The sequence below is a fragment of the Streptomyces sp. NPDC015032 genome (assembly GCF_043080425.1).
GTDB lineage: Bacteria > Actinomycetota > Actinomycetes > Streptomycetales > Streptomycetaceae > Streptomyces.
The window spans coordinates 1-52,979 of the sequence record NZ_JBIBVN010000048.1 but is presented as its reverse complement, the minus strand read 5'-3'; the positions used below and the strand labels follow the sequence as shown (position 1 = coordinate 52,979).

Below are 52,979 nucleotides of genomic sequence, written 5' to 3'. Positions count from 1 at the left end.
CACCGTCAGGTCATCGGCGAAATGCCGGTCACCCGTGGCATCGGGCACATACTTCACACAGACAACGATCCTCAAGCTCACGCCGGCTCTCCTACCTGGGTGTGGTTCGCAGGGACGACAATATGGTACTCAGTACCCCCTGTAAAGGAACTTAGTGCCATTTTGGGCTCTCCGGTGCTACGTTCCCCGCATGACTGACGCACGCAGACCGGCGAAGAAGACCCCCATGCGGGAGGTGCTCGCCCAGGCGGCCTTCCAGCTCTTCCTGGAGCGGGGCTTCGAGCAGACCACGGTGGACGACATCGTGGCGCGGGCCGGGGTGGGGCGCCGGTCGTTCTTCCGGTACTTCCCCTCCAAGGAGGACGCGGTCTTCCCGGACCACGAGGGCTGCCTCGCCGACATGACCGCCTTCCTGGCGGCGGCCGGTGACGCGGAGCCGGTCGACGCGGTGTGCGACGCGGCCCGGATCGTGCTGCGGATGTACTCGGCCAACCCCGAATTCTCCGTCCAGCGCTACCGGCTCACCCGGGAGGTGCCCGGGCTGCGCACCTACGAGCTGTCCGTCGTGCGCCGGTACGAGCAGACGCTGGCCGGCCACCTCCGGGACCGGTACGGCGCGTCGGGGGACGGCGCGTTGCGGGCCGAGGTGATCGCCGCGTCCGTGGTCGCCGCGCACAACAACGGGCTGCGGACCTGGCTGCGTTCGGGTGGCGAGGGGGACGCGGAGGCCGCCGTGGACCACGCCCTCGGGCTGGTGCGCCGGACGTGGGGGAGTGCGGCCGCCGGGGGGCCGCACTCGCCCTCGTCCGAGGAGGATGTGGTGGTCATGGTCGCGGCGAAGGGCGCTCCGATGTGGCGTGTCGTGCAGCAGGTCGAGTCGGCCATCGGCCAGGGCTGAACCCGGGCCGGCCCACGATCTGGCACTGAGTTCCTTTACGTTTCGGCACTCAGTGCCCTATGGTGCGGACGCGCCGACGCGCAGCTGCGGCGCATCCGAGCCGAGCGCAGGGGGTCGAAACATGTCCCAGTTGTCAAGTGGCACCGTGCAGACGGTGCCTGAGGAAGCCGGCCTGTACTACCACCGATGCCGCTGGTGCGGCACGGCCTCCTTCCGGAGGCTGCTGTGCCCGGTGTGTGCGTCGAGCGACCTGAAGTCCGAACGCAGCGCCGGACTGGGTGTTGTGGTGAGGTCCGTCGTCGTGCACCGCTACACGGAACTGGCACGCAACGAGTCCCTCGTCCGGCTCCCCGAGGGCTTCGTGTTCCGCTGCCGCGTCGTGGGCGCCGCGCCCCACCTGGTGGCGGTCGGTGCGCGGGTCCGCCCGGTCGCCGGTGACGATCCGGATGCGGGCGAGGTGGTCTTCGAACTCTGCGACCCGCCCGTGCGCGACGACTGGTACTGAGCCGTGCGGGGTCGGCCTGTCCGGCCGGCCCGTACGAGACCTGCCTGCCGGCGCTGCCGAGGCCGAGGTCCGCGGCGGCATCGGCGTTCCCCGTGCGGCGGATATAGCACCCGTGGCGGGGCGAGCACGGCTTCGTGAACGGTGGGCTGATCAAGCGGGTCGGCCCGGCGATGGTGCACACCTGCTTCGAGTACGTCACCACCGAGTACCCGCGCGGCGCCGGGCACGGCATGCTCCTGGTCCAGTTGCACGGCGCCGATACCGGACAGCCGTGGGCGCCCGGTCGGGGCCCGGCGGATGCTCGCCCCGGCACACCGGCTTGAGCGGGGTTGTCGATGCTGTTTCTCGGCATGTGCCGGGCCGATGCGGACTTCCACGGCGGTAGGCAGCGCCACCGCCCCAGCTCCCGCAAGGACCTGTGCAAGAGGCCACTTGGACAGGGAAAGCGCAACTTCGACATGGCCCGCAGAGGCAGCTACCTTCACCTGGTCCTCGGCGGTTGCCCACGGTCGCACAGGGGTTCCTTCACGCTGGGCCACCCACAACGGGATGAGTTGGTCACGCCCCACGAATCCTCGCCCCCATGCGTAAGCCACCGAACCGGGTCCACAGCAGGCACCCCCGACCAGGGAGAGACGCATGCCCCATCTGGCTCTGTACACATTCGGCGTCCTGAAGTCACCTCTCGCCGATCCCGCACCTCTCACGCGCGAGTTCTACGACATTGGTGAGGCCGTCTACCGGAAGATCAGCCAGCACCCCGGATACCTCGCGCGTGCCGAAGCGGCAGACGGTGACCGGGGCGTGCTCTTCGAGGCGGACTGGGGTGCATGGGGAGAGTTCGCCGTACCGACTTGGTACGGCAAGGGCCATACGCTGGAAACCACCGCCCTGGCCACGACCCTCTCACTCTGGACCGACCTGCGCCCCGCCTTCGACGCCCTCTACACCGGTCTGCACCGTGAGGCGCTGAACAGGCGTTACGACTGGTTCGAGAGGACAGGGCACCCAAATTACGTGTTCTGGTGGGTCTCCGGCGGCGCGATACCCACCTGGCAGGACGGGGTTTCCAGGCTGGAGCACCTCCACGATCACGGCTCCGCGCCGCACGCCTTCACCTTCCACCACTCGTTCGCCCCGGACGGAACTCCGGCCAGGATCAAAGGCATCGGGCGGAAGAGTGACCAGGTTCGCTGACAGCGAAGCCGTGCGATACCGCGAAGTCCACCGCGTCCTCCACGACATCACGTAGCCGAACTCCCTTGTGATTCAGGGTCACTTCACCCGCACCCCCGTATCCAGACGGCTTTCACGGGGTCGTTCCGTGCCGTGTGGTCAGCTTCGCTCCGGCAGGCCTCCTGATGTCACCGTTGCGGATGTGGGCGTACTCGTGGAGGACCCCGGCTCGGAAGCGTTCCGGGTCGGTGTGCCGGCGGACGATGAGCCCGCCGTGCAGGCGGATGGCCGGCCGGCGGTTGCTACCGAAGACCACCGCACCGCCTGACACCGCCGCGGGGTCGACGATCACACGCGGCAGGTGGTCGAGTCCGGCCACCGTGGCGAGTTGGCGCAGCACCGCGTGAATCTCCCCGTCGGGATCACCGTCTCCACCGGCGGTCAACTCCCGGGGCGCGCAAGGCGATCCGTAGGCCAGGCGACGCGACCCGCGGGAGGGTCGCGTCCCTGACTTCACGGGTCAGTACACCTAGCTCGACCGATAGTCTTCTGGGGGAGCGGGGGGAAGGAGAGCCCCGGCGCAGATCTCCCCGGATTCTCCCCAGGTTTGGTCCTGAGTGCCTGTCATCCGGGCCGATGTAAGTAAACAGCGAGGTGAGAGACCCTGTGTTCACGACTCGTCCCACTCTCCAGGGCACCTTCGGCATGGTCTCCTCCACCCACTGGCTCGCCTCGCAGTCCGCGATGGCCGTCCTGGAGGGCGGCGGCAACGCCTATGACGCCGCTGTCGCCGCCGGATTCGTCCTGCACGTCGTCGAGCCGCATCTCAACGGCCCGGCCGGTGAGGTGCCGGTGATCCTGGCGCCGAAGGACGGTGAGGTCCAGGTGGTCTGCGGCCAGGGCCCGGCCCCCGCCGGTGCCACCGTCGCCCACTACCGCTCCCTGGGCCTCGACCTGGTCCCCGGCACGGGACCGCTCGCCGCAGCCGTGCCGGGCGCCTTCGACGCCTGGATGCTGCTGTTGCGCGACCACGGCAGCAGGACGGTCGGCGAGGTGCTGCGGTACGCGATCGGGTACGCCGAGGACGGCCACGCGCCCGTCGAGCGGGTCGGCCAGACCGTCGAGACCGTCCGTGAACTCTTCGAGACGGAGTGGCGGTCCTCCGCCGACGTCTACCTTCCCGGTGGCAGTTCGCCCAAGCCGGGCGAGCTGTTCCGCAACCCGGCACTCGCCGCCACCTGGCGCCGGCTGATCGCCGAGGCGGAGGAGACCGGCGGCGAGGACCGCATCGCCCAGATCGACGCCGCCCGCAAGATCTGGAGCGAGGGTTTCATCGCCGAGGCCCTGGTCCGCCAGGCCGCCCGTCCCACCAAGGACACCAGCGGCTCCCGCCACACCGGCACGCTCACCGCCGCCGATCTGGCCGGCTGGTCCGCGTCCTACGAGGCGCCCGCCACGTACGACTGGAACGGCTGGACACTCGCCAAGGCGGCCGGCTGGAGCCAGGGCCCGGCCTTTCTCCAGCAGCTCGCCCTGCTCCCCGCCGAGCTGCCGCGGTACGGCTCCGCGGAGTACGTGCACCTGCTCATCGAGGGCTGCAAGCTGGCCATGGCCGACCGCGAGGCCTGGTACGGCGATGCCGCCGACGTACCCCTCGACACCCTGCTCTCGGAGCCGTACAACGCAGGGCGCCGCGCCCTCATCAGCGACCGGGCCTCGCACGAGCTGCGCCCCGGCAGCCCGGACGGCCGCACCCCCGTCCTCGGCGAGCACGCCCACGCCGTCGCCTCCGGCGCGGCGGGCTTCGACGCGCTGGGCATCCCGACGGCGGGCGTCGGTGAACCGACCGTGGTGAAGAGCCGCGCGGATGCCGCCGAGCCGACCGTGGCCGAGGACGGGGCGACCCGCGGCGACACCTGCCATGTCGATGTTGTCGACCGCTGGGGCAACATGGTCTCCGCCACGCCCAGCGGTGGCTGGCTGCAGTCCAATCCGGTCGTGCCGGAGCTCGGCTTCCCGCTCGGTACCCGGCTCCAGATGGCCTGGCTCGACGAGGGCCTGCCGAACTCCCTCACCCCCGGCCGCCGCCCCCGCACCACCCTCACCCCGTCCGTCGCCCTGCGCGACGGTGTCCCGGTCATGGCGTTCGGCACGCCCGGCGGCGACCAGCAGGACCAGTGGCAGGTCCACTTCTTCCTGGCGGTCGCCCTGCGCGCCCGGGTCCGCGGCGGCCTCGACCTCCAGGGCGCCATCGACGCCCCCAACTGGCACAACGACAGTTTCCCCAGCTCCTTCTTCCCGCGCGGGATGCAGCCCGGCAGCGTCACCGTCGAGGCGGGCATGGACCCGGAGGTCGTCGAGGAGCTGCGCCGCCGCGGCCACGACGTCACCGTCGGTGACCCGTGGTCCGAGGGCCGGATGTGCGTCGTCGCCCGCGACCCGGAGACCGGGGTGCTGTCCGCGGCCGCGAACCCGCGCGGCATGCAGGGGTACGCCGTCGGACGCTGACCGGCCGCCTTCCTGCCACGACCAGGTCGTCGGGTGCCCGGACGCCCGTGCTTAGCTGGGGGCATGACCGATGACTTCCTCGCCGGGGACCTGACCGAGATCGAGGCGGCGATCCGCGCAGCGGCCGCCGCCGAGATCATGCCGCGCTACCGGCAGCTCGCCGCGCACGAGATCGTCGAGAAGAACGGTCCGCACGACCTCGTCACCACCGCCGACCGCCTCGCCGAGGAGCACCTCACCGCGTCCCTGACCCGGCTGCTGCCCGGTTCGGTGGTCGTCGGCGAGGAGGCGGTCCACGCCGATCCGACCGTGTACGACGCCCTGGGCGGCGACGCACCGGTGTGGATCGTCGACCCGGTGGACGGCACCCGCCAGTTCGTCCGCGGCGAACCGGGCTTCTGCACTCTGGTCGCCCTCGCCCACCGCGGCGAACTCCTCGCCTCGTGGACGTACGCGGCCGCCTTGGACGAGATGGCGGTCGCGGTCCGTGGTCGCGGCGCCACGCTCGACGGCAAGCCGATACGGTCCGGCTCGCCCGCGTCCGGCGCCGTGCTGCGGGTGGCGATGTCGCACCCCGACTACACCAGCGATGCCCAGAAGCGCGCCCTGCTCGGCCTGCGCACCGAAGGCATAGACGCCCGGCCCTGCGGTTCGGCGGGTCTCGAATACCTGGCTGTCGCGCGCGGCGACCAGGAGGCGGTCGCCTTCAACTGGGAATATGCCTGGGACCACGCGGCAGGACTGCTCCTGGTCACCGAGGCGGGCGGCGCGCAGGCCACGCTCTCCGGCGCCCCGTTCCGGATCACCGGCGGCAACTCCCTGCCGTTCACGGCGGCCCGCGACGAGGCGACCGCCGTGCGCATCCTTCAGGCGCTGCGCTCCGGGGACTGAGCAGCCGCAGTCTCGCCGTTGCCGTGCCTGACCAGGCAGAACGGATGCCCCGCCGGGTCCGCGAAGATCCGCCACGAACGCCCTGTCCCGGCGCCGTCGTCGAGCAGCTTCGCGCCCGCCGCGACGGCCCGCGTCTGCGCCGCGTCCAGGTCCGGGACGCCGAGGTCCAGAGGGAACTGCTGGGGGCGTGCCAGGTCGGGCCACCGGGGTGGCCGGTGGTCCGCCACCCGCTGGATGGCGAGGACCAGTCCGCCCGCCGTGTGGAGCGTCGCCCAGCCGTCGCCGAGCGCCCATCGTTCGTCCGGCCGGTCGGCCTCGCCGCCGAGCAGACCGCGGTAGAACTCCGCAAGGCGCGCGGGATCGGAGCAGTCGAGCACCACACACTGCAGTTCGGCGATTACGGCCGGACCCCGCCCTCCCCGGTGCCCGCCGCGAGCGCCGACCGTACCTCCCGGACCAGTCCGGCGGCCCGCTCCACCGCCGCCGCGTCCAGCCCCCGCAGCGCCTCGTCGATCCGTACGCCGAAGTCCACCGGGGTGTCCGGCAGGGCCGCCGCGGCGGCCGACGCGCCCTTCTCGTTCAGACACCAGGTGCGGTGATGGGCGTGGAGGGACTGGACGAGGATGCCGAACGCCCGTGACAGACACAGGGCCACATGGAGCGTGTCACCGGCGGGGGCCGACTTGCGGGCGGCACCCACCGAGAAGTCGGCCTCCCACGCGGCTTCGACGAGCGCGGTGCGCAGGGGCTCGGGATAGTTCCGGGTCTCCTGCTGAAGCGCCCTCAATTCCCCCCGGGGATCGGCGATTACATGGCCGAGTGCGACCTCCCCGGGATACGCGGGGGACCAGAACCCGAGCGGATGTCCCGGTTGTACACCCACTTCGAAGCGTCCTTCGCGGCAGTCCGCCCAGACCGCCTCCACCCGGTCCAGATCGCGCAGGATCCAGTCCACCGGGACACCGTCCACCCGCAGCCAGGCCCCGCCGTTCACCCATGGTCCCCAGCCGCCGGGACCCGTGACCTCGACCGGGGAGCCCTGCACCTCGGACGCCAGTGCGGTCAGTGCGGCCAGATCGGGAACGCCCCGGTAGTACACGCCCAGATCCCAGTCGGAGTCCGGGCGATGGGTGCCACGGGCCCGGCTGCCGCCCAGGACGACGGCCCGGATTCCGGGCAGTGCGGTGAGCAGGGAGGCCATGTCGGCAATACGGGCGGGAACACCGGAGGCGGGGCCCGTCACGGATGCGGCGGCCGGGGAGTTCGGTGTATTCATCAAACGGCGACCCTACCCGCGGCCGCGCCGTCGGCGCCTCGGAATATCCTGGGTGTTCTGGCCGTCGGCTGACGAAGGAGTCCAAAGGTGCCGTCGATGCTTGATGCCGTCATCGTTGGGTCGGGACCCAACGGACTGACCGCCGCGGCCGAACTGGCCCGCCGCGGCTTCGCCGTGGAGGTCTTCGAGGCGGCCGACACCGTCGGAGGCGGTGCCCGTACCGAGGAGCTCACCCTCCCCGGCTTCCGTCACGACCCCTGTTCCGCGGTGCATCCACTGGGCATCGGATCGCCCGCGTTCGCCGGGATGCCGCTCGCCCGGCACGGCCTGGAGTGGCTCCAGCCCGAACTGGCGCTCGCCCACCCGTTCCCGGACGGGTCGGCCGCCGTGCTCACCGGTTCGGTGGGAGAGACCGCCATGTCGCTGGGTGCCACGGACGCGGGGGCGTACCGCAGGCTCGTCGCCCCGTACACCGGCCACTGGGACACCCTCGCCGAGGACTTTCTCCGCACCCCGTGGGACGGGCTGCCCCGGGACCCGTACCGCTGGGCGCGATTCGGTCTCGACGCGCTGCAGCCCGCGACGCTGCTCTCCCGCCGGTTCAGCGGCGCGAAGGCACGCGGTCTCCTCGCCGGACTCGCCGCCCATGCCATAGCCCCCGTCAGCGGCGTGGCCACCGGTGGAATCGCCCTGCTCTTCGCCCTCGCCGCGCACGAGAGGGGCTGGCCGGTGCCGCGCGGCGGGTCGCAGGCCATCTCCGACGCCCTCGCCTCGTACACACGCGAACAGGGCGGCACGATCCGTACCGGTACGGAGGTCAAGCGGCTCGACGAGCTCCCGCCCGCCCGTGCCTACATCTTCGACACCTCGCCGACCGCCGTCGCCCGCATTGCGGGGCTGGGGCACGCGTACCGCGACTACCGGTACGGAGCGTCCTGCTTCAAGATCGATTACGCGCTCTCGGGCCCCGTCCCCTGGACCGCGCAGGAGGCCCGCCGGGCAGGAACGGTCCACATCGGCCCCACGGCCGGCGAGATCGACGCCGCGCTGAGCGCCGCTGTGGCAGGCCGCGACCCGAGCGTGCCGTTCCTGATCACCGCGCAGCCCAGCCTGGTCGATCCGTCCCGCGCACCCGAGGGTCGGCATGTCTTCTGGGCATACGGACACGTCCCGGCGGGCTGGGAGGGCGACGCCACCGACGTGATCGAACGGCAGTTGGAGCGCTTCGCCCCGGGCTTCCGTGATCTGGTGCTCGCCCGGGCGGTCGCCGGGCCGCCCCAACTCGCGGCACGCAACGCCAATTACGTCGGCGGCGACATCGCCTGCGGTGCGTTCTCCGGCCTCCAGACGGTGATCCGGCCCAAGCTCGCACGCGTGCCCTACGCGACGGCGCATCCGGCGGTCTTCCTGTGCTCCTCGGCCACTCCGCCCGGTCCCGGCGTGCACGGCATGTCCGGCCACCACGCGGCGAAGGCGGTCTGGCGGCGGCTGCGGGCGGCCTGAGAGCCTGTCGGGTGACCTCTGCTCGGGCGGCCACGCTCTGGCACGCACGCTTCCCGCGTTGCCGAAATGCCCAAGGGCCACCCGACAGGCTCTGAGCGGCACGGCCCGTCCACGGCGAGCGCGGCCGCCCGGTCTTCGACGGGGTCTTCGGGGCGCCATGGAAGCCCGGACGGAGGGGGCACGGCATCATGGGCCGCATGGGCACACCCGAGGCCGTCACCGTCACCCTGGTACGCGGCGACATCACCCAGCAGTCCGTCGATGTCATCGTCAACGCGGCGAACTCCTCCCTGCTCGGCGGCGGCGGGGTCGACGGAGCGATCCACCGGCGCGGCGGTCCGGAGATCCTCGCCGCCTGCCGGGAGTTGCGTGCCTCGCGGTACGGAAAGGGCCTGCGCACAGGCCAAGCCGTCGCTACGACCGCCGGCAGGCTCGACGCCCGATGGGTGGTCCACACCGTGGGCCCGGTGTACGGGACTTCCGGCAGCGATCCGTCCCTGTTGGCGTCCTGCTACCGCGAGTGCCTGCGCGTCGCCGACGAGCTCGGTGCGAGGACCGTCGCCTTCCCGGCCATTTCGGCCGGTGCGTACGGCTGGCCGCTGGAAGATGCCGCGCGTATCGCCGTGGAGACGGTGCGGGCGGCTCACACAGACGTCGAGGAAGTCAGGTTCGTCCTCTTCGACGACCGGGCCTACGAGGCGTTCGTCGCGCAGGTCGGCTGAGATGAATACGCTGCTGAGGCAATTGCTCGGCCCGACAGGCTCTGAGCTGCCACCCGAGGCAGCCGGTGCGGTACGACCCGTCACTGACGTTCCGTCGTTTCCGTCACTGCGGCGGTGGAGCCGCCGGAGGTGGCTCCACCACCGCGGCCGGGCAGGCGTTTACAGGTGGGCGCTGATCACACCGCCGGCGCTGAGCACGATGTATACGCCGTTGGCGTCGAGTCCGGTGTCGTGCTGGTTCGCTTCCAGCGTGCCGTACACAGCGCCCTCGTGGCCGAGGATCTGCGCGCGGTACCGGAGGTCGCCGATTTTCGTGACCTTGGCCGTCCAGCCGCCCGCGAGCTTGAACGTGCCCGGTCCGCGGTGTCCGCCGCCCATCCAGGAATGGACCTGGCCGCCCGACGTAAGCACGACAAACATGTCGTTGGCGTCGAGTCCGGCGTCGCGCTGGTTCGCCTCCAGCGTGCCGTAGACCTGACCGCGGGAGACGATCTTGACGAGGTAGTGCTGGGCGCCGAGTTCGTAGATCTCGGCCGTGCTGCCGTCCGCCAGGGGCTGGGTGCGGACCGGGGATGCCGCCTTGGCCGTGGCGGCCGGTGCCGTGGTGTGGTGCGCGGCGGGCGTGGCGGCGACAGCTGTTGCGGCGGGTGCCAGCAGAGCGGCTGTCAGGATGGTGCCGGCCAGTGCGCGGACTCGGATGCTCGTGCGGCGGGTCGTTGACAGAGACATGCGGGTTCTCCTGAGCGAAGTAGCGGTGAGTACGCGCACGTTGCCTGTTCCCTCTCGTGCGGGAACCGGGAACCGGGAGGCGATGGGGCGGCGTGCAAGATCGAAGTTAGCGCGAACAGTCGACGGAACAGATCATTCTTTGTCACCGGACTGCTACGCCCTGGGGAGCGTCCTGGCGGTCAGGCGTCGAGCCGGATGAGTGCGCCGGCCAGGGTGACGGGGGCCAGGCAGTGGCCGGGCCGTTTCTCATGGCGGGTGGCGATGCCGCGCCACTGCTCGAGTCGGTGAAGGCGGCAATCGACGGCGTTGTGGCAGCGATGGACAGCCCTGTCGAAGCGGCATGGCCGTGCGCGTCGCCGTGCCCGGCCCGCGAGCCGGCCGACGCGTTCGGGGACGGTCGCCCTGATCCCGCGTCTGCAGGCAGGCAACCCGGTGCACGGTGCCGTCGTCCTCAACGACGGGTCGTCTCAAGGAGGTCATGCGGTGGGTACGCACGCCGGCATCGTCAAACCACTGCCGGAACTGCTCGGGCACCACGCCCGGCACCTCGGGGACAAGGTCTGTTTCCAGGACCGGCTCAGGCGTGTGACCTACCGGGAGCTGGAACGGAGGACCGCAAGGCTGGCCGGTCACCTGGCAGGACTCGGCCTGGCGCGCGGGGACCGGGTGGCCGTACTGCTCGGCAACCGTGTCGAGGCGGTCGAGAGCCTGCTCGCCGTCACCCGGGCGAGCGGTGTGGGCGTACCTCTGGACCCCGGGAGCTCGGAGGAGGAGCTGACCCGCTTGCTGGACGACAGCGGGGCACGGGTGCTCATCACCGATGCTGCCTGCCTGACGCAGCGGCAAAAACTGTTGTTCCGGCCCGGGTTGACCGTGGTGGCGGCCGAAGGCGGCGACGAGGACGGGGGCGGGAACTCGCCTGCGCACGCGGACTTCGGGGAGCCGGCGGACGAGGCCGGCGGAACCGTGGACCGGCCCGCCGCGGTCGCGGGCGCGGACGGCGTTCTGCGGTACGAGGAGTTGGCGGGCACCGAGCCACGGACGCCTGCCCGGGACGATCTCGCCCTGGACGAAGTGGCCTGGCTGCTCTACACCTCGGGCTCCTCCGGCACGCCCAAGGGTGTCCTGTCCACCCAGCGCAACCGCCTCGCGCCGGTAGCGGCGGGGCTCGTCGGTGTCCTGGGCCTGTCCGAACGGGACCGCGTGCTGTGGCCGTTGCCCCTCCATCACGCGATGAGTCAGATCGTGTGCTTCCTCGGGGTGACCGCGGTGGGGGCGAGCGCGGTGCTGCTGCCCCGGTTCTCGGTGGCGGGAGTGCTCGGCGAACTGCGGGGCGAGGACGCCTCGTTCACTCTGCTCGGCGGGGTCCCGACCACCTATTCGGCGCTGCTCGACGCGGTCCGGGGCGAAGCGGGCGGCACGGACTCCGGCGGTCTCGGCGCCCCCGCGCTGCGGGGTTGCGTCAGCGGTGGTGCCGCGGCAGGGCCCGGGTTCCGCGAGTCCTTCGAGACGATCTGCCGTGTCCCCTATCTGGAGCACTACGGCAGCACGGAGGCGGGCCCGGTCACCATGCCGGCGCCGGGCGAGGCGACGACGTCGGGGGAGTGCGGCCGGGTGCTGCCCGGCACCCGGGTCCGGGTCGGCGGGGGCCCCGACGGCCGGGACACGGGCGAGGGCGAGTTGTGGGTCAGCGGGCCCGGAGTCATGACCGGTTACCACGGGGGGCCGGAAGCCACCGCGGAAGTACTGCGCGAGGGCTGGTTCCGCACGGGCGATCTGGCCAGGATCGATGGCTTCGGCGGACTGTCGATCACCGGCCGGGCCGGCGATCTGATCATTCGCGGCGGGGTGAACATCCACCCTTCGGAAGTGGAGGCGGTGCTGCGGCGGCTGCCGGGGGTGGCGGACGCCGCCGTGGCCGGACGCCCGCACCCCGTCTTCGGCGAGGTGCCGGTCGGCTATCTGGTCGCCGAGCCCGGTGGCGGCGGGCTGGACAGGGGGCGCATCCTCGCCGCCTGCCGTGCGGAACTGTCCGGCTCCAAAGTGCCCGTCGAACTGTTCGAGCTGGCGGACATTCCCCGTACCACCTCCGGGAAGATCCTGCGGCGGGACCTCGCCGGCCGGCCGGCGAGGGCACTGGGCGCGGAGGCCGCCGGGAAGCCGTCGGAGGACCTGCTGGCCCTGGTGATGAACGAGGTGGCGGCCGTGCTCGGCCGTCCCGCTCAGGCAGTGGAGCCGAGCACGGCACTGCGGGACCTGGGCATGGACTCCCTGACGGCGACGGTATTGCGGGAGCGGCTGTCGGCGGCAACCGGCCTGCCGCTCTCCGAGGCCGTTGCCTTCGACTTTCCCACGGCCGCCGCGCTCGCCGCCCACCTCGGGGAACGGAACGCCGCCGCGCCGGCCGGCGCCGGGCCCGTGCACCGGAGTGCGGCCCGGCCGGACGACGACCCTGTGGTGATCGTGGGGATGGCCTGCCGCTATCCCGGCGACGTGACCTCTCCCGAGGAGCTGTGGCGGCTGGTGGCCGACGGGAGGGACGCCATCGGCCCCTTCCCCACCGACCGGGGCTGGGACACCGGGGCGCTGTACGACCCGGACCCCGGGCGGCCCGGACGGACGTATGTGCGCGAGGGCGGCTTCCTCTCCGGTGCGGACCGCTTCGACCCCGGCTTCTTCGGCATCTCTCCCCGCGAGGCCTTGGCCATGGACCCGCAGCACCGGCTGCTGCTCGAAGTGGCCTGGGAGGCTTTCGAACACGCCGGTCTCGTCCCCGGCACCCTGCGCGGCTCGGCGACCGGGGTGTACGTCGGCCTGATGTACAGCGACTACGCCCGCCACCTGACAAGGACGCCCGAGCAGGTCGAGGGGTACCTCGGCCTCGGCAACGCCGGAAGCGTCGCCTCGGGTCGTATCGCCTACACCTTCGGCCTCGAAGGCCCGGCCCTCACCGTGGACACGGCGTGCTCCTCGTCCCTGGTGGCCCTGCACCTGGCAGCCCAGGCGCTGCGCCGCGGCGAGTGCGCCTTTGCGTTGGCCGGCGGCGCCACGGTGATGTCGGGACCCTCGTCGTTCGTGGAGTTCAGCCGCCAGCGGGCGCTGGCTCCGGACGGCCGCTGCAAGGCGTTCGGCGCGTCCGCCGACGGCACGGGGTGGGCCGAGGGCGCCGGCATGCTGCTGCTCAGCCGGTTGTCCGAGGCGCGCCGCGCCGGACTTCCGGTACTGGCCGTGGTGCGCGGCTCGGCGGTGAACCAGGACGGGGCGAGCAACGGGCTGACCGCACCGCACGGACCGGCCCAGCAGCGGGTGATCCGGCAGGCACTCGTGGACGCGGGGCTGAACCCCGGGGACATCGACGCGGTGGAGGCGCACGGCACCGGCACCCGGCTGGGCGACGTCATCGAGGCGGAGGCCTTCTTCGCGACGTACGGGCGCCACGCGCGGCAGCGTCCCCTCCGGCTGGGCTCGGTGAAGTCGAACATCGGCCACACCCAGGCCGCCGCCGGAGTGGCCGGCGTGATCAAAATGGTGCAGGCGATGCGGCACGGCGTGCTGCCGCGTACGCTGCACGCCGACGAGCCGACCCCCCGTGTCGACTGGTCGACGGGACGGGTCGCGCTGCTGACCCGGTCGGTGGAATGGCCGGCGACGGACCGTCGCCGCCGGGCGGGCGTCTCCTCGTTCGGCATCAGCGGCACCAACGCCCATGTGGTGCTCGAAGAGCCCCCGGGCGACGGGGCGACCGCACCGCCGAATGCCGTGGCGGACGGCGGGGCCGCAAGCGGCCGCGTCGGGCCCGGGGCGGTGCGGGAAGGCGCGACACGTCCCGGACCGGCCGTGGTGGCCTTTCCGGTGTCGGCGAGGAGCCTGCCGGGGCTGCGGGCCCAGGCGCGACGGCTGTACGACCACGTGGTCGCCGCCCCTGATGCGTCCCTGGTGGATATCGGGTACTCGCTCGCCACCACGCGTGCGGCCTTGGAACACCGGGCCGTGGTGGTGGCCCGGGACCGTGCCGAACTGCTCGGCTCCCTGCAGGCTGTGGCGGAGGGCGGCGGCCGGCCCGGAGTGCACACGGGCACGTCCCGCCATCACGCCTCGACGGCCTTCCTGTTCACCGGCCAGGGCAGTCAGCGCGTCGGTATGGGCCGTGAATTGTACGAGTCGCGGGATCTGCATCCGGCCTTCGCCAGTTCGTTGGACGAGTGCTGTGCCCTGCTCGACCCGCTGCTGCCGGTGCCCCTGCGCGACGTCATGTTCGCCGGGCCAGGTACGGAGACGGGCGCGTTGCTGGACACGACCCGGTTCGCGCAGCCGGCGCTCTTCGCTCTGGAGACCGCGTTGTTCCGGCAGTTCGAGGCGTGGGGGGTACGCCCCGGTCAGGTGGCCGGGCACTCGGTGGGCGAGGTGGCGGCGGCGCATGTCGCCGGGGTGCTGTCCCTCGCGGACGCGTGCACGCTGGTGGCGGCCCGGGGCCGGCTGATGGACGCGCTGCCTCCGGGCGGCGCGATGGCGGCCGTGGCCGCCGGCGCGGACGAGGTGGCCGCCCACCTCGCCGAGACCGGGTGTGCGGTGGAGATCGCGGCGGTCAACGGGCCCGCCTCGGTGGTCGTCTCCGGCGACGACGCCGCGGTGCGGGAGGCCGCCGCGTACTTCCGGAAGCAGGGGCGTTCGGTGACGCCGCTGCGGGTCGGCCATGCCTTCCACTCCGCTCGGATGGAGCCCGTGCTGGCGGACTTCGCGGACGTGGTCCGGCGACTGTCCTTCGCGGCGCCGCGGCTGCCTCTGATCACCGCCGTGCCGGGCCGGGCGGCCACCGACGAGGAGCTGTGCACACCGGAGTTCTGGGTGGACCATGTCCGCCGTCCGGTCCGCTTCGCCGATTCGGTGGCGCACCTGGGTGAGCGAGGCGCGGCACTTCATGTCGAACTGGGGCCGGACGGGGTGCTCACCGGCCTGGTACGAGACTGCCTCGCCTCGTCCGGACCGGCGCCGGCCGGCCCGGACACGGACGAAGCGGGCGGCGGCAAGCGGGGCCCGGCACCGCTGGTCCTGCCGACACTGCGCGGGACGCGACCGGAAGCGCACGCCCTGCTCGACACGCTGGCCGCGCTGCACGCCCACGGCGTGCCCGTCGACTGGCGGGCCGTATTCGCCGGGCTGGGCGGGCGGCGCGTCGCACTGCCCACATACGCCTTCCAGCGCCGCCGGTACTGGCTGGAGAGCGCCCCGGAGCAGCCGCCCGTGGCCCCGACGACCGAGGCCGCCCATCCGTTCCTGCGGTCGCGGACCCGCACGGCCGACGACGACGGGTTGCTGCTGAGCGGGGTGCTCTCGGTGCGCGACCAGCCGTGGCTCGCCGACCACGCGGTGGCCGGGGAGGTCTTGCTGCCGGCGACCGCCTTCGTCGACATGGCCCTCCACGCCGGTGAGCTGACGGGCGCGGCCGTCCTGGACGAGCTCGTCCTGACCGCGCCGCTGTCCCTGCCCCCGGACGGTGCCGTCGCCGTGCAGGTGAAGGTGGCGGGGGCGGACGACACGGGACGGCGGGCCGTGCACTTCCACTCCCGGCCGCACGCTCCGGCGGGTGACGGGCCCTGGCTCCGGAACGCCGTCGGCACTCTCGCGCCGGCACCGGAGCCCGCGGAACCGGGAGAGGCCGCCGCCGAGGCCGGCGGAGCGTCCCGGCCGGCCGCGCCCTGGCCGCCGGAGGCGGCGGTGCCGCTGCACGACGGCGGTCCGGAGACCGGACCGTACGAGCGACTGGCCGCCGACGGGCTGGGTTACGGCCCCGCCTTCCGGGGCATGCGTGCCGCCTGGAGGCACGGGGAGGAGCTGTACGCCGACGTCGCGCTGCCCGAGGCGGCCCGGACCCCGCGCCCGGAGACGGGCGGCCCGGGGTTCCTCCTGCATCCCGCGCTGTTCGACGCGGCGCTGCACGCCCGGGCCCTGGACAGCCTGATCACGAACGGTTCCGGGACGGCGGATCCGGCGGGCGGCGGGTTGTCCCTGCCGTTCGTCTTCAGCGGAGTGCGCGTGCACGCCACCGGCGCCCAGCGTCTGCGGGTGCGGATGGCCCCCGGGCCCGACGGGCAGGCCGGGGTGGAACTGACCGACGAGACGGGCTCCTTGGTGGCGACGGTCCGTTCGCTGACGCTCCGGCCCCTTCCGCGTACCTGCCCGACGACGGCGGACGCAGTCACCGGGGCTCTCCACCGGACGGACTGGGTGCCGCTGACCGGGCCGCCCGCACCCGTGGCGGTGCCCCGCTGGGGGGTTCTGGGCACGGCGGGCACACGGCTGGTGGACGCCCTCGCGCCCCCGGGTTCCGGCGTCCCGGTGTACCGCGGCCCGGCGGCATGCGACGCGTCGTCGGCCGTCGTCGTGGCACCGTGCCCGCCGCCGGACACGACCGGCGGGGCGCAGGACCAGGCTTCCGGGCTGCTGCGGGCAGCGGGCTGGGCGCTGGAGCTCGTGCAGGAATGGCTCGCCGAACCGCACCTGTCCCGCTCCCGTCTCGTCCTCGTGACGTCCGGTGCCGTCACTTCGGCCGACGACGGTTTCCCCGCGGACGGCGCCGGTCGCGGGAATGACGGCGCATCCGGCGAAACGGCGTCCGTACCGTTGCACACACCGGTGTGGGGACTGGTCCGCTCGGCCCTGCGGGAGAACCCGGGCCGCTTCGCCGTGATCGACGTGGACGGACACCCCGACTCCTGGAGTGCCCTGCCCGCCCTGCTGGCCGCCTCGGTGCCGGAGGCAGCCGTACGCCGGGGGGCGGCGTACGTGCCGGAGCTGGTGCCGTCGGCCGAGGCGGCACCGCAGCCGCGGAAGCGGCGCCCGCTCGACCCGGAGGGCACCGTCCTGGTCACCGGCGGCACCGGTTCCCTGGGCATGCTGGTGGCGCGGCACCTGGTCACTGCCCACGGCGTCCGGCATCTGCTGCTCGCCGGCCGACGCGGGCCGGACGCCCCGGGGGCCCGGGAACTCGTCGCGGAGCTGCGTGAGGCGGGCGCCCAGGTGACCGTTCAGGCCTGTGACGTCGCGGACCGGACCGCGCTCGCCGCCCTGCTCGACGCGGTACCGGCGGCCCACCCGCTGACCGGTGTCGTGCACACCGCGGGGGTGCTGGACGACGGCGTCGTCGCGGCGCTCACCACCGACCGTCTGAGGCGGGTGCTGCGCCCCAAGGCGGACGCCGCTCTCGCCCTGCACGAACTGACCCGGGGACACGACCTGGCCGTGTTCGCGCTGTTCTCCTCCGTGGCGGGTACCTTCGGCTCCGCCGGCCAGGCCAACTACGCCGCGGCCAACTGTGTGCTGGATGCCCTGGCACGGCACCGCGGGCGGCTCGGGCTGCCCGGTACGTCGATCGTCTGGGGGCCCTGGCGGCAGAACGACGGCATGATGGCGCACCTCGGCGACGCGGACCGGCAGCGGATGGCCCGCTCCGGGTTCGGCCCGCTGGGGCCGGAAGAAGGACTGGCCCTCTTCGACGCGGCCGTGGCCGGCGACGACCCCGTGGTGGTGGCGGCCCGCCTCGTCCCGGCCGCTCTCCGCGGCGGCGGCACGGCGGCGAACCGGCCCCGAACCCCTGCTGCCGACGCGGGCGACGGGGACGGGGACCGACTCGGCCGGGCGCCGGCGGCCGCTCCCCCCGGCGAGCGGGGCGGGGTGCTGCTCACACAGGTCAGGACCCTGGCGGCCCGTGTCCTGGGCCACCGGGAGGAGGCGAGCGAGATCGACGAGGACACCCTGCTGGCGGACCTGGGGCTGGACTCCCTGGCCGCGGTCGATCTGCGCAATGAGCTCGCGGCGTGGACGGGACTGGCACTGCCGTCCACGCTGCTGTTCGACTTCCCGACGCCGCGCGCGCTCGCCGCCGAGCTGACGCGGCGGTATGCCGCCGAGGCACCTCCGGTGGGCGCCGCGCCCGACGGCCCGGCACGGCCCGAGACCGCCGGCCCCCCGGGCTCCCGGGGCCGGCGGGCGGACGACGGCGCGGGGGACGGCCCGGAGGCGGGCGCTCCGGCGGACGCCCGGGTGCAGGCCGCCGACGCACCGCACGCCGGGGGAGCTCCGGACTCCCTGGGCATGCTCTTCCGTACCGCATGCGCCCGGGGACGGAGCTGGGACGGCATGGCGCTCCTGACCATCGCGGCGCGCCTGCGTCCGGTCTTCGACAGGACCGGGGCGTCCGGTGCGACGCACGAACCCGTCACGCTCGCGGCGGGCGGCGCGGGGGTCCGGCTGGTCTGTTCCCCCGCGCTCAGCGCGCTGTCCGGGCCGCAGGAGTACGCGCGCCTCGGTGCCGGGCTGCGAGGGCTGCGTCCGGTTTCCGCGGTGCGGCACCCGGGGTTCGAGCCCCGAGAGGCTCTGCCCGCCACACTGGACGCTCTCGTCACCGCCCAGGCCACCGCCGTCCGCGCAGCCGCGGCCGAAGGCCCCCTGGTACTGCTGGGACGGTCGGCCGGTGGCTGGGTGGCCCATGCCGTTGCCGAGCGTCTGGAGTCCGAGGGGGACGCCCCGGCGGCCGTGGTCCTGGTGGACACCTATCCCCCCGCTCACGGCGACCGGGGTCAGGAACTCTCCGCGATGACCTCGGACATGCTGCGCCGGGCGGCGGAATACGCCTCTGCCGACCCCGACGGGCTCACCGCCATGGCCGGATACTTCGAACGCTTCAGTGACTGGAAACCCGCGCCGCTCGCCTGTCCCACCCTGTACGTACGCGCCCGGGACCCGCTGCCCGGCACCGAACCCGCCCCGGACTGGAGCCTGCCGCACGCCGAGATCACCGTGCCCGGGGATCACTTCACCATGCTGGAGGAACACGCCCGTACCACCGCACTCGCCATCCACCAGTGGCTCGGCAGCCGGGTCTGAGGACGTCCTGGTCCGAGGACGACCGGGGAGACGTCCTGGGTTCCTCGGCGAGCGCGGCGAAGACCATCGCCCCGAAGTGCTTGCGGTTCCCGCAGGGCCCGGACCGTACCGAGGTGCTGGCAGTGCGACGTCGATGTCGGATTCTCGCCAGCGCCCGGGTGTCCGGTGCCCGATGCTTGAACCATGCACACCGACACCGAGCGCTGCGTGCGAGCCGTCCGGTCCAAGGACGCCCGCTTCGACGGCTGGTTCTTCACGGCGGTCCTGACCACCCGGATCTACTGCCGCCCCAGCTGCCCCGTCGTGCCGCCCAAGGTCGAGAACATGACCTTCTACCCCAGCGCCGCCGCCTGCCAGCAGGCCGGATTCCGGGCCTGCAAGCGGTGCCGGCCCGACACCAGCCCCGGTTCCCCGGAGTGGAACGCCCGCGCGGACTCCGTCGCCCGTGCGATGCGACTCATCCGGGACGGTGTCGTCGACCGTGAGGGCGTCCCCGGACTCGCGGTCCGGCTCGGTTACTCCGCCCGGCAGATCGAGCGCCAGCTTCTCGCCGAGCTGGGCGCCGGTCCGCTCGCTCTGGCCCGCGCGCAGCGTGCCCAGACCGCGCGGCTGCTCATCGAGACGACCGGGCTGCCCATGGCCGAGGTCGCGTTCGCCGCCGGGTTCTCCTCGATCCGTACCTTCAACGACACCGTCCGCGAGGTCTTCGCGCTCGCCCCGGGCGAGCTGCGCAGCCGTGCCGCCCGGTCCGCGACACCGGCGCCGGCTCCGGGCGTGATAGCGCTGCGGCTGCCCTACCGGGCCCCTCTCAACCCGACCAATCTCTTCGGTCACCTCGCCGCGACCGCCGTACCCGGCGTCGAGGAGTGGCGCGACGGCGCCTACCGTCGCACGCTCACGCTCCGGTACGGGCACGGGATCGTCGCCCTCACCCCGCACCCCGACCACATCGCCTGCCGGCTCTTCCTCACCGATCCGCGCGACCTCACCCTCGCGATCAGCCGCTGCCGCTGGCTGCTCGACCTGGACGCCGACCCGGTGGCCGTCGACGACCAGCTGCGTGCCGATCCGCTGCTCGCCCCCCTGGTCGACAAGGCGCCGGGCCGACGGGTGCCGCGAACCGTCGACGGTGCGGAGTTCGCCGTACGGGCCGTGCTCGGCCAGCAGGTCTCGACCGCGGCCGCCCGCACCCACGCGGCCCGCCTGGTCACCGCGCACGGCGTCCCCGTCGACGATCCGGAGGGCGACCTCACCCACCTCTTCCCGGCCTCCGAGGCCCTCGCCGGGCTCGACCCCGGACAACTCGCCCTGCCGCGCAGCCGCCGCACCACCCTCACCACCCTCGTCGGCGCACTGGCCGACGGCACGCTGAAGCTCGGCACCGACACCGACTGGGAGCAGGCGCGGTCCGAACTGAACGCTCTCCCCGGCTTCGGCCCCTGGACCGTCGAGGTGATCGCGATGCGGGCGCTCGGCGACCCGGACGCGTTCCTCCCCACCGACCTCGGCATCCGGCGCGCGGCAGGGGAACTCGGCCTCCCGTCGACGCCCGCGGCTCTCACCGCCCGCGCGGCGGCCTGGCGGCCCTGGCGGGCCTACGCGGTCCAGTATCTTTGGACCGTGGACGATCACCCCATCAACCACCTCCCCGCATAAGCAAGTTGGGAATTCAGCCCATGACCGCCAGGCACACACCTGCGACGACCCGGCAGCACATGGTCGTCGACAGCCCGTACGGTCCGCTCACCCTCGTCGCCACCGACGGAGTCCTCGCGGGCCTCTATATGACCGATCAGCGGCACCGCCCGCCCGAGGAGACCTTCGGCGAGCCCGATCCGCGCCCCTTCACGGAGGCGATCCGCCAGCTCGACGCCTACTTCGCCGGTGAGCTGCGTGAGTTCGACCTGCCGCTGCACCTGGACGGCACCCCGTTCCAGCGCAGCGTCTGGGAGCAACTCCTGCTGATTCCATACGGCGAGACCCGCTCGTACGGCGAACTGGCCGAGATCCTGGGCAAACCGGGTGCCTCGCGTGCGGTGGGCCTTGCCAACGGCAAGAACCCGGTGAGCATCATCGTTCCGTGCCACCGCGTCATCGGCACCTCGGGCAGCCTCACCGGTTACGGCGGCGGGCTCGACCGCAAGCAGCGGCTGCTGGCCTTCGAGAGCGGTACGCAGGACGACACCCCGGCGCTCTTCTGACGCGGCCCGCGCGAAGAAACACGAAGAAGAAACACGAAGAAGAGCCTCGAAGAAGAGCCTCGAAGGCGGGCCCGGATACCACCGGGCCCGCCTTTGAGGCCGCGCGGAACAACAGGAGCACCAGGGCAACGGCTCCGTACGAAGCGGCGGGGCGTCAGCTGGCGAAGATCTCCACAACCGTCCAGATCGCCAGCCCCAGCATGCAGAGCCCGCCGATCCGCTGAACCGTCTTGAGCGGTACCCGCTTCGCGATGAACTGCCCCGCCAGCAGGGCCAGAGCCGAGACGGACATCAGGGCGGCCGCGGACCCGATCGCGGTGGACCAGGTGCCGTTGCTCGCGGCCAGATTGGCGGTCGTGATCTGGGTGAGGTCGCCCCACTCGCTGATGAAGACCGCCATGAACGCGGTCGAGTAGACCGGCCAGAAACCGGTCACCGTCTTGGTGCCGCCCTCCTCCTCGTCATCGCCGCCGCCGTTGCGCAGCAGCATGAAGGCCCCGAACGCGAAGAGGGACGCCGAGACGAGCTTGACGATCCAGCCGGGCAGCAAACTGATCAGGCTGCCCGCACCGACCGCGATGGCGACGTGCACGATGAAGGCGGACGACGTACCGAACCAGACATACAGCGGCCGCATGCGGGTGCCCATGGCAAGCGACGCGAACATCGTCTTGTCCGGGAGTTCCGCGAGGAAGATGAGCCCGAAGGCGGTGAGGATCGCCAGGGGGTCGAGATGCATTCCGGGTGGCTTTCTGTGAGAGCCGGGCCCCGGGCCTTCGCGAAGCGCCACTCGGGCTTTCGGAGAACCACTCGGCCCGGCATGACGTCAGCGCCCACGGGGCGCGGGCGTGTCATACCTGACCGAAGGTCTCGCCCACCCGTAAGGATCCACGGGCCCGGCCACCGGGAACCCGGGGGCTCCAGTGTGTCGACGACCGGTTTGCGGGGCTACTCCCCTTCGCAGCCACACACTCTACCCCACCCGCCGACAGGGGAGTGCACATGTTCGATCCGGTGGTGGGTATCGGTACAGTCCCACGATGATCACCCGCGTCAGCACCGGAGGCGTCCCCGCATGAGCCGCCGCCCCCGCAAGGCCGCCCAGGTCCCGGGCACACCCCGGCCCACCGTCAGCGTCTGCCGCGGCTGCTGCTGCGGAACACCGAAGATCCCGGACGTGGACCACGCCGGTCAGCTCGCCGAACTGCGCCGCTCGCTCGGCGAGGCGGCCACGGTCCGCGCCGTGGACTGCCTGGACGCCTGCGAGCAGGCCAACGTCATCGTCGTACAGCCCTCCGCCGAGGGGCGCAGGGCCGGCGGCCGCCCGGTCTGGCTCGGGCTGGTCAACGACCGGGACGCCGTGAAGGACATCGCCGCCTGGACCGAGGCGGGCGGCCCGGGACTGGTGGACCCGCCCGAGATCCTCGGCCTCTACACATTCCGCCCCTCGCGCCGCGTGCAGCGGGAACTCGATCACTGATTTCGTCCGGACCGCACCGGGCTTGCGGGTTCCGGCCCGATCCAAACGATAGGCCCTAGCCGTGAGTCGTGTCCGGGGCCTCGGCCAGCCGCTTCAGCAGTGCCGGGAGCGCCGTGCCGATGGGCTCGCGGATGGTCTCCTCGGCCAGTTCGTCGTACGGCGTGGGTTCCGCGTTCACCACGATCAGCCGGGCCCCGTTGTCCACCGCGATCCCGGCCAGCGACGCGGCGGGCTGCACCTGGAGCGTCGTACCGACCGCGATGAACACCTGGCAGGCCTTGGCGATCGACATCGCCTCGCCCAGCACCACCGGATCGAGCCGCTCACCGAACATGACCGTCGCCGACTTCAGGATTCCGCCGCAGGCCGCGCACGGCGGGTCGGCCTCGCCCGCCTCGACCCGTGCCAGCGCCTCGGCCATCGGGGAGCGGGCGTGGCAGCGGGTGCAGACCGTCTCGCGCGCGGTCCCGTGCAGTTCGAGAACCTTGCGGGCCGGGAGCCCCGCGAGCTGGTGCAGACCGTCGACGTTCTGCGTGATCACCCGCACCGGGGCGCCGGACCGCTCCAGTTCCGCCACCGCGCGGTGCGCCGCGTTCGGCTCCGCGCTCCAGGTCGCGCTCGTGCGGCGCATCTGCCAGGAGCGGCGGCGGATGTCCGGATCGGCCATGTAGAAGTCGTACGTGACGAGCTTCTCGGCCTCCGGATCCTTCCGCCAAAGTCCGTTGGGCCCGCGGTAGTCGGGGATGCCGGAGTCCGTGGAGATACCGGCGCCGCTGAGAATCGCGACGAGAGTCATGGCACGAGCGTACGCAGCACCGGCCGGCACCCGCGAGGCCATTTCGGCCGCCGCCCGGGGCATGTGTCAGGCCGCGGGACCGACCGGGCTGAACGGTGACGGGGTCCGGCCCGTCCAGGTGTTCAGCACGGCGCGGGCGGTCTGCTTCGTGACACCGCCGTCCTGGACCGTGCCGCTCTGCGCGACGTAGAACCGTCCGTCGTCGAGGGAGATCAGCCCGTACTGGCCGTACTGCCCCGGCGCCGGCCATCCGTACGTATCCGTCACCGCGTCGTGCGCGCCTTCGCGCAGCAGGGGGAGCAGCAGGCCGCGCTCCGGCTTCTGCTGCCCGCGGACGGGGCCGCGTACCGGCTTTCTCGCACCGTCCAGCGCGAAGACCGAATAGTTGGGGAAGTTCGGTTTGGTGCCCTTGTAGGCGGCCATCAGCCAATTGCCGCTGTACCCGTCGTACTCCAGGTTCTGCACGCCGTACGTGGTGTTCCCGGTGTACGCGAAGAATTTCCCGTCGACGTGGGCGGGGCCGCTGGTGTGCGGGGCCGATTCGGTCAGCGGGCGCTCGTACTTCTTCCACCGGGCGATGTCGTACTGGAGCAGCACCTGATGGTCGTTGTCCGTGCGGCCCGCGTTGGCGTACACGCCGTACGCGACGGTCAGCTTCCGCTCGCCGCGCCTGCCGTGCCGGTCGCCGAACGCCGGACCGAACGCGATGCCGTCGATGCCGCTGCAGCCGTACCGGTGGTCAGGCGTATCGGCCGTGTCGCCGTCGAAGACGCCGTCGCCGTTCATGTCGGCGGTGAAGTCCTTCACGACCTCCTTGAGGTGGACGGTCGAGACGACACCCGTGGACTGGGCGTCCATGCCCATCCGGGTGATGCGGTCGGCGTCGAGGATAGCGATGTAGAAGGACTTCGCCTCCTTGTACTCCAGCGAGCCGTAGACCCTGCCGTCCTTCTCGTTGAAGTCCAGATCACCGAGGTGGCCGGTGAATCCGGTGACCGAGCCGGCCGGGTTGCCACTGAGGTCGGTCTTGACCAGCAGGTTGGTCATCGAGAAGTACATGAAGCCCTTGCGACGGTCGATGGCCATGCCCTGGACATGACCCGACTGCCAGGCGCCGCCGTCGACCGACAGCGGCACCTCGTGCTGTGCGGCCGGTGCCGACGCCGGTTGGGCGGCCGCGGCCCCGGCCGGTGCCGTGGCGACGGCCGCCGCACAGGCGAACGCGGTGACGATGGTGGCCAGCAGTCCGCCGCGGCGGCCGGTGTGCGTACGCATGATCCCTCCGCTGTCGTGGAGTCCGGATGATGCCGGTCGAGCGTGCACTGCGGACCAATGACACATGAACGCGGGTGTCCGGCAGCCGCCGACCGGACTATCAGCTGACGACCCGCCATGACAACGGGGCGCAAAGGGATGCAAGGGAATGCGGGGGAGGTACGCGTCATACGCGGTGCCTGGTGGTGCGCGATGCGACCGGGCCCGTGGCTCAGCCGTCCGCCGGGAGCCCGTCCTCCAGTTCCACCGTGCCGCCGGTGGAATCGAGCACCTCCAGCGCCGCCCTCACCCGCAGGGCGAGAGCGCCGCGCAGATAGCGGTCGAGGTCGTCGCGCTCGACCAGTTCCCAGGACAGGAGCTCCTCCTCCTGCAGCCGGATCGCCTTCGTCTCCGCCTCGTCCAGCACTCCGCCGTCGTACAGGTAGGCGGCGATCGGCGGACGCATCGGGCCGCGTGCCCAGTCGATCGCGAGCAGCCGTCCCGGCGTCCGGTCGAGACCGATCTCCTCGGCCGTCTCGCGTCGCGCGGCCTGGCGCGGGCTCTCGCCCTGGTCGGACTCGACCGTTCCGCCGGGCAGTGCCCAGCCCTCCCGGTAGTTCGGCTCGACGAGCAGCACCCGCCCCCGGTCGTCCCGGAACACGGTGGCCGCGGCGGCCAGCACCCGAGGGAGGCCTGCGATGTAGGTGGCGTAATCAGTGGTGGTCACGCGGGCAGCGTAGTGGGGGGCGGAGCCGGAGCGACGACGGCTCTGGGCAGCGGGTATCCGCTGCGGATAGGGTCGGGTGCGGCGCGACTGCCTGTTCGAAAGCAAGGGATGCAAGGTGGCGGACGGAGCAGCGATGGAGACCGCACGCGTGCTCGTCGCGGCGGACAAGTTCAAGGGCTCGCTCACGGCCGTACAGGTCGCGGACCGGGTGACGGCCGGGCTGCGGCGCGTCGTGCCCGGGGTACGGGTCGAGGCCCTGCCCGTGGCCGACGGCGGCGACGGCACGGTGGCGGCCGCGGTGGCCGCCGGGTTCGAGCGCCGCGAGGCGCGGGTGACCGGGCCCCTCGGGGATCCAGTGACCGCGACGTACGCGCTGCGCGACACCACCGCGGTGGTGGAGATGGCGGAGGCATCGGGCCTCCAGCACCTCCCCGCAGGGGTGTTCGCCCCGCTCACGGCCACGACGTACGGCTCCGGCGAGCTGCTGGCCGCGGCGCTCGACGCGGGCGCCCGGACGATTGTCTTCGGCGTCGGTGGCAGCGCGACCACGGACGGCGGTGCGGGCATGCTGGTCGCGCTGGGCGCCCGATTCCTGGACGCGGACGGCAATCCGGTCGGCCCGGGGGGCGGCGGCCTCGCCGACCTGGCGGAGGCGGATCTGTCCGGCCTCGACCCGCGCCTGGCCGATGTCGATCTGATCCTCGCGAGCGACGTGGACAACCCGCTGACAGGCCCCACGGGTGCCCCCGAGGTCTACGGCCGGCAGAAGGGCGCGACCGAGGCGGACATCGCGACGCTCGACGCCGCGCTTGCCCACTACGCGTCCGTCCTGGGCCCGGACCGGGCCCGGCTGCCCGGAGCGGGCGCGGCGGGGGGCATCGGCTACGGGGCGCTGGTCGCCCTCGGCGCCCGGTTCAGGCCCGGCATCGAGGTCATGCTCGACGTCCTCGGCTTCGCCCCCGCGCTGGCACGCGCCACGCTGGTGATCACCGGGGAGGGATCGCTCGACGAGCAGACCCTCCACGGCAAGGCCCCGGCAGGTGTGGCCGCGGCCGCCCGCGCCGCGGGCATCGACGTCGTGGCGGTCTGCGGCCGCCTCGCCCTGCCGCCGGAAGCCCTGGCCGGCGCGGGCATCAGCCGCGCGTACGCCCTCGCGGACCTGGAACCGGACCCCGCGGTCTCCATGGCCCATGCGGGCCCCCTGCTGGAACGGGCATCCGAGGCGATCGCGCGCGACTTCCTGCTGTAGTCCGCCACGGTCGTGACCTGGACCGCCGGACGGGGAGAGGGACTCTGCCTGTCCGGCGACCGGAGTTCCAGCTCTATCGGGCGGAACTGAATTCCGAGCCCGCCCGATACGGTGGGCTTGAATTCCAGCCGGGGTGGTGTGTGAGAACCGGCCGGGCGGTGTGTGAGAACCAGTCGGAGCGGTGTTTGAGAACCGGCTCGGGAAATTTTTGAGAACCGGCCCGCATGGGCTCGAAAACCGGCCCGGATGGTGTTTGAGAACCGCCTTGGACGGCGCTCGAAAGTCCGCCCGGACGGTTCTTGAGAACCAGCCCCACGGGGTTGGAAAAAGGATCCCGTCCCACGGGTGCGCATACCGCTCCGCCCGGCGTTTCGAAATCAAGCCCGCCCGGCGTTCGAGGACAGAAATAGATGGGGGACCCGCCCCCAATTTTCGGGCAAGGGCCGTTGGGGGAAAGCCCCGCGCACGCGGAACTCACCCCACCACCCGCCTCCACCACGTCACCCCATCACCCGCCCCGCCACGTCACCCCACCGACGGCGCGGCCCCCGGACCACCACTCGTATCCGCGTCAGGACGATCCCCCTCGGCGAGCAGCTCCGCCAGGCACCGCAGCTCCGACGGCAGGTCACGACGCCACGCCATCGTCACGAACGGGGCGAGGATGATCATGCCGCCGTCCAGGTGGGGCTTGACCGATACGCTGACCAGCGTCCCCCGCCGGCTGGGACTCAGCCGGAACTCGAGTTCCGGCGAGTGACGACCCAGCGGGGTCCACATGCACCCGCCGCGGAACGCCAGATACTCGACCGGTGTGCTCGCAGTGCATGTGAGGCGGTGCGCCCGCCGTCTGCCCGGGAACTTGCAGGTGTATTCGTCGCCGAGTTCCGTGGTGACCGGGCCTTCGATCACGTGATCTATGGTCGATGACCACACGGCCAGGTTCCGCGGATCCCGTAGGAACGAGAAGATCTCGTCGGCGGGGCGGGACACATGGACATTCGCTGACACATGGGGCATGGCTCCACCTCTTACGGCGCCCGTTCGCCCGATGTCTCGGCGTCCGGTAGCCCTCGTCGCGGTGCCGTCGCCCCTCAGCCTCCTGCGGACCGCGGGTTCGCGCACGCCTCGCACGACCGATGGAGTGATTCAGAGGTCCCGGCGCGCCACCTTCTCGGAGAGTTGCGCACAGAGTCGCTTGATCTCCTGATATGTGCGCTCTCGTTCGGTGATGACCGCCGCGAGGAGCAGAGCGGTGAGCGAGACCGCTCCGTTGAATGCCTGGAGCGTGATCATGTTGGTGAGGAGACCGTGGTGGGAGAAGGGGCCGGTCATCCGCCCGGCGGCGAGGATCGCGAACACGGACACGCCCAGCGCGCAGCACGCGGCGCCGCCCCGCCCGAAACGGAAGGCGGCCCAGATCAGGCAGGGGAACACGAGGAAGAGGAGGGAGGCATGGGAGGTTTCGGTCGCCAGGAAGGTGGCGGTCACTGTGCACGCCACCAGCGTGGCCGCCTCGGCCCATCTGGCCGGGCCGACGTCGTGCGGTCGGCGGGCCCTGCGGAGGGCGAGCAGGAACGGTGTGACGACCATGACGCCCATGGCGTCGCCCGTCCACCAGACCGACCAGGTCGGCCAGAAGCCACCGGCCGGGAGCGCCCCCGACAGGGCCAGGGTGCCGCTGCCCACGGTCGCACTGATCAGCATGCCGCCCAGGGCACCGAGGAAGACCAGCGCCAGCGCATCCCGCAAGAGGGCGAGATCGTCGCGGAAGCCGATGCGGCGGAGCATCAGGCGGGAGCAGACCGGGGCCAGGGTGTTCCCCGCCGCGATGATCAGTACGGGTAGGGCGGAGGGCCCGATGGACGCGTTGGCGACGAGGGCGCCGAGCGCGATCCCGGGCCAGATGCGCAGACCGAACACGAGCAGCGCCGCGACCGCGATCCCGGTCGGCGGCCACAAGGGTGTGACCTGGCCGCGCACCAGCTGCTGGAGCAGCCCCAGGCGGGCCGTCGCGTAGTAGCACACGGCCACCGCCAGGAGTGTAAGGGCCGTGGCCGTGTGCCGCCTGAGCTGTGCGCTGTCCACCACAGCAGCATCAGACACCAACCGGAGGCACTCCGGCCGCTCTGGCACGCCGAAGCCACGCCGAAGCCGTGCCGAAGCCGTGCCCGGAGACGGACGAACGAGCGAGCGAAGCGCGTCCCGCTAAGGGCTGCCGGCGCCCGGTACACCTTCGTAGCGGACGACGAGGACAGCGGCGTCGTCCGTGTGACCGGTCAGGTCCGCCACCTCGATCACCCGTGCGGCGAGCTCGCCGGGTTCCGCCGCGTCCGCCGCTCCGACCAGCGCGGACACCGCGGCCAGTCCCTCGTCGATGGGGTAGGCCGGTCCTTCCACGACCCCGTCCGTCACCAGGACCAGATACCCGGGTCGGGCCAGTCGCCGACGGGTCACGGGGTACTGCTGGTCGGGCAGTATCCCCAGGGGCACCCCACCGGCATCGGGGGAGATGCCCGAGTCGCCGCCGTCGGTGCCCCAGATGATCGGGATGTGCCCGGCCCGGGCCACGGAGAATTCACCGCTCTCCGGGACGACACTGAGCAGGCAACAGGTCGTGAACAGATCGCAGCCCAGAGAGATCAGCAGATCGTTGGCGCAGGCCAGGACCTCTCCGGGGTCGACCGTGACGCTGGCGAGGGCCCGGAGACTGGCCCGGGCCTCACCCATGAAGGCGGCCGCCTCCACCCCGTGCCCCTGCACGTCACCGATGGCGATACCGGCGACCCCGTCCCGCATCGGGAACGCGTCGTAGAAGTCCCCGCCGACAGCCAGACCGTCCTGCGAGGGGGAGTACCGGGCCGCGATCCGGATCCCCGGGAAATCGGGCAGTTCGGCCGGGAGCATGTGCCGCTGCAGCGCCATGCCCAGATCCGCCCGGGCCTGCTGGACCCTGATGCTCTCCAGCGCCTGGTCGATCAGACGCCCGAGGGTGGCCAAGAGCTCCTGGGTGTTCTCCGGTGCGCTGTGGTGCCGGTGCATGACGTCCCTACGCCTATGGGTGGGCCCCTGGTGAAATACGAGTGCGTCCCTGTTGAAACCTTAGCCCTCCTGACGGCAGGCGCAGGAGGACCCGGGCGCGCACGGTCGATGCCGGTTGCCTCTCCGCCTCCACCGTCGCAGGCTGGATCTGTGGCTGTTCCCGCGCCCGCCCCGGCCGAGCAGACCGGCTGGGCCGTCCAGACACCCGGTCCGATCGGCACCGGGCCCCTGGCGCGGGTGCGGCGCGACGTGCCCGTACCCGGTCCCGGAGAGCTTCTGCTGAACGTGGAGGCGTGCGGTGTCTGTCGCACGGATCTCCATCTCGCCGAGGGCGATCTTCCTCCGCACCGTCCCTCCACGGTTCCGGGCCATGAGATCGTCGGCCGGGTGGCGGCTCTCGGCGACGGGACCGGCCTCTTCCGCATCGGCGACCGGGTGGGTGGGGCCTGGCTGCGCGGCACGTGCGGGAGCTGCCGGTACTGCCGGGGCGGCCGGGAGAACCTCTGCCCCCGGTCCGTCTACACGGGCTGGGACGCGGACGGCGGCTTCGCCGGCACCGCGCTGGTTCCGGAGGCGTTCGCCTACCGGCTCCCGGACGACCGGGATGCCGCCCGGCTCGCGCCTCTCCTGTGTGCGGGGATCATCGGATACCGGTCCCTCAGGCGCAGCGCGCTGCCGGAGGGCGGACGGCTGGGGATCTACGGCTTCGGGGCGTCGGCCCACCTGGCTGCCCAGGTGGCCCTCGCCGAGGGCGCCACCGTTCATGTGCTGACCCGCTCGGCACAGGCGCGCGCGCTCGCTCTGGAGCTGGGCGCCGCATCGGCCGGCGGCGCCTACGACCGCCCACCGGAACCTCTGGACTCGGCCATCCTGTTCGCGCCCGTCGGCGACCTGGTGCCCGTGGCGCTGGAGGCACTGGACCGTTCCGGAACGCTGGCCGTCGCCGGAATCCATCTCTCGGACATTCCCGTGCTGAACTACCAGCGCCATCTCTTCCAGGAGCGCAGTCTGCGCAGCGTCACCTCCAACACCCGCGAGGACGGCCGCGAATTCCTCGCGCTGGCGGAGCGCGTGGGCATCCGGGTCACTGTGAGCCCCTACCCGCTGAGCAGGGCCGACCAGGCGCTGGCCGACCTGGCGGCGGACCGGGTGAACGGGGCCGCCGTACTCGTACCCGACAGGCTCTGAGAGCCGCGGTGGGGGCCCCGACCGCGTGCCGCGGTCGGGGTGGGCGGATACGCGAGAGACCCCGGGTGCTGGGGAGCACCCGGGGCCTCTCGTATATGTTCCGTCGTTCCGGCCCTACGGCAGCTGGGCCGCCCGGGCATCGCGCCGGTTGCCGCGGAAGGTGTTCACCCGCCGTGCCGTCGCGAAGAGCGGGATGACCGCTCCCAGGACCACCTGCAGCGCGCAGCCGGTCTGGAGGAGCAGCTTGCCGCCGGGGGCCTCGAACGCCCACGCGGCGAGGAGCCCCATCGCGGCCACGATCCAGCTGAGCATCGCCACCGCGAGGACCCCCCGCGGCTTCGGGTACTCGACCCGGCTGACCATCAGCCACGCCACTCCGACGATCGCGAGCAGCGTCGGCACGAAGGGCAGCTCCAGCAGCACGATCGAGACGACCGTGAGTGCCCCGAAGGGGCTCGGCATGCCCTGGAACATGCCGTCCTTCATGGTCACGCAGGAGAATCTGGCAAGCCTGAGCACCACCGCCAGCAGCACCACGATCGCCGCCAGCGCCGACACCCGCTGGTGTGCGTCGTCCGCGACCATGCCGTACACGAGGACGAAGTACGCCGGGGCGAGCCCGAAGCTGATCAGGTCGGAGAGGTTGTCCAGTTCGGCACCCATCGGCGAGGAGCGCAGCTTGCGCGCCACCAGCCCGTCGAAGAGGTCGAACACCGCGGCCAGGAGCATGAGGATCACGGTGGTGGCCGCGGAGTGCCGGGCCATGCCGCTCTCGTCGCTGCCGGTGAGGTGCGGGATGAGGATTCCGGTAGTGGTGAAGTACACCGCCATGAAGCCGCACGTGGCATTGCCGAGAGTGAGAGTGTCCGCTATCGACAGCCGCAGAGAGAGCGGCATGTCCTCGCCGGCGTCCTCCTCGGATTCCGTCTCGGGTACCCAGCCGGCCTGAGTGTCAGGATCAATCACGGTCAATTCGAGTCACCCCCGCGGTGGTGGCCTGGCCGACCTCGACCGCCACATCGATACCTTCCGGAAGGTAGATGTCGACCCGGGAGCCGAAGCGGATCAGCCCGATGCGCTCGCCCTGCTCCACCTTCGTGCCCTGCGGGATGTAGGGGACGATACGACGTGCCACGGCGCCCGCGATCTGCACCATCTCGATGTCGCCGAGTTCGGTGTCGAAGTGCCAGACGACGCGCTCGTTGTTCTCGCTCTCCTTGTTGAACGCCGGAACGAACCCACCGGGGATGTGCTCGACCGAGGTCACCGTGCCGGCCAGGGGCGCGCGGTTGACGTGGACATTCAACGGGCTCATGAAGATCGCGACACGGGTGCGCCCATCCTTCCACGGCATGATGCTCTGCACCACGCCGTCGGCCGGCGAGATGACCCGGCCCTGGGCGATCTCGCGCTCGGGGTCGCGGAAGAACCACAGCATGCCCGCCGCGAGCGCGGTGGTGGGCACGGCCACCGCCGCCCAGCGTCCGGACCTGCGGGCCCGGGTGAGGCTGAGCGCCGCGGTGGCGACGGTCGGCAGGAGCCACGGCGAAGCTCCGCGCGCAAGGCGGACTCCGCCGCGGGGTGCAGAGATTTGGCTGTCGGGCATGGATGACCTTCGTAGCGGATGATGCCGCGCTGGCAACGGGGGACGGCGGCTTTTCCGGCGATGCTATCGGTTGCGGGCCGCAACTGGGCAAGCCAGCAGTCGAGTCGGACGGCTTGAAGGCACCGGCCGAGGATGACAGGGTGTGATCTTCTTCGCGGCTAAATCGCCTCGAAAGGGACAATCAACCCTGGAACCGGTACTCCTCGAGGAGTCGGCGCCCAATGATCATTTTCTGGATCTCGGCGGTACCTTCGCCGATCAACAGCATCGGGGCCTCCCGGTAGAGGCGCTCGATCTCGTACTCCTTGGAGAAGCCGTAGCCGCCATGGATCCGGAAGGCGTCCTCGACGACTTCCTTGCAGTACTCGGAGGCGAGGTACTTCGCCATCCCTGCCTCCAGGTCATTTCGCTCCCCGGAGTCCTTTTTGCGTGCCGCATTTACCATCATGGCATGGGCGGCCTCGACCTTGGTGGCCATTTCGGCCAGTTTGAACTGGATCGCCTGGTGCTGAGCGATCGGCTTTCCGAAGGTCTGGCGCTGCTGGGCGTAGGAAACGCCCAGCTCGAATGCACGTTGAGCGACGCCGCAGCCACGCGCGGCTACATTTACCCGGCCGACCTCGACGCCGTCCATCATTTGGTAAAAACCTCGGCCGGTCGTGGAGCCGAGCACCCGATTGGCCGGAATGCGTAGTCCGTCCATGATGAGTTCGGTCGTGTCGACGCCCTTGTAGCCCATTTTGTCAATTTTGCCGGGGATGGTGAGCCCGGGCCGGACCTCGCCGAAGCCGGGCTCCTTCTCCACCAGGAACGTCGTCATCGACTTGTGCGGGGCGGTCCCCTCGGGGTGGCCTTCGTCACTCCGGCACAGGACGGCGACGAGTGAGGACGTGCCGCCGTTCGTCAGCCACATCTTCTGGCCGTTCAGGACGTACTCCTCGCCGTCCCTGACGCCCTTGGAGGTAATCGCCGAGACGTCCGAGCCCAGCGCCGGCTCCGACATCGAGAAGGCGCCCCGGACCTCGCCCAGGGCCATCCGCGGCAGGAACGTGTCCTTCTGCTCCTGGGTGCCGTGCTGCTTGAGCATGTACGCCACGATGAAGTGCGTGTTGATGATTCCCGACACGCTCATCCAGCCGCGGGCGATTTCCTCCACGCACAGCGCGTAGGTGAGAAGCGACTCGCCCAGACCCCCGTACTCCTCGGGGATCATCAGCCCGAACAGGCCGAGTTCCTTGAGCCCCTCGACGATCTCGGTCGGGTACTCGTCACGGTGCTCCAATTGGGTCGCGACCGGAATGATCTCCTTGTCGACGAAATCCCGGACCGTGGAGAGGATTTCCTGCTGGACGTCGTTGAGGCCGGCGGTCTGCGCGAGTCGCGTCATGGCTACTTCTCCACGTTCTTCTGCGAAGGCTGGTTCAACTCGGGGCGGCCGGGCTGCTCGCCGCCACGCTCCTTGATGTACGTCTCGGTGGGGACCATCACCTTGCGGCGGAACACGCAGACCAGTGTGGAGTCCTGCTTGTATCCCCTGGTCTCCACATAAACGATTCCGCGGTCCGCCCTGGACTTTGACGGAGTCTTGTCGAGAACGGTCGTCTCGCCGTAGATCGTGTCGCCGTGGAAGGTCGGCGCGACATGCTTCAGCGACTCGACCTCAAGATTGGCGATGGCCTTTCCGGAGACATCCGGAACCGACATGCCGAGAAGCAGCGAGTAAATGTAATTGCCTACGACAACGTTCTTTCCGAAGTCGGTCGTCTTCTCCGCGTAGTTGCTGTCCATGTGCAGCGGATGGTGATTCATGGTCAGCAGACAGAAAAGGTGGTCGTCGTACTCCGTGACCGTCTTCCCGGGCCAGTGCTTGTAGATTGCACCGACCTCGAACTCCTCATACGTGCGTCCGAACTGCATGATCAGGCCTCCGGCGCTTCGAACTTGGAGGTGCGCTGCATGCCGGCCGCACGGCCCTTGCCCGCGATGACCAGCGCCATCTTGCGGCTCGCCTCGTCGATCATCTCGTCGCCCAGCATCGCCGAACCCTTCTTGCCGCCCTCCTCGGAGGTGCACCACTCGTACGCGTCGAGGATCAGCTCGGCATGGTCGTAGTCCTCCTGCGAGGGCGAGAACACCTCGTTGGCCGCGTCGACCTGACCGGGGTGCAGCACCCACTTGCCGTCGAAGCCCAGCGCCGCCGCACGGCCCGCGACCTCGCGGTACGCGTCCACGTCACGGATCTGCAGGAAGGGGCCGTCGATCGCCTGGAGGTCGTGCGTACGGGCCGCCATCAGAATGCGCATCAGGATGTAGTGGTATGCGTCCGCGCCGTACCCGGGCGGCTGCTGACCGACGACCAGGGTCTTCATGTTGATCGATGCCATGAAGTCGGCCGGGCCGAAGATCAGGGTCTCCAGGCGGGGCGAGGCGGCGGCGATGTCGTCGATGTTCACCAGGCCCTTGGCGTTCTCGATCTGCGCCTCGATGCCGATCCTCCCGACCTCGAATCCCATCGTCTTCTCGATCTGGGTCAGCAGCAGATCGAGGGCGACGACCTGCTGGGCGTCCTGGACCTTCGGCAGCATGATGCAGTCGAGATTCTGGCCGGCGCCCTCGACGACCGTGATGACGTCGCGGTACGTCCAGTGGGTCGTCCAGTCGTTGACCCGCACGACCCGGGTCTTGCCCGTCCAGTCGCCGTTGTTCAGCGCGTCGACGATGGTGTGCCGTGCGCCCTCCTTGGCGAGCGGCGCGCAGGCGTCCTCCAGGTCGAGGAAGACCTGATCGGCCGGGAGGCCCTGGGCCTTCTCCAGGAACCGCGGATTCGAGCCGGGTACGGCCAGGCAGGAACGGCGCGGACGCAGGCGGTTCGGGGGCTGGGTCATGCGAGGACCTCCAGAGGGTCGAGCTTGTTCGCTTTCCGGATCTCGTCGACGATACGACCGATGATCTCCGTGATACCGAAATCCTTCGGGGTGAATACGGCGGCGACACCGGCCCCGACCAGGGCCGTGGCATCGGCGGGCGGAATGATCCCGCCCGCGATCACCGGGATGTCGGCGGCGCCCGCCCCGCGCAGCCGGGTGAGTACGTCGGGGACGAGTTCGGCGTGCGAACCGGACAGGATCGACAGACCGACGCAGTGCACGTCCTCGGCGAGGGCGGCCGAGACGATCTGTTCGGGGGTCAGCCTGATCCCCTGGTAGACGACCTCGAAACCGGCGTCACGGGCCCGTACGGCGATCTGCTCGGCGCCGTTGGAGTGCCCGTCCAGGCCCGGCTTGCCGACCAGCAGCCGCAGCCGTCCGGCGCCCAGGTCGGCCGCGGTGCGGGCGACCTTCTCGCGGACCAGGGCGAGCGGTGTGCCGGCCTCCGCGGTCACCGCGACCGGGGCGGACGAGACGCCCGTCGGAGCCCGGAACTCGCCGAAGACATCGCGCAGCGCCCAGGACCACTCGCCGGTGGTCACACCCGCGCGGGCGCACTCCACGGTCGCTTCCATCATGTTCCCGGTGCCCGCGGCGGCCTTCTTCAGCGCGGCCAGCGCGTCGGTGGCACGGGCCTCGTCACGGTTGTCCCGCCACTCGTGGAGGGCCGCGACGACCCTGGCCTCATTGGCGGGGTCGACCGTCATGATCGCTGCGTCGAGGTCCGCGGTGAGCGGGTTCGGTTCCGTCGTCTCGTAGATGTTGACGCCGACGATCTTCTCCTCGCCGCCCTCGATCCGGGCCCGTCGGGCGGCGTGCGAGGAGACCAGCTCGGACTTCAGGTAGCCGGACTCCACGGCCGCCATGGCGCCGCCCATCTCCTGGATCCGGTCGATCTCGGCGAGCGAATCGATGACCAGCTCGTCCACCTTGGCCTCGACGACGTGCGATCCGGCGAAGATGTCCTCGTACTCCAGCAGATCGCTCTCGTGCGCGAGCACCTGCTGGATACGGAGCGACCACTGCTGGTCCCACGGCCGGGGGAGTCCCAGCGCCTCGTTCCAGGCGGGCAGCTGGACGGCCCGGGCGCGGGCGTCCTTGGACAGGGTGACGGCCAGCATCTCCAGGACGATCCGCTGGACGTTGTTCTCCGGCTGCGCCTCGGTCAGGCCGAGCGAGTTGACCTGGACGCCGTAGCGGAAGCGGCGCTGCTTGGCATCCATGACGCCGTACCGCTCACGGGTGATCCGGTCCCAGATGCGGCCGAAGGCGCGCATCTTGCACATCTCCTCGATGAAGCGGACGCCCGCGTTCACGAAGAAGGAGATCCGTGCGACCACGTCGCCGAACTTCTCCGCGGGCACCTGGCCGCCGTCCCGTACGGCGTCCAGGACCGCGATGGCCGTCGACATGGCGTACGCGATCTCCTGGACCGGAGTGGCTCCCGCCTCCTGCAGGTGGTAGCTGCAGATGTTGATCGGGTTCCACTTCGGGATGTGGCTGACCGTGTACGTGATCATGTCGGTGGTCAGCCGCAGCGAGGGACCGGGCGGGAAAACATGCGTCCCGCGTGAGAGGTACTCCTTGACGATGTCGTTCTGCGTGGTGCCCTGGAGCTTCGTGGGGTCGGAGCCCTGCTCCTCGGCGACCACCTGATAGAGCGCCAGCAGCCACATCGCGGTGGCGTTGATCGTCATCGAGGTGTTCATCTGTTCCAGGGGGATGTCCTGGAACAGCCGTCGCATGTCACCGAGGTGCGAGACGGGCACGCCGACCCGGCCGACCTCGCCGCGGGCGAGGATGTGGTCGGGGTCGTACCCGGTCTGCGTCGGCAGGTCGAAGGCGACCGACAGGCCCGTCTGGCCCTTGGCGAGGTTGCGCCGGTAGAGCTCGTTGGATGCCTCGGCGGTCGAATGGCCCGCGTAGGTCCGCATGAGCCACGGGCGGTCCTTCTGACGCCCGCTCATGTCAGACGTCCCTGAAGCGGTTGATGGCGTCGACGTGCTTCTCGCGCAGCTCCTGGTCGCGCACGCCCAGGCCCTCGCGGGGGGCGAGCGCCAGTACGCCGACCTTGCCCTGGTGGAGGTTGCGGTGGACGTCGTACGCGGCCTGGCCGGTGTCCTCCAGCGAGTAGACCTTGGAGAGCGTCGGGTGGATCTTGCCCTTGGCGACGAGCCGGTTGGCCTCCCAGGCCTCGCGGTAGTTGGCGAAGTGCGAGCCGATGATGCGCTTCAGGGACATCCACAGGTAGCGGTTGTCGTACTCGTGGTGGTAGCCGGACGTCGAGGCGCAGGTGACGATCGTGCCGCCCTTGCGGGTCACGTAGACGGAGGCGCCGAAGGTCTCGCGGCCCGGGTGCTCGAAGACGATGTCGACGTCCTCGCCGCCGGTGAGCTCACGGATGCGCTTGCCGAACCGCTTCCACTCGCGCGGGTCCTGGTTGTGCTCGTCCTTCCAGAACTTGTAGTCCTCGGCGTTGCGGTCGATGATCGCCTCGGCGCCCATCTTCCGGCAGATGTCCGCCTTCTGGTCGCTGGAGACGACGCAGATCGGGTTGGCGCCACCCGCCAGGGCGAACTGGGTGGCGTAGGAGCCGAGTCCACCGCTCGCGCCCCAGATCAGCACGTTGTCGCCCTGCTTCATACCGGCGCCGTTGCGCGAGACGAGCTGGCGGTACGCGGTGGAGTTGACCAGGCCGGGAGCGGCGGCCTCCTCCCAGCTGAGGTGCTGCGGCTTGGGCATCAGCTGGTTGGACTTGACCAGCGCGATCTCGGCGAGGCCGCCGAAGTTGGTCTCGAAGCCCCAGATGCGCTGCTCGGGGTCGAGCATGGTGTCGTTGTGGCCGTCCGAGGACTCCAGTTCGACCGAGAGGCAGTGTGCGACGACCTCGTCGCCGGGCTTCCAGGCGTTGACTCCGGGGCCGGTGCGCAGCACGACGCCCGCGAGGTCGGAGCCGATGACGTGGTACGGCAGGTCGTGGCGCCGGGTGAGCTCGCTGAGCTTTCCGTAGCGCTCCAGGAAGCCGAAAGTGGCCATCGGCTCGAAGACCGAGGTCCACACGGAGTTGTAGTTCACCGAGCTCGCCATGACGGCGACCAGGGCCTCACCGGGCCCGAGTTCGGGGACCGGAACCTCGTCGAGGTGCAGCGACTTGCGGGGGTCCTTGTCACGGGTGTCGAGCCCCGCGAACATCTCCGTCTCGTCCTTGTGCACGGTCACCGCGCGGTACGACTCGGGGATGGACAGGGCCGCGAAATCCGCGGTCGTACTGTCCTGCGATTGGATCGCGTCCAGGATTTCCTTCACGGTGTGCCTCCGGCGGATGGGGGCGCTGAGGGAACGCTTGAGAGTCCCTGCAAGCAGACGGGGAGCTGTGTGGTGTGGAGGTGCTGCCGTCGGTTCGGCTGGTGGGGCTTCGGCTTGCTCTGTGGAGCAGAAGGGATTGCCTGTGACGCAGGCGTCCGGGCGCGCGGGCCATTGCTTGCGGGGACAGCCGGCGTACGTGAGGTCTCGGCACGCCGGCCGCCCGGACAACTTCAACGTATGGCACTCCGTGACACCTGGCAAGGCACTCGGTGCCAACAATTTCTCTCACTTGTCACCCGCTGGGCACGCATGAGCAAGGGGGAGGGAGTTTTGTTCTGTTCCGTCCCGTCGGGGGTGGTCAGCGCGAGGGCCGGTACACGTAGGGCGTCGTGGTGCCCAGGGCGAGGAATCCGAGTCGCCGGAGGATCGGTCCGCTCTGGTCGGAGGCGTCTACCTGAAGGTAGTCGTAGCCGCGCTCCGCCGCGATCCGGGCACGGAAGGCGACCAGGGCCCGGTAGATGCCCCTCCCGCGCCACTCCTGGACCGTTCCGCCGCCCCAGAGCGCGACGAAGCCGGTGCCGGGGTACAGCTCCATCCTGGCCGAGCTCACCGGCTCGTCGCCCGCCATGGCAAGGATGCCGACGAAGCCGTCCGGGTCCTCGGCCAGCCTGACCGTCACCTGATGCCGCAGCCGTGACCAGTCCGACCCGAAGGCCCGTTCGTGGGCGCGGGCCATCAGCTCCACGTCGTCCGCGTTGCTCACGGTGCGCAGCCGGATGCCCTCGGGGAGCTCCACCGTCATCGCGAGGTCCGCCACCGGGGCGACCAGCAGGGTCTCCGGTTCCTCCGCCTCGAAACCGGCGGCGAGAAGCCGCTCCGGCAGATCGGCCGGCCTGTCGTGGGCGTACAGCTTCCACTCGAACTCGTCGTGCCCGAGGGCCGTGTAGCGCGCGATCTGTGCCGCGATCGCCGCGTCCGCCCCTGCGGAATCCAGGTCCGGGGCCGACCAGACGACGCCGTTCCAGTCGTCGGCCGTGCCGACCTGCCGTACGACATCGGCGGTGCGCTCGACCCGGACGCCGGGGCCGTCGGGGCGGGCGTGCTCGCGCATTCGGCGGTCGAAAAGGGCCAGAAGCGCGGCGCGATCATGATTCATCCGCACACCACAGCACCGGGGCACGGGTGCGGCAACCAGATTTCCGGCACGGCCCGGGAGACGTTCCCGCGCCGCGCCGCCCCCGTCCCCGCTCAGCGGTCCTTGAGCGCCTGCTGGATCGTGCGCATCACCTCGTCGAGCGGCGCGTCCGTCCGCGCCACCGCGACCAGCACCTCGCCCTGGGAGGTCACCGAGGCGGCCGGCTGCTTCGGGGGTTCGGCGCCCGTGATCCGGCCCGCGCCGATGCCGGTCCCGAACGTGTCGCGGACGATGGAGAACGCGTGGTCGAGCTGGGCCTCCACATCGCCCTCGCCGCCCGCCCGCAGCCAACGGCGCAGCACATGGTTGTGCGCGGTGACGACGGCGGACGCGGCGACCTCGGCGAGCAACGGGTCGTCGTTGCCGACATGGTGGTCGCGCTCATCGAAATGGCCCAGCAGATAGCGCGTGAACAGCCGCTCGTAGCGGGCCACCGAGGCGATTTCGGCCTCGCGCAATGTGGGGACCTCGCGGGTCAGCTTGTAGCGGGCCACGGAGACCGCGGGCTTGGCCGCGTACATCTTCATGACTTCCTTGATGCCGCGGCAGACGGTGTCGAGCGGGTGCTCGTGCGCGGGGGCCGCGTTGAGTACGGCCTCCGCCCTGACGAGGGTGTCGTCGTGGTCCGGGAAGATCGCCTCTTCCTTGGAGCGGAAGTGCCGGAAGAAGGTCCGCCGGGCGACTCCCGCGGCGCCCGCGATCTCGTCGACCGTCGTCGCCTCGTACCCCTTCGTGGCGAAGAGTTCCATCGCCGCGGCGGCCAGTTCGCGGCGCATTTTGAGCCGTTGGGCGGCGGCGCGGGTGCCTGCGGCACTCTCCTGGGCATCGGGCGCGGCGGAGACACGGGGGGACCTGGCGGGCTGGGACATGGTGTGAACGTACTGCATCGGTGCGGCAGAACGCGCCCGCGGGGGAGGGCCGCCCGACGGATCGAGCAGCCCTCCCCACCCGTCTCCCGGTTCAGCGCCGGACATGTTCGCGGAAGCCGCGCCCCGTCTTGCGGCCGAGGCAGCCGGCGGCCACCAGATGCTCCAGCAGCGGCGCCGGGGCCAGGCCCGGGTCACGGAACTCGCTGTGCAGCACCTTCTCGATGGCGAGCGAGACATCGAGCCCGACGACGTCGAGGAGCTCGAACGGGCCCATCGGGTAGCCGCCGCCCAGCTTCATCGCGGCGTCGATGTCGTCGAGGCTCGCGTAGTGCTCCTCGACCATCTTGATCGCGTTGTTGAGGTACGGGAACAGCAGCGCGTTCACGATGAAGCCGGCCCGGTCCCCGCAGTCCACCGGGTGCTTGCGGACCTTGACGCACACCTCGCGGACGGTGGCGTGGACATCGTCCGCGGTGAGCACCGTACGGACCACCTCGACCAGCTTCATCGCGGGCGCCGGGTTGAAGAAGTGCATTCCGACGACGTCCTGCGGGCGCGAGGTGGCCCGTGCGATCGCCACGACCGGCAATGACGAGGTGGTGGTGGCGAGCACCGCACCCGGCTTGCAGACCTTGTCCAGCGTCCCGAACAACTGCTGCTTGACCGCCAGATCCTCGGCGACCGCCTCGACCGCGAGATCGACATCGGCGAAGGCGTCCGGCGAATCGGTCGCGGTGATCCGGGCCAGGGCCTCGTCCCGCGCCCCGGCCGTCAGCCGCCCCTTGGTGACGGAGCGTTCCAGCGACGTGGCGATCCGGCCCTTCGCCGCATCCGCCTTCTCCTGGCTGCGGGCGACGAGCAGCACGTCGTAGCCGGCCTTCGCGAAGACCTCGGCGATGCCCGAGGCCATCGTTCCCGAGCCGGCGACACCCACCGACCGCACCGTGCGTCCCGCGACCGCCGAGGAACCGTCCCGCGGGGTGAGCGCGTCCGGCACCACGGTCCGGCTGCCGGGCTCCGCGTACGTGTAGAAGCCGCGGCCCGACTTGCGGCCGGTCAGCCCCGCCCCGCCGAGCTGCCCGAGGATGGGGGCCGGGGCGTGCAGCCGGTCGTGCGACGCGGAGTACATCGCCTCCAGGACCATACGGGCGGTGTCGATCCCGATCAGGTCGAGCAGGGCGAGCGGGCCCATCGGCAGGCCGCAGCCCAGCTTCATCGCCGCGTCGATGTCCTCACGGGAGGCGTAGTTCGCCTCGTACATCGCGGCGGCCTGATTGAGGTACCCGAACAGCAGCCCGTCGGCGACGAAGCCGGGCCGGTCGCCCACCGCGACGGGCTCCTTGCCCAGGCTGCGGGCGAGCGCGGTGACCGCCTCGACGGACGGCGGCGCGGTCAGCACCGAGGAGACCACCTCGACCAGCTTCATCGCGGGCGCCGGATTGAAGAAGTGCAGACCGAGCACGCGCTCGGGGCGCAGCGACTCGGCGGCCAGCCGGGTCACCGACAGAGCGTTGGTGCCGGTCGCCAGGATCGCGGTGGGGGAGACGATCGCGTCGAGATCCCGGAAGACCTGCTGCTTGATCTCGTACGACTCGGGCACGACCTCGATGACGAGCTCCGCCTCCGCGGCGGCCCGGAGGTCACCGAAGGTGCGGAACCGGGCGAGGGCGTCGCTCCGTTCGTCCTCCGTGATCCGCCCGCGCCGCACGGCGCGGGCGGTCGCGGTTTCCAGGGCGGTGACGGCCTGACGGGCGGCCGCGTCATTGATATCGATACCGATGACTTCGTGGCCGGCGCGGGCGAGGACCTCGGCGATGCCGGTGCCCATGGTGCCGAGACCGACGACGGCGATGGTGCTGAGCGGGGTGTCCATCACGGGACTCCAGAGAATGAGTGACGACTGTGAGAAGGCACGGCGCGCCCGGGTGAACCGGCGCAAGGCGTGCGGCACTTGCATGTCGTGGGGCTCAGGGCCGAGGCGCAAGGGGCGCGCCCGGACCGGGAAGGGGCGACGGACTCTGTCCCGGAGTCACGTCTCGTAAAGCTGCCGAACCGACAAGCACTCCGGGTGGCTGCGTCACCAGGCCACCGGAGCCGGCGGGGAGTGTGTCCCGCTCACATGAGCTTAACCGGTGGGTAACGAGCGCGCCAGCCCCGAGTCGCCGTGTGCCATGTCACATCCACCCCGTCTCTCGATACGCGGAGTACCCGTCGATACGCTGACGGTCATGGACGAGGAGTTCCGGTCACTGGCGGACCGGCTTGCTGACGAGGCGGGGGAGTCGGCGGCGTACCGCAGGCTGCTCGCCACCGACGACGACGAGGAACTGGCCCGCGTCCTGGTGGAACGCGAACGCCCGCTCTGGGCGCGGGAGATCGCCGCGTTCCGGCTCGGCTGCGCCGGAGACCGGCGGGCTTTCGAGGCGCTGGTCCTGCTGCTCAACCACCGCGATCCGGAGCGCTGTGTCTCCGCCGCCCACGCCCTGGCGCGCCTCGGGGACCCCCGCACCCCCCGGGCGGCCGCCGCCCTGGCGACCAACACCCTGCGCACCGCGTACGCCCTTCACCCCGTCCGGCTCCTCACCGCGCTCCGGGCCCCGGAATCCGTACCGGCGCTGATGGCCACCCTGGAACACCTCCTGGCCCCCGGCGATCCGCACTGGAGGGTGGCGCTCGCCTGCGTGGAAGGGCTCGGACAGCTGGGCGACGAACGGGCCCGCCCGCTCCTGGAGGCGGCACTGCCCCACCCCCGCCTGGGCGAAGCGGCACGGGACGCGCTCGACCGGCTGCGGAGGGAGTGAGGGGGGAGCGCCGCGCTCGGGCCGGGGCGGCGCCGACCGGTCACGCCGGGCCCGGCCGTCCGGTCACCACCGTCGTGCGGGCCGTCCGGGCGCGGGCACCGGGGCGGCCCGCACGCGACCCCGGACCGGGGCCGTGGGCGGGTTCTCAGCCGCGGAAGCCGAGCAGGCCGTGCAGGATGCCACCCCTGCTGCCGGAATCCGCTCCCCGGGGCGGCCTCGTAGCCGCCCTGCCGGTCAGTGGCTTCGGGTCGGGGGACTTGGCGCAGACCGCGTCCGCGCCGGACCGGCCGGCCTTGCCGCGCGGGACCGTGCCCTTGGCGAGGTAGTCGGCCAGGTAGGTGTCCAGGCAGTCGTTGCCGCTCAGGGTGATGCCGTGATTGCCGCCGCCCTGCTCAACCACCAGGCTGGAGCCGCGCAGCTTGCGGTGCAATGTGACACCGCCCTCGTACGGCGTGGCCGCGTCCTCGGTGGCCTGGAAGAGCAGCGCCGGCGGCAGGCTGCTGTTCGAGACCCGAACCGGGTTCAGCGGTTCCACCGGCCAGTCGGCGCAGGGCGCGTTGTACCAGGTGTTGTTCCAGGCGAAGAAGGGTGCCTTGGCCCGCACGTTCCAGCTGTCGTTGCGCCAGGTGGTCCACTCGCGGGGCCACGGGGCGTCGCGGCACTGCACGGCCGAGTAGACCGAGTACCCGTTGTCGCCCTCCGCGTCGACCGCGCCGAATCTCCGGTACGCCTTCACGAGCGCGTCCTGGTCGTGGTCGTTCGCGTACGCGGCGAACGCCTCGGCCAGGTAGGGCCAGTAGCCGTTGTAGTAGCCGCCCGGCAGGAAGGTGTCCTCCAGCTCGCTCGCCCCGACCTCGCCGCCCGCGGGGTGTGCCGCGACGGCGTCACGCATCGCGTACCAGGCGCGCTCGACCGCCACGGGATCGCTGCCGAGCCCGTACGTGGTGTCGTGCTTCGCCACCCAGGCGGCGAACGCCTTGTGGCGGGCGTCGAAGGCGTAGTTCTGGCCGATGTTGTCGTCGTACCAGATCCCCTCCGGGTCGACGTTCGAGTCGAGCACCAGCCTCCGTACCCGGTCCGGGAACAGCTTGGCGTACACCGCGCCGAGGTAGGTCCCGTAGGAGTACCCGAAGTAGTTGAGCTGCCGGGAGCCGGTCGCCCGGCGGATCACGTCGAGGTCCTTGGCGGCGCTGACGGTGTCCATGTGGGGCAGCAGATCCGGGTACTTCTCCCCGCATGCCTTCGCGAACGAGCGGGCCCGGTTCAGATTGGCCTTCTCGACACCGGCCGAACCCGGCAGCGAGTCGGGACGCAGTGGCTCGAAGTAGTTCGGTACGCAGTCCAGCGCGGGTTCGCTCCTTCCGACGCCCCGCGGGTCGAACCCGATCACGTCGTACTGCGCGGCAACCCGCTTCGGCAGCGAGGAAGCGACGAACCCTGCCATCGAGAGGCCGCTGCCGCCGGGGCCGCCCGGGTTGACGAGCAGAGGTCCCTGGAAGGTCTTCGCGGTGTGCGGGACGCGGGACAGGGCGAGGGTGATCCGCCGACCCGACGGGTCGTCATGATCGAGCGGTGTACTGACCGATGAGCACTGCAGGCTCGGGTACGACTCGGTGCCGCAGTCGGTCCATCTGAGCTGGGCCGCGGCGCGATGCGCGCCGGAGTCGGCAGTCGCCGGGGGCGGTACGGCGGTCACCAGACCGGCGACCGTCGCACCGACGGCGAACAGAATTCCTGGACGTTTCGTCATATGGCCTCCCGTGGTGGGGGAAACGCGGCTGCGCGTGGCGCAGCCCCCGCCGCATGCTCCCCACATTCGCGCCCGGAAGACCTGATCTGACGAGAGTTGACCCATTTGCCCTCGCTGGGTGCGCGAGGCCTCGCTCCGGCAGCTGCCTGCCCCGGGGCATCGCATGCTGTGCACCGGGCCCGAATGTCAGCGTCGCCAGGGAGTGTCTCCCCCTGCTCGGTACGTGACGACTTGGACCCGCTCCACCCACAGCGGACGGCCAACTCACACGCCGTGATCCCTGTGTCCAGCCGCACTTCCGTTTTCTCCCCTTCGTCCCGGCCCGGATTTTGAGCGGCGTCCCGGAGGTGGTTGGCTCAGCACACCCCCGAAAACCGAGTGCTGGAGGAACAGCCATGGCGCAGGTCGAGGCCACGACAGAGCGAGTCATCGCGGCGGACGCGGAGACGGTGTTCGACGCGCTGGCCGATTACGCGGAGACCCGCGGCAGGGTGCTGCCCGGACAGTTCAGCGAGTACGAGGTGCGTGAGGGCGGTGACGGCGAGGGAACCCTCGTCCACTGGAAGCTCCAGGCCACCAGCAAGCGGGTGCGCGACTGTCTGCTGGAGGTCACCGAGCCCACCGACGGCCGGCTCGTGGAGAAGGACCGCAACTCCTCGATGGTCACCACCTGGACCGTCACCCCGGCCGGTGAGGGCAGGTCGAAGGCGGTCGTGTCCACCGTCTGGAACGGCGCCGGCGGCATCGGCGGATTCTTCGAGCGGACCTTCGCTCCCAAGGGGCTCGGCCGGATCTACGACGAACTGCTGCAGAACCTCGCCGCCGAGGTCGAGAAGTAGCCCTGCGCTCCCTTGACCGGCCTCACCGGTTCGGGTGGTTTTCTCGGCCCGCCGGTTGTGCGCCGTAGCGGCTCTCACCGGGGGATTAAGCCCCCCGAGTGCGCCGCCAGCGCCCCCGTCGCGTTTGCCGTTGCTCGTTGCCCGGTGCGAGAAATGGGCGGCGCAGATGCGACGAGGGGAGCGGCACGTGGTGGGCGGGATCACTCTGTTGGAGGACGAGCCGGGCGGTACGGGGGCGGCCGAGGCGGCGACCACACTGCCGATTCCGCCATCCCCGCCGCTTCCCGCCGAGGAAGCCGCCTCCGCCCCGTCCCCTGTACCGGAGACCAGCCCCCGGCGCATCCGGCTGGTCTTCCTCGGACTGATGCTGACGCTGCTGCTCGCGGCCCTCGACCAGATGATCGTCGCCACCGCGCTGCCGAAGATCGTCGGTGAGCTGCACGGCCTGGAGAAGATGTCCTGGGCCGTCACCGCGTACCTCCTCGCCTCCACCATCGGACTGCCGGTCTACGGCAAGCTCGGCGACCTCTTCGGCCGCAAGGGCGTCTTCCAGTTCGCGATCGTCGTCTTCGTCATCGGCTCCGCGCTGGCCGGCTGGTCCCGCACCATGGACGAACTGATCGCCTTCCGTGCCGTCCAGGGCATCGGCGGCGGCGGACTCATGATCGGTGTCCAGGCGATCATCGCGGATGTCGTACCGCCTCGGGAACGCGGCCGGTTCATGGGGCTCATCGGGGCGGCCTTCGGCCTCGCCTCCGTCGCCGGTCCGCTGCTCGGCGGCTTCTTCACCGACCATGCCTCCTGGCGCTGGTGTTTCTACATCAACGTCCCGTTCGGCCTGATCACCCTCGCCGTCATCACCGTCGTACTGAAGCTCCCCCGGCCCACCGTCCGGCCCCGCCTCGACATCGTCGGTGCGCTGCTGCTCACGGTCGCCTCCACCTGTCTGGTGCTGCTGACCAGCTGGGGCGGTACGGAGTACGCCTGGGGATCGCGTACCATCCTCGGGCTCGCCGCCGGGGCCGTTGGAACGGCCCTGCTGTTCCTCGTCGTCGAGAAACGGGCAGCCGAACCGATCATCCCGCTGCGGCTGTTCCGCGACTCGATCTTCAACGTCACCGCGCTGGTCGGCGCGGTCGTCGGGGTCGCGCTGTTCGGTGCCGCCAGCTATCTGCCGACCTTCCTGCAGATGGTCGACGGTGCCACGGCGACGGAGTCCGGGCTGCTGATGCTCCCGATGATGGGCGGCATCGTCGTGGCGTCCGTCGTCTCCGGCCAGCTGATCTCCCGTACCGGCCGCTACCGCGCCCATCCCATTCTCGGCGGCGCCTTCTCGGTGGTCGGCATGTGGCTGCTCTCCCGGCTGGACACCGGCACCCCGCGCCTCGAATACAGCATCGCGCAGGCCGTGCTCGGCATCGGGATCGGTCTGGTCATGCCGGTACTGGTGCTCGCGGTGCAGAACTCCGTGCAGCCCTCCGACCTCGGCACCGCCACCAGTGCCAACAACTACTTCCGCCAGATCGGCGGCAGCGTCGGCGCCGCCGTCTTCGGGACACTCTTCGCCGGCCGGCTCGCCGATGCGCTCGCCGTCCGCCTGCCGTCCGGCGCCGACCTCCCCGACCCCGAATCGATCACCCCGCAGCTGGTCCATGCCATGGAGCCCGCGCTGCGCGACAGTTATATCCAGGCGTACGCCGACGCGATGCCGCGGATCTTCCTCTACCTCGTGCCGGTGCTCGCGCTCGGCCTGTTCCTCGCCTTCTTCCTCAAGGAGAAACCGCTGGTGTCCCACCACAGCCCCGAAACCGCCGCCGAGTCCGCACCACCGATCCCCGCCGCCCGTGCCGCCGCCGCGCCGCCGCCCGTGTATCTGTCGGGTGTGCCGGTGTGCGGCAGCGTCCAGCACCCCGACGGTACGAAGGTGCCGCGGGCCGCCCTCACCCTCATCGACGTCCAGGGGCAGCAGGTCGGGCGGGGCGCGAGCGGGGACGACGGGCGGTACGCGCTGAGCGTGCCCGGCGCCGGCTCGTACGTCCTCATCGCCGCGGCGGGCGGCCACCAGCCGCAGGCCGTCAGCGTCACTGTGGGCGAACGGCCCATCGAGCTCGATGTGGTGCTCGGCGGTGCCGGGCGTCTCGCGGGAACCGTCGTCACCGCCGACGGCATCCCGGTGCGGGACGCCGCCGTCACCCTCACCGATGTGCGCGGCGAAGTCGTCGCGTCCACCCGCAGCGGCCGCGAAGGCGGCTATGTGATCACGGAGTTGGTGGCCGGCGAGTACACCCTCGCCGCCAGCGCCCCCGCCTTCCGGCCGGCCGCGCTGCCGGTGAGCGTACAGGCCGCCAGGGAGACGCGGCAGGACATCGAGCTCGCCGGTGGTGCGGTGCTGCGTGGTGTTGTGCGGGCGAGCGGTGGCCGGCCCGTCGAGGACGCCCGGGTCACGCTCCTGGACGCGGCGGGCAATGTCGTCGACACGCTGACCACCGGGCCCGACGGCGCGTTCCGGTTCGTGGACCTGTCCACCGGCGAGTACACGGTGATCGCCGCCGGGTATCCGCCGGTGGCCACCGTCCTCCAGGTCGCGGGCGGCGGAAGGACCGAACGCGACCTCCAACTCGGGCACGAGGACTGACCGTTCCGCGGAACGGCGGGCCGGCCAGTGGCTTCGCCGGCCGGCCGGTGCACCGCGCGGGGCCGTTCCGTGCGCGGTCGGGTGCGCCGGGCGCACCACCCCCCGAGGCGATTCCGCCGATGCCCGGCGGACGCCCGACACGGGGCCTTACCGTGAAGTCACGTACCGCAGAACGTCGCGGTGGGGAAGGAGCCTTCCGCCCATGGATCTCGGTGTGTCGCCGCAGAGGACACCACAGCCGCGCGGAGCTGCGGCGGGCCATGTGCCGCTGGCCGTGGTGGTGGTCGACGCGGACGGGCTCGTCTCGCACTGGTCGACCGGTGCGAGACGGCTCTTCGGCCTCGGCAGACACCGGGCGGTCGGCTGCCCGGCCGGTGAACTCCTCCCGGTGTCGGGGGCGTTGCGGCAGCCGGGCGGGATCGAGGACGACGGGGGCCGCAGCGAATTCGGCCCCGATCCCGACGATTCGCCCAGTGGGGCCGTCGCCTGCCCGGTGGCGGGCCGGGCCCGGGTCGGCGAACCCGGGGACGGCAGGATCGACGTCCTGTGGTGGGCCTACCCGCTGGTCGGTCCGGGTACCGGGCGGTTGCTCGTGCTTGCCGCGGACGCCGGACGGCTCCGTGACGGTGACCGGCGCGAGGGCCCGGACACCGGGACGATCGTCCCCGGTTTCGCGCTGCACACCGACTTCCCCGGCTACCGGGAGCTGGCCGACCGGCTGCCCGGGATCCTGCCCGGCATGAGCGTCCACGAGGCGACCGGAATCGTCTCCCAGGTACGGGAACTCGGCTACCCCGTACTGGAGTTCAGTCACTGCGACCAGGTCCCGGCCATCCCCGACCGGGGAGCGCCGCGACACGCCTCCCGCCGCCCGGCCGCGACCCCGCGGAGCGAGGACACGGATCGCATGCCCCGCTCGCCGTCCCCCGCCCGGAACTCGACCTCGAGTACGCGGCGGTCCGCGAGCGGCTGGAATTCCTCAACGAGGTGAGCGGCCGCATCGGCGCCTCCCTCGACCTGGAACACACCATCCGTGAGGTCACCAGCGCCGCCTTACCTCGCTTCACCGACTTCGCCGGTACGCATCTGCCCGCCGGTGCTCCTGTCGGTGTCGGCGGCGTCGCCTTCCGCGTCGACCCGCGCGCCCGCTGGTTCGTCCTGGCCACCGCACCCGTGGGGGACTGGCGGCGAGGGCCCTTCGTACGGACCGGCCGCGCCCGTCCTCAGGTCCCGCCGTCATGCCGGAGCAGCGCCATCAGTTCCCGCGCGCCCGGGCTCATGGCCCGGGCCGCCGGGAGCACCACCACACTCTCGTAGAACGGCTGCCGGGGCCCTTCGAGCTCCACCGCCACCAGCCCGCGGGCTTCGGGTTTGCGGGAGAAGTGGTGCGGGACCAGTGCGATCCCCAGCCCCTCGTGCACCAGTTCCAGCAGACTGTGCACGTCATTCACCTCCAGCCCCACCGTGCGCCGCGCCCCTGCCTCGGTGAACGCCCCGTCCGCCGCCCGGCGCGGTCCCCAGTCCGGATGGAAGTCGATGAAGGACTCGCCGGGCAGCTCACCCCACGCGACGTGGTCCGCCGACGCGAACCGGTGCCCCGGGGCGCAGAGGACGACCATCGGCTCGCGCGCCAGCGGGATGAGCTCGCCCCGCCATGCGTCGGGATCGACGGTCGCGGCGAAGGCCACGTCGAGCCGCCCGCCGGCCACCCCGTCGACCAGGCTCGTGGTGCCCTCCTGACGGAGCCGGATCTCCATGAGCGGGTGCTTGCGGTGAAAGGCCGCCAGCAGCCGCGGCAGACCCACCCCGGCCACGCACTGTTCGACGCCCACCGACAATGTGCCGCGCAGCAGCCCCCGAACCGCGTCGACGGCATCCCTCGCCGCGCGTGCCCCCGCCAGCGTGCGCTCGGCCTCCACCAGCAGGGCGCGGCCGGCTTCGGTCAGCCGCACGCTGCGTGTGGTGCGGCTGAAGAGCGGGGTCCGGAGCTCCTGCTCCAGGGCCCGGACGGAGGCGGACAGCCCGGACTGCGACACGGCCAGGCGCTCGGCGGCACGAGTGAAGTGCTGTTCCTCGGCGACGGCGACGAAGTGTTCCAGCTGGCGGAGTTCCATGATTGAGCAACGTAGTCGCTGAATCCCAGCAGAATCTTCTGTTGGACTGCTGGATCGTTGTGGGCGAACCTGGACCCCGCGCACCGCCCCGTCCCCCCTGACCTCCCGTGGAGTCCGCATGTACCTCCCGTCCGCCGACCGTTACCAGGCCATGCCCTACCGGCGCACCGGCCGCAGCGGACTGCTGCTGCCCGCGCTCTCCCTCGGCCTGTGGCACAACTTCGGCGGAGACCGGACGCCGGAGACCCAGGGGCAGATCCTGCGCCGGGCCTTCGATCTCGGCATCACCCACTTCGACCTCGCCAACAACTACGGACCGCCGCCCGGCGCCGCCGAGACCACGATGGGGCGCGCGCTGAGGTCGGACTTCGCCCGGCTCCGCGACGAGCTCGTCATCTCGACCAAGGCGGGCTACCTGATGTGGGACGGCCCGTACGGGGAGTGGGGGTCCAGGAAGAGTCTGCTCGCGTCGCTGGACCGGAGCCTCGCCAGGCTCGGCCTCGAATACGTCGACATCTTCTACTCCCACCGTCCGGACCCCGGTACGCCGCTCGAAGAGACGATGAGGGCGCTCGACTCGGCGGTACGGCAGGGCAAGGCGCTCTACGTCGGTATCTCCAACTACTCGCCGGAGCAGACCCGGGAGGCCGCCCGGATCCTCAAGGAGCTGGGCACCCCGCTCCTCATCCACCAGCCGCGCTACTCGATGCTGGACCGCCGGGTCGAGGACGGCCTGCTGACGGCGCTGGACGAGCTGGGCACCGGCTCGATCGCCTACTCGCCGCTGGAGCAGGGCATCCTCTCCGACCGCTATCTGCACGGCATCCCGGCAGGCTCGCGCGCGGCGGGCGACAGCCCCTTCCTGACGCCCGATTCGGTCACTTTGGAGCTGGTGGAACGGTTGCGGGCGCTCGACGAGGTGGCTTCCGCGCGCGGGCAGTCCCTGGCACAGATGGCGCTCGCGTGGGTGCTGCGCGGCGGCCGGATCACCTCCGCCGTGGTCGGGGCGAGCAGCGTCGCCCAGCTGGAGAACAGCGTCGAGGCGGTGCGGAATCTGGCGTTCGGCGAGGAGGAGCTGGTCCGGATCGAAGAGATCCTCCAGGGCCCGGACGCCGGCTGAGCCGTCCGGCGCCCCCGCCATCCAGGGCGCCGTCGGGTCCGGTGCATTCAGGGGGTTTCCCTCCGGCCGGCGTAGCGGTGGGCCCAGGGCAGGGCCTCTTCCAGGGCCGCCGACACACCGAGGAGGAGGTCCTCGCGGCCCCATCCGGCCGTGAGCGAGACCCCGAGCGGCAGGCCCTCGGAACTCCAGCCCAGCGGAAGGCTGATGGCCGGGAACCCGGTGGCGTTCCCGATGACGGTGTTGCCCGTGAAGGCGGTCATCGCGGCCAGCTCCGCCGCCGGATCGGCGTCGTCGCGGAGCTGGCCGATGAGCGTCGGCGGGGTCGTCACGGTCGGGGTGATGACGATGTCGGCGTCCGCGTAGTCGAGGGTCCAGGCCCGCGCGCGGGCCTGGACCACACCGATCGAGGCGGCCAGCTCGCCCGAGGTCAACTGCTGTGACCGGGCCCGGAGATGGCGGACGATCGGGCGCAGGGCCGCCTCGTCGAACGCCGTGGTCCTGGAGCCGACCAGCGCGGTGAACATCACCTGGAAGCCCTCGGTGAGCTCGGGGTCCGGCTTCTGGTCCCGGGTGAAGACGATATGGCCGAGTCCGGCCAGCGTGCGGGCGGTGAGTTCGGCGGCGGCGGCGACCTCGGCGTCCACCGGCGCTCCCGAGACCGAGCCCTGCGCGAGCGCCACCCGCAGCCGGGGGAGGGTGCCTCTATGTCGTTCGTCAATCCCGCGCTGTCGGTTTTGGGGGTGTGGGTCCCGTTCATGGGGCGAGGGTGACGGTGGGTGTTCGGGACTC

Annotated in this window: 44 protein-coding genes and 1 pseudogene; 19 read left to right on the top strand and 26 right to left on the bottom strand. The window is 71.3% G+C overall.

The window, feature by feature from the left end:
- Window positions 1–81 (bottom strand): annotated as a pseudogene (locus ACF08M_RS36860) (electron transfer flavoprotein subunit beta); the annotation flags it as partial.
- A gap of 145 nt (window positions 82–226) precedes the next feature.
- Here ACF08M_RS36860 and ACF08M_RS36855 point away from each other — a divergent pair.
- The 4 genes from ACF08M_RS36855 (at window position 227) to ACF08M_RS36840 (ending at window position 2,600) form a co-directional block, all read left to right on the top strand.
- Window positions 227–898 (top strand): TetR family transcriptional regulator, encoded by a 672-nt coding sequence (locus tag ACF08M_RS36855; protein ID WP_392189662.1) that lies wholly within the window; start codon window positions 227–229, stop codon window positions 896–898.
- 121 nt (window positions 899–1,019) lie between these two features.
- Window positions 1,020–1,403 (top strand): Zn-ribbon domain-containing OB-fold protein, encoded by a 384-nt coding sequence (locus ACF08M_RS36850; RefSeq protein WP_392189659.1) that lies wholly within the window; start codon window positions 1,020–1,022, stop codon window positions 1,401–1,403.
- A gap of 134 nt (window positions 1,404–1,537) precedes the next feature.
- A complete protein-coding gene (locus tag ACF08M_RS36845) occupies window positions 1,538–1,726 on the top strand; it encodes a hypothetical protein (protein WP_392189658.1) in 189 nt (62 codons plus the stop codon).
- A 316-nt stretch (window positions 1,727–2,042) separates the two neighbouring features.
- On the top strand, window positions 2,043–2,600 hold the full coding sequence (locus ACF08M_RS36840; RefSeq protein WP_392189657.1) for a DUF3291 domain-containing protein: 558 nt from the start codon (window positions 2,043–2,045) through the stop codon (window positions 2,598–2,600).
- 112 nt (window positions 2,601–2,712) lie between these two features.
- Here the strand turns inward: ACF08M_RS36840 and ACF08M_RS36835 are convergent, their stop codons facing one another.
- Window positions 2,713–3,024, bottom strand: coding sequence for a hypothetical protein (locus ACF08M_RS36835; protein WP_392189656.1), 312 nt, complete (start codon window positions 3,022–3,024; stop codon window positions 2,713–2,715).
- A 221-nt stretch (window positions 3,025–3,245) separates the two neighbouring features.
- Between ACF08M_RS36835 and ACF08M_RS36830 the strand changes: the two genes are divergently transcribed.
- Together ACF08M_RS36830 and ACF08M_RS36825 are read left to right on the top strand one after the other, a co-directional pair.
- Window positions 3,246–5,087 carry a gamma-glutamyltransferase family protein gene (locus ACF08M_RS36830; RefSeq protein WP_392189655.1) on the top strand — a complete coding sequence of 614 codons (1,842 nt, stop codon included), beginning with the start codon at window positions 3,246–3,248 and terminating at the stop codon, window positions 5,085–5,087.
- Window positions 5,088–5,150: 63 nt separating this feature from the next.
- Window positions 5,151–5,978, top strand: a complete 828-nt coding sequence (locus ACF08M_RS36825) for an inositol monophosphatase family protein (protein ID WP_392189654.1) — start codon at window positions 5,151–5,153, stop codon at window positions 5,976–5,978.
- Here ACF08M_RS36825 and ACF08M_RS36820 read toward each other — a convergent pair.
- Complete coding sequence (locus ACF08M_RS36820; protein ID WP_392189653.1) at window positions 5,954–6,358, bottom strand: VOC family protein; 405 nt, start codon at window positions 6,356–6,358, stop codon at window positions 5,954–5,956. The genes ACF08M_RS36825 and ACF08M_RS36820 overlap by 25 nt on opposite strands.
- A 17-nt stretch (window positions 6,359–6,375) precedes the next feature.
- The gene (locus tag ACF08M_RS36815; RefSeq protein WP_392189661.1) at window positions 6,376–7,179 is read right to left on the bottom strand and encodes a nucleotidyltransferase domain-containing protein; all 804 of its coding nucleotides are present in this window, start codon (window positions 7,177–7,179) and stop codon (window positions 6,376–6,378) included.
- A 162-nt stretch (window positions 7,180–7,341) separates the two neighbouring features.
- Here ACF08M_RS36815 and ACF08M_RS36810 point away from each other — a divergent pair, with 162 nt between their 5' ends.
- The gene (locus tag ACF08M_RS36810) at window positions 7,342–8,757 is read left to right on the top strand and encodes a phytoene desaturase family protein (RefSeq protein ID WP_392189652.1); all 1,416 of its coding nucleotides are present in this window, start codon (window positions 7,342–7,344) and stop codon (window positions 8,755–8,757) included.
- A gap of 197 nt (window positions 8,758–8,954) precedes the next feature.
- Window positions 8,955–9,479 (top strand): O-acetyl-ADP-ribose deacetylase, encoded by a 525-nt coding sequence (locus ACF08M_RS36805; RefSeq protein ID WP_392189651.1) that lies wholly within the window; start codon window positions 8,955–8,957, stop codon window positions 9,477–9,479.
- A gap of 159 nt (window positions 9,480–9,638) precedes the next feature.
- Here ACF08M_RS36805 and ACF08M_RS36800 read toward each other — a convergent pair whose 3' ends face one another.
- Window positions 9,639–10,208, bottom strand: coding sequence for a hypothetical protein (locus ACF08M_RS36800; RefSeq protein ID WP_392189650.1), 570 nt, complete (start codon window positions 10,206–10,208; stop codon window positions 9,639–9,641).
- Window positions 10,209–10,691: 483 nt separating this feature from the next.
- On the opposite strand from ACF08M_RS36800, the gene ACF08M_RS36795 reads away from it, so the two are divergent.
- From ACF08M_RS36795 to ACF08M_RS36785, 3 genes are all read left to right on the top strand, one after another.
- Window positions 10,692–19,091, top strand: a complete 8,400-nt coding sequence (locus tag ACF08M_RS36795; RefSeq protein ID WP_392189649.1) for a type I polyketide synthase — start codon at window positions 10,692–10,694, stop codon at window positions 19,089–19,091.
- A 183-nt stretch (window positions 19,092–19,274) separates the two neighbouring features.
- Window positions 19,275–20,747, top strand: coding sequence for an AlkA N-terminal domain-containing protein (locus ACF08M_RS36790; RefSeq protein WP_392189648.1), 1,473 nt, complete (start codon window positions 19,275–19,277; stop codon window positions 20,745–20,747).
- A gap of 20 nt (window positions 20,748–20,767) precedes the next feature.
- Window positions 20,768–21,292, top strand: coding sequence for a methylated-DNA--[protein]-cysteine S-methyltransferase (locus ACF08M_RS36785; RefSeq protein WP_392189647.1), 525 nt, complete (start codon window positions 20,768–20,770; stop codon window positions 21,290–21,292).
- 154 nt (window positions 21,293–21,446) lie between these two features.
- Here the strand turns inward: ACF08M_RS36785 and ACF08M_RS36780 are convergent, their stop codons facing one another.
- Window positions 21,447–22,031, bottom strand: a complete 585-nt coding sequence (locus ACF08M_RS36780) for a TMEM165/GDT1 family protein (protein WP_392189646.1) — start codon at window positions 22,029–22,031, stop codon at window positions 21,447–21,449.
- Between the two features lie 336 nt (window positions 22,032–22,367).
- On the opposite strand from ACF08M_RS36780, the gene ACF08M_RS36775 reads away from it, so the two are divergent.
- The gene (locus ACF08M_RS36775) at window positions 22,368–22,772 is read left to right on the top strand and encodes a (2Fe-2S) ferredoxin domain-containing protein (protein WP_392189645.1); all 405 of its coding nucleotides are present in this window, start codon (window positions 22,368–22,370) and stop codon (window positions 22,770–22,772) included.
- Between the two features lie 55 nt (window positions 22,773–22,827).
- Here the strand turns inward: ACF08M_RS36775 and ACF08M_RS36770 are convergent, their stop codons facing one another.
- From ACF08M_RS36770 to ACF08M_RS36760, 3 genes are all read right to left on the bottom strand, one after another.
- A complete protein-coding gene (locus tag ACF08M_RS36770; protein WP_392189644.1) occupies window positions 22,828–23,568 on the bottom strand; it encodes an NAD-dependent deacetylase in 741 nt (246 codons plus the stop codon).
- 66 nt (window positions 23,569–23,634) lie between these two features.
- Window positions 23,635–24,843, bottom strand: a complete 1,209-nt coding sequence (locus tag ACF08M_RS36765; protein WP_392189643.1) for a hypothetical protein — start codon at window positions 24,841–24,843, stop codon at window positions 23,635–23,637.
- A gap of 211 nt (window positions 24,844–25,054) precedes the next feature.
- Window positions 25,055–25,549: an NUDIX domain-containing protein gene (locus ACF08M_RS36760; protein ID WP_392189642.1), complete on the bottom strand. Its 495-nt coding sequence runs from the start codon at window positions 25,547–25,549 to the stop codon at window positions 25,055–25,057.
- Between the two features lie 133 nt (window positions 25,550–25,682).
- Here ACF08M_RS36760 and ACF08M_RS36755 point away from each other — a divergent pair, with 133 nt between their 5' ends.
- On the top strand, window positions 25,683–26,798 hold the full coding sequence (locus ACF08M_RS36755) for a glycerate kinase (protein WP_392189641.1): 1,116 nt from the start codon (window positions 25,683–25,685) through the stop codon (window positions 26,796–26,798).
- Between the two features lie 525 nt (window positions 26,799–27,323).
- On the opposite strand, the gene ACF08M_RS36750 is transcribed toward ACF08M_RS36755, so the two are convergent.
- The 3 genes from ACF08M_RS36750 to ACF08M_RS36740 all read right to left on the bottom strand — a co-directional run bounded on the left by ACF08M_RS36750 (window position 27,324) and on the right by ACF08M_RS36740 (window position 29,840).
- On the bottom strand, window positions 27,324–27,818 hold the full coding sequence (locus tag ACF08M_RS36750) for an SRPBCC family protein (RefSeq protein WP_392189640.1): 495 nt from the start codon (window positions 27,816–27,818) through the stop codon (window positions 27,324–27,326).
- A 129-nt stretch (window positions 27,819–27,947) separates the two neighbouring features.
- Window positions 27,948–28,838, bottom strand: a complete 891-nt coding sequence (locus tag ACF08M_RS36745) for an MASE1 domain-containing protein (RefSeq protein ID WP_392189660.1) — start codon at window positions 28,836–28,838, stop codon at window positions 27,948–27,950.
- 168 nt (window positions 28,839–29,006) lie between these two features.
- Window positions 29,007–29,840, bottom strand: a complete 834-nt coding sequence (locus tag ACF08M_RS36740) for a PP2C family protein-serine/threonine phosphatase (RefSeq protein WP_392189639.1) — start codon at window positions 29,838–29,840, stop codon at window positions 29,007–29,009.
- Window positions 29,841–29,990: 150 nt separating this feature from the next.
- Between ACF08M_RS36740 and ACF08M_RS36735 the strand changes: the two genes are divergently transcribed.
- Window positions 29,991–31,028 (top strand): zinc-binding alcohol dehydrogenase family protein, encoded by a 1,038-nt coding sequence (locus ACF08M_RS36735; protein ID WP_392189638.1) that lies wholly within the window; start codon window positions 29,991–29,993, stop codon window positions 31,026–31,028.
- A 114-nt stretch (window positions 31,029–31,142) separates the two neighbouring features.
- Here the strand turns inward: ACF08M_RS36735 and pssA are convergent, their stop codons facing one another.
- The 10 genes from pssA to ACF08M_RS36685 form a co-directional block, all read right to left on the bottom strand.
- Complete coding sequence (gene pssA / locus ACF08M_RS36730; RefSeq protein ID WP_392189637.1) at window positions 31,143–32,000, bottom strand: CDP-diacylglycerol--serine O-phosphatidyltransferase; 858 nt, start codon at window positions 31,998–32,000, stop codon at window positions 31,143–31,145.
- Window positions 31,987–32,634 (bottom strand): phosphatidylserine decarboxylase, encoded by a 648-nt coding sequence (locus tag ACF08M_RS36725; protein ID WP_392189636.1) that lies wholly within the window; start codon window positions 32,632–32,634, stop codon window positions 31,987–31,989. Before ACF08M_RS36725 ends, pssA begins: the two co-directional genes overlap by 14 nt.
- A gap of 181 nt (window positions 32,635–32,815) precedes the next feature.
- Window positions 32,816–34,021: an acyl-CoA dehydrogenase family protein gene (locus ACF08M_RS36720; RefSeq protein WP_392189635.1), complete on the bottom strand. Its 1,206-nt coding sequence runs from the start codon at window positions 34,019–34,021 to the stop codon at window positions 32,816–32,818.
- A gap of 2 nt (window positions 34,022–34,023) precedes the next feature.
- Window positions 34,024–34,551 carry a MaoC family dehydratase gene (locus ACF08M_RS36715; protein ID WP_392189634.1) on the bottom strand — a complete coding sequence of 176 codons (528 nt, stop codon included), beginning with the start codon at window positions 34,549–34,551 and terminating at the stop codon, window positions 34,024–34,026.
- 2 nt (window positions 34,552–34,553) lie between these two features.
- Complete coding sequence (locus ACF08M_RS36710) at window positions 34,554–35,519, bottom strand: HpcH/HpaI aldolase/citrate lyase family protein (protein WP_392189633.1); 966 nt, start codon at window positions 35,517–35,519, stop codon at window positions 34,554–34,556.
- On the bottom strand, window positions 35,516–37,528 hold the full coding sequence (locus ACF08M_RS36705; RefSeq protein ID WP_392189632.1) for a protein meaA: 2,013 nt from the start codon (window positions 37,526–37,528) through the stop codon (window positions 35,516–35,518). Before ACF08M_RS36705 ends, ACF08M_RS36710 begins: the two co-directional genes overlap by 4 nt.
- A gap of 1 nt (window position 37,529) precedes the next feature.
- Window positions 37,530–38,867: a crotonyl-CoA carboxylase/reductase gene (ccrA, locus tag ACF08M_RS36700; protein ID WP_392189631.1), complete on the bottom strand. Its 1,338-nt coding sequence runs from the start codon at window positions 38,865–38,867 to the stop codon at window positions 37,530–37,532.
- Between the two features lie 358 nt (window positions 38,868–39,225).
- The gene (locus ACF08M_RS36695) at window positions 39,226–40,023 is read right to left on the bottom strand and encodes a GNAT family N-acetyltransferase (protein ID WP_392189630.1); all 798 of its coding nucleotides are present in this window, start codon (window positions 40,021–40,023) and stop codon (window positions 39,226–39,228) included.
- Window positions 40,024–40,115: 92 nt separating this feature from the next.
- A complete protein-coding gene (locus ACF08M_RS36690; RefSeq protein ID WP_392189629.1) occupies window positions 40,116–40,931 on the bottom strand; it encodes a TetR family transcriptional regulator in 816 nt (271 codons plus the stop codon).
- A 91-nt stretch (window positions 40,932–41,022) separates the two neighbouring features.
- Window positions 41,023–42,804 (bottom strand): 3-hydroxyacyl-CoA dehydrogenase family protein, encoded by a 1,782-nt coding sequence (locus ACF08M_RS36685; RefSeq protein WP_392189628.1) that lies wholly within the window; start codon window positions 42,802–42,804, stop codon window positions 41,023–41,025.
- Window positions 42,805–43,159: 355 nt separating this feature from the next.
- Between ACF08M_RS36685 and ACF08M_RS36680 the strand changes: the two genes are divergently transcribed.
- On the top strand, window positions 43,160–43,732 hold the full coding sequence (locus tag ACF08M_RS36680) for an adenylosuccinate lyase (RefSeq protein ID WP_392189627.1): 573 nt from the start codon (window positions 43,160–43,162) through the stop codon (window positions 43,730–43,732).
- A gap of 145 nt (window positions 43,733–43,877) precedes the next feature.
- Here ACF08M_RS36680 and ACF08M_RS36675 read toward each other — a convergent pair whose 3' ends face one another.
- Both ACF08M_RS36675 and ACF08M_RS36670 read right to left on the bottom strand, forming a co-directional pair.
- Window positions 43,878–45,482, bottom strand: coding sequence for an alpha/beta hydrolase (locus tag ACF08M_RS36675; protein ID WP_392189626.1), 1,605 nt, complete (start codon window positions 45,480–45,482; stop codon window positions 43,878–43,880).
- Complete coding sequence (locus ACF08M_RS36670) at window positions 45,479–45,778, bottom strand: helix-turn-helix domain-containing protein (protein WP_392189625.1); 300 nt, start codon at window positions 45,776–45,778, stop codon at window positions 45,479–45,481. Before ACF08M_RS36670 ends, ACF08M_RS36675 begins: the two co-directional genes overlap by 4 nt.
- 99 nt (window positions 45,779–45,877) lie before the next feature.
- Here ACF08M_RS36670 and ACF08M_RS36665 point away from each other — a divergent pair, with 99 nt between their 5' ends.
- The 3 genes from ACF08M_RS36665 to ACF08M_RS36655 all read left to right on the top strand — a co-directional run bounded on the left by ACF08M_RS36665 (window position 45,878) and on the right by ACF08M_RS36655 (window position 49,947).
- Complete coding sequence (locus ACF08M_RS36665) at window positions 45,878–46,321, top strand: SRPBCC family protein (RefSeq protein WP_392189624.1); 444 nt, start codon at window positions 45,878–45,880, stop codon at window positions 46,319–46,321.
- 187 nt (window positions 46,322–46,508) lie between these two features.
- On the top strand, window positions 46,509–48,956 hold the full coding sequence (locus ACF08M_RS36660; RefSeq protein WP_392189623.1) for an MFS transporter: 2,448 nt from the start codon (window positions 46,509–46,511) through the stop codon (window positions 48,954–48,956).
- Window positions 48,957–49,158: 202 nt separating this feature from the next.
- Entirely contained in the window at window positions 49,159–49,947 is a 789-nt protein-coding gene (locus ACF08M_RS36655) for a hypothetical protein (RefSeq protein ID WP_392189622.1), read from the top strand.
- A 232-nt stretch (window positions 49,948–50,179) separates the two neighbouring features.
- Here the strand turns inward: ACF08M_RS36655 and ACF08M_RS36650 are convergent, their stop codons facing one another.
- The gene (locus ACF08M_RS36650) at window positions 50,180–51,070 is read right to left on the bottom strand and encodes a LysR family transcriptional regulator (RefSeq protein ID WP_392189621.1); all 891 of its coding nucleotides are present in this window, start codon (window positions 51,068–51,070) and stop codon (window positions 50,180–50,182) included.
- A gap of 118 nt (window positions 51,071–51,188) precedes the next feature.
- Between ACF08M_RS36650 and ACF08M_RS36645 the strand changes: the two genes are divergently transcribed.
- Complete coding sequence (locus ACF08M_RS36645; RefSeq protein ID WP_392189620.1) at window positions 51,189–52,190, top strand: aldo/keto reductase; 1,002 nt, start codon at window positions 51,189–51,191, stop codon at window positions 52,188–52,190.
- A 47-nt stretch (window positions 52,191–52,237) separates the two neighbouring features.
- Here ACF08M_RS36645 and ACF08M_RS36640 read toward each other — a convergent pair.
- Window positions 52,238–52,979, bottom strand: a 742-nt coding sequence (locus tag ACF08M_RS36640) for an amidase family protein (protein WP_392189619.1), incomplete at its 5' end; no start/stop codon positions are given.

Bases quoted from the DNA above. Each gene is read 5' to 3' on its own strand.
- ACF08M_RS36655 (WP_392189622.1), top strand. From the start codon at position 49,159: ATGGATCTCGGTGTGTCGCCGCAGAGGACACCACAGCCGCGCGGAGCT.
- ACF08M_RS36645 (WP_392189620.1), top strand. From the start codon at position 51,189: ATGTACCTCCCGTCCGCCGACCGTTACCAGGCCATGCCCTACCGGCGC.
- ACF08M_RS36665 (WP_392189624.1), top strand. From the start codon at position 45,878: ATGGCGCAGGTCGAGGCCACGACAGAGCGAGTCATCGCGGCGGACGCG.
- ACF08M_RS36690 (WP_392189629.1), bottom strand. From the start codon at position 40,931: ATGTCCCAGCCCGCCAGGTCCCCCCGTGTCTCCGCCGCGCCCGATGCC.
- ACF08M_RS36780 (WP_392189646.1), bottom strand. From the start codon at position 22,031: ATGCATCTCGACCCCCTGGCGATCCTCACCGCCTTCGGGCTCATCTTC.
- ACF08M_RS36740 (WP_392189639.1), bottom strand. From the start codon at position 29,840: ATGCACCGGCACCACAGCGCACCGGAGAACACCCAGGAGCTCTTGGCC.
- ACF08M_RS36815 (WP_392189661.1), bottom strand. From the start codon at position 7,179: ATGGCCTCCCTGCTCACCGCACTGCCCGGAATCCGGGCCGTCGTCCTG.
- ACF08M_RS36800 (WP_392189650.1), bottom strand. From the start codon at position 10,208: ATGTCTCTGTCAACGACCCGCCGCACGAGCATCCGAGTCCGCGCACTG.
- ACF08M_RS36695 (WP_392189630.1), bottom strand. From the start codon at position 40,023: ATGAATCATGATCGCGCCGCGCTTCTGGCCCTTTTCGACCGCCGAATG.
- ACF08M_RS36855 (WP_392189662.1), top strand. From the start codon at position 227: ATGCGGGAGGTGCTCGCCCAGGCGGCCTTCCAGCTCTTCCTGGAGCGG.
- ACF08M_RS36715 (WP_392189634.1), bottom strand. From the start codon at position 34,551: ATGCAGTTCGGACGCACGTATGAGGAGTTCGAGGTCGGTGCAATCTAC.
- ACF08M_RS36720 (WP_392189635.1), bottom strand. From the start codon at position 34,021: ATGACGCGACTCGCGCAGACCGCCGGCCTCAACGACGTCCAGCAGGAA.
- ACF08M_RS36710 (WP_392189633.1), bottom strand. From the start codon at position 35,519: ATGACCCAGCCCCCGAACCGCCTGCGTCCGCGCCGTTCCTGCCTGGCC.
- ACF08M_RS36650 (WP_392189621.1), bottom strand. From the start codon at position 51,070: ATGGAACTCCGCCAGCTGGAACACTTCGTCGCCGTCGCCGAGGAACAG.
- ACF08M_RS36805 (WP_392189651.1), top strand. From the start codon at position 8,955: ATGGGCACACCCGAGGCCGTCACCGTCACCCTGGTACGCGGCGACATC.
- ACF08M_RS36825 (WP_392189654.1), top strand. From the start codon at position 5,151: ATGACCGATGACTTCCTCGCCGGGGACCTGACCGAGATCGAGGCGGCG.
- ACF08M_RS36775 (WP_392189645.1), top strand. From the start codon at position 22,368: ATGAGCCGCCGCCCCCGCAAGGCCGCCCAGGTCCCGGGCACACCCCGG.
- ACF08M_RS36680 (WP_392189627.1), top strand. From the start codon at position 43,160: ATGGACGAGGAGTTCCGGTCACTGGCGGACCGGCTTGCTGACGAGGCG.
- ACF08M_RS36785 (WP_392189647.1), top strand. From the start codon at position 20,768: ATGACCGCCAGGCACACACCTGCGACGACCCGGCAGCACATGGTCGTC.
- ACF08M_RS36840 (WP_392189657.1), top strand. From the start codon at position 2,043: ATGCCCCATCTGGCTCTGTACACATTCGGCGTCCTGAAGTCACCTCTC.
- ACF08M_RS36790 (WP_392189648.1), top strand. From the start codon at position 19,275: ATGCACACCGACACCGAGCGCTGCGTGCGAGCCGTCCGGTCCAAGGAC.
- ACF08M_RS36675 (WP_392189626.1), bottom strand. From the start codon at position 45,482: ATGACGAAACGTCCAGGAATTCTGTTCGCCGTCGGTGCGACGGTCGCC.
- ACF08M_RS36755 (WP_392189641.1), top strand. From the start codon at position 25,683: ATGGAGACCGCACGCGTGCTCGTCGCGGCGGACAAGTTCAAGGGCTCG.
- ACF08M_RS36685 (WP_392189628.1), bottom strand. From the start codon at position 42,804: ATGGACACCCCGCTCAGCACCATCGCCGTCGTCGGTCTCGGCACCATG.
- ACF08M_RS36850 (WP_392189659.1), top strand. From the start codon at position 1,020: ATGTCCCAGTTGTCAAGTGGCACCGTGCAGACGGTGCCTGAGGAAGCC.
- ACF08M_RS36750 (WP_392189640.1), bottom strand. From the start codon at position 27,818: ATGCCCCATGTGTCAGCGAATGTCCATGTGTCCCGCCCCGCCGACGAG.
- ACF08M_RS36705 (WP_392189632.1), bottom strand. From the start codon at position 37,528: ATGAGCGGGCGTCAGAAGGACCGCCCGTGGCTCATGCGGACCTACGCG.
- ACF08M_RS36770 (WP_392189644.1), bottom strand. From the start codon at position 23,568: ATGACTCTCGTCGCGATTCTCAGCGGCGCCGGTATCTCCACGGACTCC.
- ACF08M_RS36725 (WP_392189636.1), bottom strand. From the start codon at position 32,634: ATGCCCGACAGCCAAATCTCTGCACCCCGCGGCGGAGTCCGCCTTGCG.
- ACF08M_RS36765 (WP_392189643.1), bottom strand. From the start codon at position 24,843: ATGCGTACGCACACCGGCCGCCGCGGCGGACTGCTGGCCACCATCGTC.